This is a genomic window from Enterovirga sp. CN4-39 (assembly GCF_049446235.1).
Taxonomy (GTDB): Bacteria; Pseudomonadota; Alphaproteobacteria; order Rhizobiales; family Beijerinckiaceae; genus Enterovirga.
This window is the reverse complement of the sequence record NZ_JBMSEF010000002.1, coordinates 276,841-331,752: the sequence shown is the minus strand read 5'-3', so window position 1 is coordinate 331,752 and position 54,912 is coordinate 276,841. Positions and strand designations below refer to the sequence as shown.

Here is a 54,912-nt window from a genome sequence, read left to right as displayed (position 1 = left end):
ATCTCAGCCCCCGTTCCCAGGGAGATTGAACATGGCGCTGGCTTTGCGCAGCCGGACATATGGGTCGCATCGGGCGCCCGGCAAATGGGGGGCGCTGGCGATGGCCCTGTTCGTGACCGCGTTGGCAGCTCTCGGCCCGAGAGCCGCAAATGCCGCGCCAGAGCGTACGGTCAAGCTCGTGGCGCTCGGCGACAGCCTGACGGCCGGGTACAATCTGCCGCAAGCGGCAGCCTTCCCGAGCGTGCTCCAGGCGGCCCTGAAGGCCCGCGGTCACAAGGTCGAGATCGTGAATGCAGGCGTGTCGGGCGACACCGCGACGGGCGGGCTGGAGCGCGTCGACTGGTCCGTCCCCGACGGCACGGATGGCGTGATCCTCGAACTCGGCGCCAACGACATGCTGCGCGGGACCGATCCCGACGTGACCCGGCGCGCGCTCGAGACGATCATCACCCGCCTGAAGGAGCGCAACATCCCCGTCATGCTCGCCGGCATGTACGCGGCCCGCAATCTCGGGCCCGACTACATCCGCCGCTTCGATGCGATCTATCCGGATCTCGCCAAGAAATACGACCTCGTCCTGTACCCGTTCTTCCTCGAAGGCGTTCAGGGCCAGGCGAAACTGCAGCTCCCGGACGGACTCCACCCCTCGGCAGAGGGCGTGAAGGTCATGGTGGAGGGAATCCTGCCGGCCGTCGAAACCTTTCTCGGTCGACTCAAGGAGTGATCCCGGCCCTCCCGGCGAACCGCCGGCCGCCTCGGGCGTTCTCGCCAGCGGTAGGAGACCGGAATGGCAGACGAACTGAACCTCGACGAGCCCGCCGAAGTGCGCTGGATTCGCGGCGAGAACGCCTCGGCAGATCTTTCCTGGGGCGAGGCGAACCAGTCGTTTCCGACGCTCCGCGAGGCGCTCGCCTTTGCCCGTACGGGGCTGCCGGCGGACGCGCGCGGGCCCTTCGTCACCACGGCGAGCGGACGGGTGCTGCGGGGTGACGATATCGGGGCCGCGAAGCCCGATCTCTCGCCGGGACGCTGATCCCGGGCGAAACCGCCTGTTGATCGCGCGATCCGCCGCACTTGCGGCGAGCCTTGTGCAGGCGCGAGAATCCCCGTGTCGCTGATTTGGAGGGATGCCGATGCCACGCCTTTTCACCGGCCTCGAGGTCCCGCCAGAGATCGGCCAGGAACTCGCCCTTTATCGTGGCGGGCTGCCGGGCGCCCGCTGGATCGACCCGGCGAACTACCACATCACGCTGCGCTTCATCGGGGACGTCGATCACGGCGTCGCGCGCGACATCGCGTCCATGCTGGCTGAGGAACGGGTGCGGGCGCCGCTCCGCATCACCATCGACGCCCTCTCCACCTTCGGGGGTGGGCGTCCGCGGGCCCTTCTCGGGCGGGTCGCGCCGAGCCCGGAACTCGCCCGCCTCCAGGCGGATCACGAACGGCTGATGCGGCGTGTGGGGCTCGAGCCGGAGACGCGCAAATACACGCCGCACGTCACCCTGGCGCGCCTGCGCGATGTCTCGCCCGGTGACCTGGCGGCCTTCATCGCCATGCGCGGGCACTTCCCCAAGCTCGTCTTCACGGCCGAGCGCTTCGTGCTGTTCTCGGCGCGGGAGTCCGTGGGCGGCGGCCCCTATATCGTGGAAGCCGCCTATCCGTTCGGGGCCATCCAGAACCCCGAGGCGCCCCGCGGGTTTCCGACCAGAGGTGCGGCCGAGTACCGGCTGGGCTGATCGGGGCCGGGGCGGGCAGAGGTCGGCGCCATTTTCGCCTGTTTTGTATTTATTAACCCTGTCCTGCCTAGCTTAACGAGACGTTGCTTCGGTACCCTCCATGAATCGTCTGCCCTTGGTCCTCCCGGCGCTCGGCTTCCTGCTCGCCGTGCAGGGCCCCGCTCTCGCACAACGCCCGGCTGCCCAGGCCCCCGGTGGCGGACAGGCCACGCTGGTGGCGACCTACAACGACTGGAGCACCTACACGGCCCAGACCGGGCGGGCGAAGATCTGCTACGCGCTGTCCCAGCCAAAATCCCGCACGCCCGCGAACCTCAAGGACACGCCGGCCTATGTGTTCGTGTCCTTCCGGCCGGCCGAGAACGTGCGCAACGAGGTGGCGACGGTCCTCGGGTTCAATGCCAAGGACGGCGGCGACGCCTCGGTGACCATCGGCAACGCCTCGTTCCCGCTCGTGACCAAGGCTCAGAATGCCTGGGTGAAGAACCCGGCGGAGGAGGCGCAGGTGATCGCCGCGATGTCGCGGGGACAAACCATGACGCTCTCTGTGACCTCGGCGCGCGGCAACAAGACGGGCGACCGCTACTCGCTCGCTGGCTTCGCCCAGGCGCTGGACCGCGCCAAGAAGGAATGCCCCTGAGGCTGCGCCCCCGGGCAGCCTTCGCGGAAAGGCCGGCTTCCGCCCCTCAACAAATCCGGCCTGCGATGCTATATGAGCCCCTCATCCAGGCTCATCAGGCAGGCTAACCATGGCGACGGCGTCGCTCGACAATGCCGCGCGCGTATCCGAACCCGTTCCCCCGCCGGCCCTCCAGGGCGCTCCGGCGGTCGAGAGCGCGCGGCCGTCGGTCATCGGCCTGACCCGGCCGGCCCTCAAGGACAAGCTCCTCGCGATCGGCGTGCCCGAGAAGGAGGCCCGGATGCGGGTCTCCCAGATCTGGCACTGGCTCTACCATCGCGGGATCCAGGACTTCGACGAGATGACGAATGTCGGCAAGGTGCTACGGCGCGGCCTTGCCGAGGCCTACACGCTCGACCGGCCCGAGGTGACGGCCGAGCAGATCTCCGTCGACGGCACCCGCAAATGGCTCCTGCGGATGCCCAAGACCGGCCCGCATGATCGCGGGGCCGAGATCGAGTGCGTCTACATCCCGGATGACGACCGCGGGACGCTCTGCGTGTCGAGCCAGGTCGGCTGCACGCTCACCTGCTCCTTCTGCCACACCGGGACCCAGCGCCTCGTGCGCAACCTGACCTCCGCCGAAATCGCCGCGCAGCTCGTCGTGGCGCGCGACCGGCTCGGCGATTTCCCGACACTCGGCGACCGCGAGAGCGCGGTGCTGCCCGATGGCGGCCGGCTGGTGACGAACATCGTCTTCATGGGAATGGGCGAGCCGCTCTACAATCTCGACAACGTGGCCGCTGCAATCGACGTGATGAGCGACGGCGAGGGGCTCACCCTCTCCCGCCGGCGCATCACGGTCTCCACCTCCGGCGTCGTGCCCGAGATGTCGGCGCTCGGCGAGCGCACCAACACGATGCTGGCCATCTCGCTCCATGCCGTCCGGGACGACCTCCGCAACGAACTCGTGCCGCTGAACAAGCGCTACCCGATCGCGGATCTGCTCCAGGCCTGCCGCGACTATCCCGGCCTTTCGAATGCCCGCCGCATCACGTTCGAATACGTCATGCTGAAGGGCGTGAACGATTCCGACGCGGATGCGCGCGAGCTCGTGCGCCTGCTGCGCGGCATCCCGGCCAAGATCAACCTGATCCCGTTCAACCCCTGGCCGGGCACCAAGTACGAGTGCTCGAGCTGGGAGCGGATCGAGCGCTTCTCCGAGATCGTGTTCCGGGCCGGCTACGCCTCCCCGGTCCGCACGCCGCGCGGCCGCGACATCCTGGCGGCCTGCGGGCAGCTGAAGAGCGAGACGGAGAAGCTCTCCGCCCGCGCCCGGCTGATGCTGGAGGAGGGGCGCGCGGGCGCCTAGCTCCTATTTCGCCATCGCGATCGGCGAGAAATCCTGGAACCAGTTCTGGGCCTGGACGAAGCCCTTCACCCTGGGGCTCATGGCACGCGGGTTCACGTCGTGCGTGACCATGAGGAACAGCGCGTCATCGACGAATTTCTCATGGATCTTCCGCAGGACCTCTGACTGCGCGGCCGGGTCGAAGGTGTTGCGCACCTGATCGAACAGCCTGTCCATCTCCGGATCGCAGTAATAGCCCCAGTTCGTGCCCGCCGGCGGTCCGAGATTGCATTGCAGGTGTCGGATGAACCCGGTGAACGGGTCCTGGATGAAGTAGGTGTAGTTCATCCCGGTGGCGCCCTTGTTCGTCTCCGACCTGGCGCCCGCCCGCCACAGATTGATCAGCGTGTTCCAGTCGACGACTTCGAATTCGACCTTGATGCCGACATCCGCGAGGTTCTGCTGCACGAATTCGTTCATCGGCAGCGGCTGCATCTGGCTTGAGCCCGAGGGCGAAATGAGGATTTTCGTGACCAGCGGCCTGGTCGGACCATAGCCCGCTTCCGCGAGCAGCTTCTTGGCTGCGGCCGGATCGTAGCCGAGCTTGAAGGCCGGGCTTCCGAACCATTGGTGGCCCGGCGGGAAGAAGCCCTGCGCGGGGATCATCATGCCCGACAGCAGCTCCTTCATGCCCTCGCGATCGATCGCGAGGTTGGCCGCCTTGCGCACGCGAACGTCGTTCCAGGGAGAACCCTCGGTCCGAGAGAGGTGCCAGGTCCAATTGTGCGGGTAGGCGTTCGTGACGATCTGGAAGCCGCCCTTCCTGAGAGTCTCGACCGCGTCGGGCGCCGGCGCCTCGATCCAGTCGACCTGTCCCGACATCAGGGCGGCCGTCCGGGCGTTCGGCTCCGGCAGCGGCAGGAGGACGAGCCGGTCGAGCTTCGGGATCCGCGCCTTGTCCCAGTAATCCGGGTTCGGCACGAGCTCCGCGCGCTCGCGCGGCCTGAACATGGCGAGCTTCCACGGCCCGGTGCCCGACGGCGTCTTGGCGAACTCGTCCCAGTTCCGGCCGACCTTCTCCCACTGAGCCGGGGACGAGATCATGATCCAGGCGAGCTGGTAGGGCAGCGTCGCGTCGGGCGCTTTCGTGGTGACCTCCAGGGTCAGCTTGTCGACAGCCCGATAGCTCGCGACGGCGGGGATGCGGGTCCGGCCCTGCGCCGACTGCCGGCGATCGAATTGAGGCGAGCTTTCCCTGAGGAGCTTGTCGAGATTCCAGACGATCGCGTCGGCCGTCAGTTCGGATCCGTCGTGAAAGCGCACGCCCTCACGCAACCCGAAGCGCCATTTCGTCTTATCGGACGCGTCCACGGCCCAGCTCGTGGCGAGCCCGGGTGCAAGGTCGGATGGCTTCGTTGCGCTCGATAGGTCCCAGTTAACAAGCGCGTCATAGACCGTATAGCCCATGAAACGCTGCCCCTCCCCGCCGTTATCGGTCTGCCCTGTCGTGAGCGGGATGTCGGAGGCGGTCATCGCGATCCGCAAGGTGCCCTGGGCGAGCGCGCCGGTGCCGATCCATGCGAGGCACGCGGCCACCGCCGCGATCCCCAGAGATCTCGAGACAACGCGCCCCATCGTGCACCTCCGGCTGCCCTGAACGGGGCTCCCTCGACGATGCAAGGCTCCGGCCAGCCGGTGCTCCGGCCGTCGCGCCGGCGCCGCGGGACTGCGGCCGGACGGGCGGGCGTGAGAAGGCGCAATTCTTTGTTTCCGCGAAACGCGGGTTTCGAGACTGCCGTGGAATATGAAAGCGGGAGAACGGCCCCTTGCTGAAGATCGCCGATTGCATCGCCGAGACCCATGATCCGTCTTTGGTGGCGCTCGCCGGACTGATCTGCCTCGTTTCCGCCTGGACGACCGTGCGGCTCGTGCAGCGGATGATGGCCGAGAAGGAGCGCGGCCAGCGGATGACCTGGCTGATGGTGGCGGCCGCCGTCTCGGGGGCGGGCGTCTGGGCGACCCATTTCGTCGCCATGCTGGCGTTCCAGCCGCATGTCGCGCTTGGCTACGAGGTCGGCACGACAATCCTGTCGTTTCTCGCGGGCGTGCTCCTCACCGCGCTCGCCCTCCTCCTGCTGATCGCCGTGCCGGGATGGTGGCTCCCGCGCCTCTTCGCCGGCGCGCTGCTGGGGATCGCCACGGTCGTCATGCATTACACGGGCACGGCCGGCCTGCAGGTGGCGGGCGAGATCGTCTGGGACAGCCGGCTGATCCTGGCATCCGCCCTTCTGTCCGTTCTGCTCGCCACGCCGGCGCTCTTCTGCTGCAGGCAGCGAAGGCAGCTGCGAAGGGTCGGCGTCGGCCTGCTCGCGCTCTCCGTGCTGGCTCTGCACTTCACCGGCATGGCGGCCATCACGCTGGTGCCCGATCCGGCGCGGGAGCTTGCGCCGGGCCTGCTCTCGGGGACTGCGCTCGGCTACGGCGTCGGCATCGTGTCGCTCATGATCCTGGGCTGCGCGATCGCGTCCTGGATCATCGAGAACCGGCTCCAGCGCGAGCATGAACGTCGGCTCAAGTTCCTGGCCCGGCACGATCCCCTCACCTCGCTGCCCAACCGCGCGCTGTTCGAGGAGATCGTTACACGCGAGTTGACCCGGCCCTACGGGGATGACGGGCGCGCCGCGATGCTGTGCCTCGACCTCGACGGCTTTAAGGAGGTCAACGACATCTTCGGCCACGCAGCCGGTGACGAGCTCCTGGTGGAGGTCGCCGTGCGCCTGCAGCGGCTTCTCGGCGAGCGCTGCGTGGCGGCGCGCCTCGGCGGCGACGAATTCGCCATCCTGGCAACGGCTCTCGAGGGGCCGCGCTCGCCTGAAGGCGCTGCGCAGCTCGTGCTCGACACGCTGGCGAGGCCCTTCGAGGTGGACGGCAACCAGCTCGACATCGGCTGCAGCGTCGGCATCGCGCTCTTTCCGCAGGACGGCGAGACCTATCAGGTCCTGATGTCGAAGGCCGACACGGCGCTCGGCCGCGCCAAGGCGGCGGGCAAGGGCGTGTTCCGATTCTTCGAGCGCTCGATGGACGAGGCCCTGCGCGAGCGGCGGGACCTCGCGCGCGATCTCCGCAACGGAATCAAGACGGGCCAGCTCGCGCTCGATTACCAGCCGCAGGTCGACATCCGGTCGGGTGAGGTCAGCAGCCTGGAGGCGCTGCTGCGCTGGGAGCATCCGGAACGGGGAAATGTCCCGTGCGAGGCCTTTCTGCCGGTGGCCGAGGAGACGGGCCTCATCCTCCAGATCGGTGAATGGATGCTGCGCGAGGCCTGCCGGGAGGCGGCCGGGTGGGAGCGGCCGCTTTCGGTGGCCGTCAACCTCTCGCCGGCGCAGTTCCGCCAGACGGGCCTTGCCGACCTGATCTTCTCCATCCTGCGGGAAACTCACCTCGCTCCCGAACGGCTGGAGATCGAGATCACGGAAGGCCTGCTGCTGGAGGGCTCCGGGCGAGCCCTGCAGGTGCTGGAGAGGCTGAAGGGACGCGGCGTGCGGATCGTGATGGACGATTTCGGCACCGGCCAGGGCTCGCTCTCCGCGCTCCAGCTCTTCCCGTTCGACAAGATCAAGGTCGACGCCGCCTTCACGACGCAGATCGGCCGGAACAAGCGGACGGCCGCGGTCCTTCAGGCGGTGCTCGGACTGGGCGAGAGCCTCGAAATACCGGTGATCGCCAAGGGAGTGGAAAACCCCGCCCAGCTCGCCTTCCTGCGCGAGCATCGCTGCGCCGGCGCGCAGGGTCCGCTCTGCGGGGAGGCGAGGCCGCTCGCTGACTACGCGGACGCGGTCCGGGAACGCCCGACCCGGCCGGACAACGTCCACACGCTCAGGCTGGCGTAGGCCGGGCGCGGAGCGGGCAGCGTCAAACCCGCTGCGCGGCGCGGTTGAGGACGGTCCTGCAATAGGACGTAGTGAGAAGCGGGTTGCGTCTCGTACCTTCAACCGCCGATCGGGTCGGGTCGTGCCCGTTGATGCAGGCGACGAGAACCGCAGCAAAGGAGGCGGCCGAACGCTGAGACCGGACCAGCGCAGCCGCGGCCTGCGGAGTCCCGCCCTCCTTGGGTAGTGCGGTCGGGGCGGTCTCGTTCATCAGCGCGACCAGCAAGGCGCCGTACTGGCTGAGGATGATCGAATAGGCATCCTTCCCGATCTGCCCATTCGTGTAAGCCTGGCACGCTGCGTAGAGGCCGTCACGGAGCGCCAGCACTCCCTTCGATCTGCCATCGAGCTTGGTGATCGCCTCCGCGAAATTGGCGTTGGCCGTGAGGTTCTCGACCGGAGCCTGCGGTATCGCGGACTTCACGGAGAGATCGATGTCCGTCGTCGCCGCCACGGCATAATCCGGGCTGGGCTCCGTGCAGGCGACGCGCTGGACCGGCTCATCCGGCAACATCCGCTCGCGTTCCATCACAAAACGCAGGTTGCCGGTGGCCGCGAGCGTCGTGGCCGTTCCGAACTGGAACTGGGCGGTCCTGAAATTCGGCGTGTCGCAGCCGGCGAGCCCCAGACACACCACCCCGATGGCGAGCGCACGCATGTGAAGCCCCTGGTCCGCAGTCCGCCGGCACGGCAGCGCTGCTACGGCGTGGAGAGCCCCTCGCCCAACCACAACCAGGGATCATGATGCACGACGTTTCAGTAAGAAAAAGCGCGATCTGATAGCCAGGGCAAACACTCGTATAGGTTGTATCTACATTACCACAGTCAGCCGCTTCGCAGCCCGGGTCAGGCCCGTATAAAGCCAGCGCGCCCGGTGCTCGCGGAAGGCGTAGCTCTCGTCGAAGAGCACCACCTCGTCCCATTGCGAGCCCTGCGCCTTGTGGACCGTGAGCACGTAGCCGTAGTCGAACTCGTCCGACTTGCGGCGGGTCGCGAAGGACAGCTCCTCCTCCCGCCCCTCGAAGAACTCGCGCGGCACGGAGACCCGGACGGAGCGCTTGGCCTCGTCCTCGGGCGAGACATCGAGCTCGACGAGGCCGCCGCGCTCGCCGCGCGCGACCTTCACGGTGAACAGGCCGCCATTCAGCAATCCCTTGGTCTTGTCGTTACGCAGGCAGACGAGGCGCTCGCCGCCGGCCGGCATCGGGTCGCGGAAGCCCAGGAGCTGGCGGATGCGGCCGTTATAGCCGCGGCGGGACTTGTTGAGCCCGACCAGGACCTGGTCCGCCTTGAGGATCGCCTCGGCATCGATCTCGCGCCGGTCGATGACGCGCGTCGTACCCCATTCGCCGCGCTCCAGCCGCCCCCCTTCCCGGACCGCGATGGAGAGGCGGATGATCGGGTCGCCCGCGGCCTGCCGGTGCACCTCCGTCAGCATGGCGTCGGGCTCGTGCTCGGTGAAATAGCCCGCGCCCTTGACGGGCGGCAGCTGCGCCGGATCGCCCAGCACCAGGACGGGCGTGCCGAAGGACAGGAGGTCGCGCCCGAGTTCCTCGTCCACCATGGAGCATTCGTCGATGACGATGAGCTCGGCCTTGGCGGCGTCGCTCTGGCGGTTGAGCACGAAGCGGGGGCCGGTCTCGCCCGAGCCGCGCGAGCGATAAATCAGCGAGTGGATCGTCGAGGCCTCGCCGCAGCCCTTGTCACGAAGCACCAGGGCGGCCTTGCCCGTGTAGGCGGCAAAGCAGACGTCCCCGTCCACGTTCTCCGCGATGTGACGGGCGAGCGTGGTCTTCCCCGTGCCGGCATAGCCGAACAGCCGGAAGACCGGGCGGTCGCGCGACTTCAGCCATTGCGCGACGGCCAGCATCGCGTCGTCCTGTTCAGGCGACCACTTCATGCGGGAAAGGGGGCGTTGGCCGGCCGGGGGGCCCGGCCTCTCGGGCATAGCATTACGGTCCTTTAACCCGCCCGCGAGGGGCCGGTAAGCTCGCCTGGCCCAGCTTCGTGCGGAGTTCGGCGCGATCCGCCGCCGGACATTCGAGGAAGACGATATGAAACGTTGGGTGATCGGACTGTCGGCGGTCGGGGCTCTCGCGGCTGCCGGCGCCTATGCGCAGGACCGCGCCAGCGGCCCCTTCGGGGACGGCTTTCGCGGCCGTGGCCGCGTCTCGGCGGAGGACAAGGCGGCCTTTGCGGATGCCAGGATCGCGGCCCTTCATGCCGGCCTCAAGCTGAATGCCGACCAGGAGAAGCTCTGGCCTCCGGTCGAGGAAGCGATCCGCGGCCTGCAGCAGCAGCGCCGGGAAGGCCGCGAAGCACGGCGGGAGCGCTTCTCCTCCATGCGGGACGGCGCTGCCCAGGACGTGCCCGGCAGCCTGCGGGCGATCGCGGACCGGCAGGCGGCTTCCGCCGCAGCCCTCCGCAAGCTCGCGGACGCCTCCCAGCCGCTCTATGCCACGCTCGACGAAGGCCAGAAGCGGCGGCTCACGGCATTGTCCCGTGGCGTCGTACGCGGCATGGCCGGCCACCACCGGCATCGCGGGCATGGCCACCACGGCGAGGGTCCGATGCGCCGCGGCTGAAGCCGCTCAGAGCCGCCGGAGCGAGACCTCCTCGATCCGGTGGCTCGCGCCCTTGCGCAGGATGAGGCTGGCGCGCTGCCGCGTCGGCAGGATGTTCTCGTTCAGGTTCACGAGATTGATGCGGTTCCAGAGCCCCTCGGCGAACTCGATCGCCTCGGCCTCGGACAGGTCCGCATATTTCCGGAAGTAGGACAGCGGATTCCGGAAGGCCGTGTTCCGCAGGCGCAGGAAGCGCGCGAGGTACCAGCGGTGGAGGTCGTCTTCCTCCGCGTCGAGATAGACAGAGAAGTCGAAGAAGTCCGACACGAAGGGGATCGCGGCGCCATCCCGCGGCAGGCGGGCCGGCTGCAGCACGTTCAGCCCCTCCACGATCAGGATGTCCGGGTTCTCGACCACGACCTCCTCATCCGGCAGGACGTCGTAGGTCAGGTGCGAATAGATCGGCGCCCGCACGCCGCGCTTGCCGGCCTTGATGTCCGACAGGAAGCGCAGCAGCCGGGCCGTGTCGTAGCTCTCCGGAAAACCCTTGCGGTCCATCATGTTGAGCCGGAGGAGCTCGGCGTTCGGCCGCAGGAAGCCGTCCGTCGTGACGAGGTCGACCTTCGGGGTGTTCGGCCAGCGCGCGAGAAGCGCCTTCAGGATGCGGGCGGTCGTCGATTTCCCGACAGCGACCGAGCCCGCGACCCCGATGATGTAGGGGACCTTCTCGTTCTTGTCGGCGAGGAGGAAGCGCTGGGTGGCGCGGAACAGTCCCTGGGCGGCCGCCACGTAGAGGGACAGGAGCCGCGACAGCGGCAGATAGATCGCGATGACCTCTTCCAGCGAGATCGGGTCGTTCAGCGACTGGAGCCGCTCCACCTCGGCCGCGGACAGCGTCAGGGGGGCATCCGCCCGCAGCTTCGCCCATTCGTCGCGCGAGAAGGTCCGGTATGGGGAGAGGTCCCGCTCCGGAGGCGACAGGGGCGGCGGCACGGCCTCGCCCACGGGGGCTTCCCGGCCTGCGAACTCGTACATGTGGTCATTCGCTCCTGCGCGAAGCCTTCTCGGCCAGACCCGACTGGGCGGTACGCCGCGCCAGCTCGGCCATGACCTCGTCGACCGTGACCCCGCCTGCGCGGAGTGTGACGAGAAGATGATAAAGGACGTCGGCCGCTTCCGCCACGAGGCCCTGGCGGTCGCCCATGACGGCCGCGATGGCGGCCTCGACGGCCTCCTCGCCGAGCTTCTTGGCCGGCTTGGCGGGCCCGCCCGCGAGGAGCTTGGCCGTATGCGACTCGCTCGGCGGCGCGGAGGCGCGTTCGGCGACGATGCGCTCGAGGTCCGTGAGCGAGAAGGAACCCATCAGGTCAGCCTCATCGGCAGGCCGGCCGCGGCCATGTGGCGCTTCGCTTCGCCGATCGTATGCTCGCCGAAATGGAAGATGGAGGCGGCGAGCACGGCGCTGGCATGACCCTGGCGCACGCCCGCCACGAGGTCGTCCAGACCGCCGACGCCGCCAGAGGCGACCACGGGGACCGGAACGTTGTCGGCGATGGCCCGCATCAGGGCGAGGTCGTATCCCGAGCGGGTCCCGTCCTTGTCCATGGAGGTGACCAGGAGTTCGCCCGCGCCGAGCCCCACGACCTTCCGGGCGAACGCGATCGCGTCGATCCCGGTAGGCTTGCGGCCGCCATGGGTGAAGATCTCCCAGCGGTCCGGCTCGCCCGGCCCGGAGACGCGCTTGGCATCGATCGCCACCACGATGCACTGGCTGCCGAACTTCTCCGCGGCGACGCGCACGAAGTCCGGATCGTTCACGGCGGCGGTGTTGATGGAGACCTTGTCGGCGCCGGCCAGCAGCAGCTGACGGATGTCCTCCACGGTGCGGACCCCGCCGCCGACCGTGAGGGGCATGAAGCATTCGGCGGCCGTGCGTCGCACGATGTCCAGCAGGGTGCCGCGGTCCTCGTGACTTGCCGTGATGTCGAGGAAGCAGAGCTCGTCCGCCCCGGCCGCGTCATAGGCGCGGGCAGCCTCCACGGGGTCCCCGGCATCGCGCAGGTCGAGGAACTTCACGCCCTTCACCACGCGCCCGTCCTTCACGTCGAGGCAGGGTATGATCCGTATTTTCAGCATCAGCTTGAGGCCAGCATCAGTTCTTCGGAGGTCACCCGAAGCCGCTGTGCGGTGAGACGGGCAATGGTTGCGAGCAGCGACTGACCGAGTTGCGGCTCCTCGCGCAAGAGGCGGTCGAAGCTTTCGGCCGTGAGCACGAAGCCCTCGACCTCCTCGTCCGCGAAGACATCGGCCGAGCGGGGCCGGCGGTCAATCAGCCCCATCTCGCCCACCGAGGTGCCCGGCCCGAGCCCCGCGATGCGCCGCTCCGAGCGCTCGCCAGCGAGGCGCACGCTCACCGAACCCCGCGTGATGATCCAGAGCTTGTCGGCGGGTTCCCCCGCGCGGCACAAGGCAGCTCCGGCCGGATAGCGGCAGGGCTGGAGATGCGCCTTCAAGGCCTCCAGCTCGCGCTCGGAGAGGCCGCCCGCGAGATCCGTCTCCTCGATGCGCAGGGCGCGCCAAGCCTGGCCGCCCGCCGCATGCGCGCTGGCGAGCGCGCGGTCTTCCGCCGTCTCGAGCGCGGCGTCGAGATCCGGAGCCATCCGGCAGCCCGGCCCGACCGCGCCAGCCAGCAGAGCCCCGAATTTCGGGTCGACCGAACAGAGCATCAGGTTCATGCCGCGCTGGCGGCAGCGGGCCGCGACCTGCTTCAGGATGGTCGCGCCGGACGTATCCACGTCGGTCACCCTCCGCAGGCAGAGGATGACCGTGCGGGCACTGCCCTCCAGGCTTTTGACGCGCGATGCGAGATCGTCGGCATTGCCGAAGAAGAGGATGCCCTGGAGTTCGAGCACCGCCGTGTAGCGGCCGCTCCCGCGGAGCAGCGCGAGATCGCCTTGCGCCCGGATGCGCTTGGAAAAGAGCTGCGAGCCATCGAGCTGCCGGCGCACGACGGGTCGGCTCATCTCCATGATGAAGACGAGGCAGGAGAGGGCCACGCCGACGAGCGCGCCCGCCACGGGCTGGCCGAGGACGGTGGTGCCCGTCACGGCAAGGACGATCGCAACGTTCCGCCGCGCACGGGTCGCGGCGTCCCGGTCGTCTGCCCGGAAAAGATCGTGGACCAGCACCACGCACCATCGGTCCCAGAGGCGCCAGGCGATGCTCACCAGGATCGCGGCCAGCACCACGGTGGGGAGCGCTCCCACGGCCTTCGGGGCAATGGCGGCCGCCAGCAGCAGCACGGCCGCAAGCGAGATGGTGGAGAGCCGGGTCCGTCCCCCGCCTTCATAGATCGTCCGCGAAAAGGCGATCGAGGTCGTCACCGTCATGCCGCCGGCGAGGGACGAGAGGAGATTGGACACCCCCTGCCCAGCCAGGTTCCGGCGCGGCGCGGTCTCGACATCCCCCAGGTCCTGTGCGGCCCGGAGGGCGAAAGTCAGGTCGAGCGTTCCGAGGACCGCGAGCGTGAGGGAGGTGAGAAGAAGCGCCTTCAGCAGTTCGAAGTCGGCGAAGGATCGCATCGCCGTGTCGAAATCGAGATGAAGCCCGAAGGAAGCCGTCTGGAGCGAGATTTCGCCCACCGTGCCGCCGAGGTCCAGCGACGGCGCGACGACCCGCAGCAGGTGATACAGCCCCGTCCCGGCGAGCAGGCCGATCAGCATCGTCGGAAGATGGGGAGCCCTCGCCTCGAGCCGCGTGACGAGGAGGATCAGCGCCAGCCCGAAGAGCGGCATGGCCGGCGCCGGCAGGTGGAACGTGCCGATGGCATGTCCCAGGGCGCCCAACGAGGGAAGCCCGAACAGCCGGGGCAATTGCTGGGCGATGATGAGGATCGCAAGTCCGGTGAGGAAGCCTGCGAGAACCGGATAGGGCGTGAACTTGACGACCCGGCCGATGCCCGACAGCGCAATGACGATCTGCCACAGACCGGCCAGCATCGCGGAGAGGGGCAGGAGTGCGAGCGCCAGGGTCGTATCCCCATTGGCGCGCGCCATCAGCCAACCGAGGAAGCTCGCCTGAATGAGCGAGTGCGTGGTCGACGTGATGTTCGGGATGAAGGACGAGGTCCGGAAGAGGGCACCCGTGACCCCGCCCGCCACCGCGCAGAGAATGCCGGCGGCAGCCCCTACAGCGACGTAGTTGTGGCCGAGCGGCTCGTAGGCGACCACCCCCGCCGACACGCAGAAGGGAAGAACCAGGAGTCCGACCATGCCGCCGGAGCTGATCTCCCGCACGAGATGCGGGAAGCCGGCGGCGGCGGGCTCTTTGGGACCGCGATCGGCATCCCGCCCGGGAACCGATCTCCGCTCCGATGCGGGAGCGCTCATCCCCGTGCGCGCGCACGCTCCGAAGCGCTAGCCATGCCGGCAGCGCGCGCCCGCGTGATGAGGGCGAGCGCCTCCGCGGGATCAATGCGCCCATCGTAGAGCGCACGGCCCGTGATGGCGCCCGCCAGCGCCGCGCAATCGGGTTCGAGCAGTCGCTGGACATCCGCCAGCGAAGCCAATCCGCCCGAGGCGATGACGGGGATGCCGACCGCCTCGGCGAGCGCCAGAGTCATGGGAATGTTGAGACCCTTCAGGATCCCGTCGCGGGAGATGTCAGTATAGATGATCGCCGCCACGCCCGCATCTTCGAAACGACGCCCGAGTTCTTCGGCCGTCAGGGTCGAGGTCTCGGCCCAGCCATGGACGGCGACACGCCCGTCCTTCGCATCGATGCCGACCGCGATCCGGCCCGGATGGAGGCGCGCCGCCTCCCGGACGAAATCGGGATCCTGGACGGCCGCGGTACCGATGATCACCCGCGCGACGCCCTCGGACAGCCAGCCTTCGAGCGTGCGCATGTCGCGGATGCCGCCGCCGAGCTGCACCGGGATGGTCACCCGGCCCAGGATGCCGCGGACGGCTTCGGCGTTCATCGGGCGGCCCGCGAAGGCCCCGTCGAGGTCGACGAGGTGCAGCCACTCGAAGCCCTGCCCCTCGAAGATCGCCGCCTGATCGGCGGGATCGTCGTTGAAGATCGTGGCCTGCGCCATGTCGCCCTGGACGAGGCGGACGCAGCGACCTTCCTTGAGGTCGATTGCCGGGAAGAGGATCATGGCCGCCAGCGCAGGAAGTTCGAGATGAGCCGGAGCCCGAGCGCCTGGCTCTTCTCCGGGTGGAATTGCGTACCGGCCAGATTGTCGCGCGCGACCATGGCGGTCACCGGGCCGCCATAGGCCGAGACGGCCACCACCTGGCCCTCGTCCTTCGGCTGCAGCGCATAGGAATGCACGAAATAGGCGTGCAGCCCCTCCGGCCCGAGCGGGATGCCCTCCGTCAGCGGATGGTCCTTCTGCGGATGGAGGGTGTTCCAGCCCATATGCGGGATCTTGAGCCCCGGATCGTCGGGATGAAGCGGCGCGACATCGCCGCTGATCCAGTCGAGGCCCGGCGTCGTTTCATGCTCGAGGCCACGCGTGGCCATGAGCTGCATGCCGACGCAGATGCCGAGGAACGGGCGCCCCTTCCCGATGACGGCCTCCGTCATGGCCTCCACCATGCCGGGCACGGAATCGAGGCCGCGGCGGCAATCGGCGAAGGCCCCGACACCCGGCAACACGATCCGGTCTGCGCCGGCGACGATGTCCGGATCCGACGTGACGAGGATCCGCTCGCCCGTGCCGCCCTCGCCCGCGGCGCGCTCGAAGGCCTTGGCGGCGGAATTGAGGTTGCCGGACCCGTAATCGACGATCGCGACGGTCATCTGCGGCCCTCGAAATCCGGGAACAGGCCGAGCACGGGTGCGGGTGCGGCACCGGCCGGCCGAATGGCCGGAGCGACCCGCACGGGAGCAGGCGTCTCGGCAGGCGCCAGGGACTTGTGTCCCGCCGCGGCCAGCCATTGCGCGAAGCTCTTCGTCTCCGCCTCGGCCTCATCGGCCGCGATCACGAGGCCGGTCGTCGGGCGCTTGCGCAGCCGATAGGCGAGCCGGCGGATGCTCGCACCCTCTAGGCCGATCAGGAGGTGCACCAGGAACTCGACGAGGAAGATGGCACCGCCCGGCAGGCGCAGGGCCGCAAGCCCGAAGGACAGGCCGAGCGTGCCGAGAAGGACGATGACCGCAACGATCCAGTGGCGATGCCAGAGGAACCACAGCGTGGGGACGAAGAAGGCTCCCCAGGAGAAGCCGTCCCGGACGATCTCCGCCCGGTCCAGGGCGCGCTCGTCGCCCGGCGAGGCGTCGCGGGGAAGGTGGATGGTGAAGCTGGAGGACATCGGATCCCTCAGAGCGCGCCCTTCGTGGAAGGGATACGCTCGCCCTCGCGCGGATCCACGGCGACCGCCTGCCTGAGTGCGCGGGCGAGCCCCTTGAAACAGCTCTCCGCAATATGGTGGCTGTTCTCGCCGTACAAAGTCTCGACGTGCAGCGTCACGCCGGCATTCGTCGCGAAGGCGACGAAGAACTCGCGCACGAGCTCGGTGTCGAAGCTGCCGATCTTCTCGGTCGGGAAGCTGGTCCGGAAAACCAGGAAGGGCCGTCCCGACAGGTCGACGGCGACCCGCGTCAGGGTCTCGTCCATCGGTAGCGCGACGCTGGCGTAGCGCGTGATGCCCTTCTTGTCGCCGAGCGCCTTCGCGAAGGCCTGCCCGAGCGCGATGCCGGTGTCCTCCGTCGTGTGGTGCGCGTCGATATGGAGGTCGCCCGTCGCCTTCACGTCGAGATCGAACAGGGCATGCCGGCCCAGGAGGTCCAGCATGTGATCGAGAAATCCGACACCCGTGGCGACCGAGGAGCGGCCGGAGCCGTCGATCGCCAGGGAGACGGTGATGTCGGTCTCGTTCGTCCGGCGGCTGACGCTCGCGGAGCGCATGGTTCCCCCGTGGCTCGTTCCTGGAAATTTCAAGCCGCTCAGTAGCAAGCACGGGGCCGCGGCGCCACCGCACCGGGGGCGCGGCTGGATTTCGCAGGCGGGATGATTAAGTGACGGTTCCCGCCGGAGCTTGCCGTTTGTCAGAAGATTCCACACCCCCGCGCATGCACGCCACCACGATTGTCATGGTCCGCAAGGGCGGGCGCGTGGTGATCGGCGGCGATGGCCAGGTGAGCCTCGGCCAGACGATCGTGAAGGGCAATGCCCGCAAGGTGCGACGCCTGGCGAAGGGTGCCGTGATCGGGGGCTTCGCCGGCGCGACGGCCGACGCGTTCACGCTGTTCGAGCGGCTCGAGGGGAAGCTGGAGCAGTATCCCGGGCAGCTCACGCGCGCCTGTGTCGAGCTCACCAAGGACTGGCGCACCGACCGCTACCTGCGCCGCCTCGAGGCGATGATGCTGGTCGCGGACAGCGAGGTGAGCCTGCTCCTTTCCGGCGCGGGCGACGTCCTGGAGCCGGAATCGACCCCCGACGGAGCCGTCATGGCGATCGGCTCGGGCGGAAATTACGCCCTCGCGGCGGCCCGCGCCCTGATCGATACCGGCATGGACGCCGAGGCGATCGCCCGCCGCTCCCTCGCGATCGCGGCCGAGATCTGCGTCTATACGAACGGGAACGTCGTGATCGAGAGCCTGGAGGGATGAGGCGACACCAGCACTGGTATCGGGCCGCGGGTACTCGTACGATCGATCGCATATTGAGGGCACGAGGATGACGGAGCATCTCACGGTCAAGCTCGACGGCGCCACCGCGACTGCTCTCGGTGAGTTCGCAGCCCGGTACGGTCAGAGCATCGATGGCATCGTGAACGAGGCGCTCACCGGCTGGCTGGACGTTCAGGAAGGGCATCTCGCCGCGATCCGGGAAGGACTGGCGCAGCTGGACCGGGGAGAGTCGGTGTCGCAGGAGGAGATGGAAAAGCTCGCCACGAGCTATTCCGAGGCGAAGTGAAGGTCAGCTGGGCCCCAAGCGCTCGCGCCGACGTCAAGGCTGCCGCAGATTACGTGGCGGAACACGATCGACCCGCCGCAGCCCGGCTCGCGCAACGGCTGACCGGAGCAGCAAGAACCATCGCGGCGCACCCTGGCATCGGGCGGGTTGGCCGTCTTTCGGAAACACGCGAGTTCTTCGTCTCCGGCACACCCTACATCATCGTCTACCGTCTCGCAGATCACCGACTTGAGATCGTGCGCGTCCTTCACACATCCCGGCTATGGCCGGAAAACCTCTGAATCCATGACCACCTTCTCCCCCCGCGAAATCGTCTCCGAACTCGACCGCTTCATCGTCGGCCAGGCCGATGCGAAGCGGGCCGTCGCGATCGCCTTGCGCAATCGCTGGCGCAGGCAGCAGCTGGAAGGGCCCCTCAAGGAGGAGGTCGCGCCCAAGAACATCCTGATGATCGGGCCGACCGGCTGCGGGAAGACGGAGATCTCGCGCCGTCTGGCCAAGCTCGCGGGCGCGCCGTTCCTGAAGGTCGAGGCGACCAAGTTCACCGAGGTGGGGTATGTCGGCCGGGACGTCGAGCAGATCGTGCGCGACCTCGTCGAGGTCGGGATCGGGCTCGTGCGCGACGAGAAGCGCAAGAGCGTCCAGGCCAAGGCGCATCTCGCCGCAGAGGAGCGCGTGCTGGATGCGCTGGTCGGCAAGACGGCCTCCCAGGCGACGCGGGACTCCTTCCGCCGCAAGCTGCGCGCGAACGAACTCGACGACAAGGAAATCGAGATCGAGCTCCAGGGCGGCGGCGCGCCCGCGCTGCCGATGTTCGAGATCCCCGGCATGCCCGGCGCCTCGATGGGCGCAATCAACATCTCGGACATGCTCGGCAAGGCCCTCGGCGGCGGCCGGCCGCGCACGCGCCGCACGAGCGTGAAGGAGGCCTACGAGCCGCTGATCAGCGAGGAATCCGACAAGCTGCTCGACGGTGACGCCATCGTGCAGGAGGCGATCCGGCAGGTCGAGAACAACGGCATCGTCTTCCTGGACGAGATCGACAAGATCTGCGCCCGCTCGGAGGGAGGGCGGATCGGCGGCGACGTTTCGCGCGAGGGCGTCCAGCGTGATCTTCTGCCCCTCATCGAGGGGACGACCGTCTCGACCAAGCACGGCACGGTGAAGACGGACCACATCCTGTTCATCGCGTCCGGGGCGTTCCACGTCTCGAAGCCGTCGGACCTCCTGCCCGAACTGCAGGGCCGCCTGCCGATCCGGGTCGAGCTCAACCCGCTCACCATCGAGGATTTCCGCCGCATCCTCACCGAGACGGAGGCGAGCCTGATCAAGCAATCGGTCGCCCTGATGCAGACCGAAGGGATCCGGCTCGAATTCACGGACGACGCGATCGAGGCGCTGGCGAAGGTCGCAGTCGACGTGAACTCGAGCGTCGAGAACATCGGCGCGCGGCGTCTCCAGACGGTGCTCGAGCGCGTTCTCGACGACATCTCCTTCACGGCGCCCGACCGCTCCGGCGAGACCTTCGCGATCGATGGCGCCTATGTGCGGGCGCAGGTCGAGAACCTTGCCAGCAACGCCGACCTGAGCCGGTTCATCCTCTGAACGTAGTCGCGACGGATCGGCGTCAGCTCGCGGCGGCGAGCGCCAGTTCGGCCGGGCGTCCGGTCACCTCGGCCATGCGGGCGAACTTCGTCGAGAAGGTCCCCACCCCGGCCGTCGCCGAGCGCAGCTCCACGATCAGGTCGCCGATCTCCGCTTCAGGGACGGTCGCGGACAGGACGTCCCAGCCGGGCCAGCCCGCCCGGGAATCGTAGCCGAGGACCTGCCCCCGGCGCGCCGTCACGAGGCTGGCCGCCTTGGAGATGGCGCCCGACGGGATGGCGATCTCGACGGAGAGGATCGGCTCCAGCAGCACGGAAGCCTGGCGCGGGATCGCCTCGCTCATGGCGAGCTTAGCGGCGGCCTGGAAGGCGGCGTCGGAGGAATCGACGGCGTGATAGGAGCCGTCGACCAGCGTCACGGCGATGTCGACCACGGGGAAACCGAGCCCGCCGCGTTTCAGCCAGTCCGTCACGCCCGCCTCGACGGAGGGGATGTACTGCTTCGGCACGACACCGCCGACGATCCGGCTCTCGAAGGCGAAGCCCTCGCCTCGCCCGAGCGGCCGGACCTCGATGGAGACGTCCCCGAACTGGCCATGCCCCCCGGATTGCTTCTTGTGCCGGCCGCGTGCCGAGGCGGCCTGGCGGATGGTCTCGGCGTAGCCCACCTTCGGCTTGGCGGTCTCCACCTCGACCTGGAACCGGGAAGCAAGACGCTCCACGGCGACGCGCAGATGCATCTCCCCCTGGCCGAGCAGACGCATCTCGCCGAGATCGGCCCTGTGCTCGAGCTTCAGCGAGGGGTCCTCCTCGACGATCTTGGCAAGCGCGGAGGTGAGCCGGACATCGTCCTTACGGTTCTTCGTCCTCACGGACACGGCATAGACGGGCTCCGCGGCCGCGAGGGCGAGAAGCGCGTCCGGTGCCTTGCGGCTCGCCGCAAAGCACTCGCCCGTGGTGATCGGATCGAGGCGGGCAAAGCCGGCGACCTCGCCTTCTCCCACCTCCGCAATGCGCGTCGTTTGCGCGCCCCGCAGCTGGGAGAGGCCCGCGATGCGCGTCTCGGCCCCGCCCGAGCCGGTCACGACATCGCCTTCCCGGAACGCGCCCCGAAGCACGCGCGCGACCGAGAGCTTGCCGCTGAACCCCGTATGGATCGTCCGCATCACCTGGGCGAGCGGCGGCCCCTCGCCGTCGATCCCGAGCCGCTCGCGCGTCTCGGCTAGGGTCGGTGCTTCGTGCCGGAGCGCCTTGAGGAGCCGCGTCACCCCGTGGCCATGCTCCGCCGAGCCGAGCAGGACGGAGGCGACCTGCCCCTCGCGGAGCTCGCGGCAGAGATCCTGGAAGACGCGGTCCTTCGGCGGCTCCTCGTCCGAGATCAGCGCCTCCATCAGGGCGTCGTCGTGGTCGGCGAGCCGCTCCAGCATCGTGAAGCGGGCTTCCTTCCCACGCGGCAGCTCGCCGGCGGCGAGCTCGACCACCTGGCTCGGCGCCTGCTCCCGGTAGACGAAGCCCCGCTCAAGGGCGAGATCGATGAAGCCGGTCGCGGCCCCGTTCTCCCAGATCGGGATCTGGCGGAGCAGGAGCGGGGTCGTGGAGGCCTCCTGGAGCGAGGCGAGCGTCTCGCGCACCCGCCGGCCCGTCGCGTCGATCTTGTTCAGGAACAGGAAGCGCGGGATGCCGAGCTCCTCGAGTTCGCGCATCACCAACGATAGCGCCGGGACCTTCCTGTCGTCCGGCTCGCAGACGACGACCGCGGCATCGCAGGCCGGTAGCGCTGCCCGCATGTCATGCGCGAACTCCACCGAGCCGGGACAGTCGATGAAGGTGTAGGCGTCGCCCAGATATTGTACGGTCGCGACGTTCGGCTCGACGCCCATGCTGTGAGCGCGGCCTTCCGGGCTGCCGTCGCCGGCCAGGTTGCCCTGGCCCGACCGGCCCATTCTGTCGATCGCGCCCGTCCGGTGCAGGATCGCTTCGAGCAGCGTGGTCTTGCCGCTCTGGAACGGTCCGACGAGCGCAATGCACCGAGGTTGCGAGTTCATTCGACCACCTCCGGCTCATGACCTGCCTGGATGTTAGGCACGCTTTGACCCGAACGCCAACACGGCAAGCTGCCCCGAGTATTGGAGCGCTTTGCGCAATCCCGCGTTGTTCCGCGAAACACCAGCGGAGCACGGTACGATGCCCAGCAAGCAATCTCCCGAGCAGAAGAAGACAGTCGAGCGCGTCATGCACGAGTACAAGCACGGCGAGCTTCGGATCCGCGGCAGCGGCCCCAAGGTGAAGAGCTCCAAACAGGCGATCGCCATCGCGCTGCACGAGGCCGGAGCCACCAACCAGGAGAGCCCGAAGAAGAACAGGCAGAACCTGGCCCGGACCAAGGCGAAGGAACGAAGAGGCGCGACCGCGAAGGATGCCGCCGAAGGCAATCGCCGCGGCAAGAGCGCGAAGTCGGGCGGCGAGCCGACCAGGGCCGAACTCTACGAGATGGCCAAGAAGCGGGACATTCCCGGGCGCTCCAAGATGAGCAAGAGCCAGTTGGCGCGGGCGCTTCATCACTGAAGCAGGGTGAAAACATCCCGTGAAAGGCGCCGCGGTGGCTTAAGCCGCGGTTCAGCCACATAGGCGAGTGTAAAGAGGCCAAGTGCGGCTTTCCCGCGCGTTTTCATGGAGACGATGTTGCCGTCACCCTGGACCATCCTGCGCCGGACCGGCGCGGCTGCACTTCTGCTCGGCCTCTGTTCGACGGCGGCCTCCGCCGCGACCTGCCGCGATCCGGCCGGGTTCGAGAAGTGGCTTCAGGACATCCGCCGCGAGGCGATCGCGCAGGGCATCTCGGCCCGCGCCGTCGATGCCGGCCTTGCCGGCGTCACCTTCGACCAGGCCGTGATGCGCAAGGATCGTGGCCAGGGAGCATTCCGGGTGCCGTTCGAGCAATTCGTGAAGACGCGCGTGACCGCGGGCCGCGTCGCGAAGGCCGCGCAGCAGCTTCGGCAGCGTGCGGCCCTGTTCCGCTCGATCGAGCAGCGCTTCGGGGTGCCTGGCCCCATCATCGCCGCCATCTGGGCGATGGAGACCGATTTCGGCGCCGTGATGGGCAACATGCCTGTCATTCGGTCCGTCGCGACGCTCGCCTACGATTGCCGGCGGACCGAGCGTTTCACGGGCGAACTCTTCGCCGCCCTGAGGGTCCTCGAACGGGGGGACATCTCGGCGGCCGAGATGAAGGGCGCCTGGGCCGGCGAGATCGGCCAGACCCAGTTCATGATCTCCAACTACTACAAATATGCCGTCGATTTCGACGGCAACGGCCATCCCGACCTGATCCGCAGCGTCCCGGACGTCCTGGCCTCCACGGCCAATTACCTCCGGGCGCACGGGTGGCAGCGCGGCGCCGGCTGGAATCCCGGCCAGCCGAACTTCGCGGCCATCAAGGAGTGGAACAAGTCCGACAACTACGCGCGGGCCATCGCCCTGTTCGCCTCCAAGCTCGCCGGCACGGAGGATTGATGCCGGAAGCGGTCAGGGAGTCGCGCCGGCTTCCTCGACCGTCCGGTGCAGATGCTGGACGAGTGCATCGTCCAGCCTGAGGCGCGTGGCGAGCATCGCCAGGTAGCCGCGCTCGGCCGCGTTATCGACGTCGATGGCGAGAAGCGAGGCGGTGTAGATCTCGGCCGCCTCCTCCGGCCCGCGTGCGCCGCGAGCCACGGCATCGATGTCGAGCGGTGCCCTGAGCTCGTCCATCACGAAGGCCTTGTCGTCGGAATCCAGGTCGAGCTTGTCCATGGCGCCGAAGATGTTGGCCTGCTCGGCGGCATCGGTGTGGCCGTCGGCCTTGGCGGCCGCGATCATGGCCCGCAGCAGCGCCCGGCTGAGATCCTGCTGATCGGCCTCCTGGGCCGGATTGAAGGGCGTTCCCGATGGCGGCTGCGCGAAGCCCCCGAATCCGACGCCGCCCGCCGCACGCGCGGGCTGCCCCCATGGGCTCTGCCCCTGCGGCGGGATGAAGCCGCCGCCTGCCTGACCCTGACCGCTCCCACCGAAGCTGCCGCCCCGGGCCGCCTGCCCGGCCTGCCAGTCCTGGTAGGCGCGATAGGCGAGTGAGCCGATGAGCGCCAGGCCGCCGAGCTTCGCGGCCGACCCGCCGAGCTTGCGGCCCTTCTTGGAGCCGAGAAGGATGGCCGCGAGGCCGCCCACGAGGGCACCTGAACCGCCGCCGCCCCCGAGCTGCCGCGTCAGCCCGTCGAGCGGCGAGCCGCCCTGGCCGTAGCCGCCGCCCTGGTGACCGCCCCTCTGACCGAGCGACTTGCCGACCTGGCTTGCGATGAGCTGCCCAAGAAGGCGCTTGGCGTCGAACATCGGATCTCCTCTTGCCGGCGACGAGCCGCCATCGGGAGATCAGGTGGTGCCTTGCCCTGCCGGTGCCAAGCTCAGCGCGGCGCCGTCACGCGGATCGGGCCGAAACGGCAGGCCTCCTGGTCGACCTGCGGGCAGCGGCGGAAACCCGAGAGATCCTTCTCGAGGCAGATGCGGACCTCGCGCAACTCGCCGCGCCGGCATGTCACCGCCATCATGTCGGGACGCAGTCCCCGATTGACCTCCGCGAAGGCCCGCTCGACGCTCTGCCCGGTTGTCTGCCCGTCCCGCGACGGGTTCTGGAGCGGCTCCGGGATGGTCACGAGGTCCCGGGCGCGCCGCACCGCGCGGAAATAGGAAGCGGGATCGAGGCCCGAACAGGTGCCGTGCTTGCGCCACTGATGCCGCGCGAGACCCGAATCCGGGAAGATGTCCGACGTGCCGTCGATCACGTAGCGCGGTGCGTTCCGGCTGTCGCACTGGGACGGGTAGCCCCGCTCGTATTGCGGCCAGAGCCCATGGACCACGAAACCCAGCCGGCGGCCCGCATCGCATTGGGCCGAGCCACGCCTCGTGCCCTCGCTCTCGCAGAAGGCCGGGGACCAGCTCAGCGCCAGGACGTAGAAGTCGAAATCGCCGGGCCGCCCGCCTCGCTCCTGGGCGAGGGCGCCGGACGCGAGGAGCGCAAGACTTGCGGCGAAAGCGGCTCCGAGGAGCCGGCCCATCAGGGGCGCGCCATCCGGCAATCCGGCGCGTAGGCCAGGTTCGGGTCGAGCCCCTGGACGCAGAACACGACGCCGAAGCCGTTGCCGATGAAGCCGGAATCCTCGCCGACGGAATAATCCACGCGGTGGCGGCTCCGGTCCGAGAGGGTCGCCGTCGCCGTGCAGAAGCGGCGCGGGATGAAGTCGAGCCCCCACGGCTTGAAGGCGAGCGGACGGATCCGATCGTACTCCACGATCGTCAGGTCCGTGTTCCAGAACTGGGATTGCGTCTCGGCGAACCGGTTCGCCACCATGGCGAGAACCGCGGGGTCGCCGCAGAAGGGAATGTCGGCCGTATAAGGCAGGACGCGCTTCTCCGCCGGCGTGACCTCGCGCGCGCCGGAGGCGCCAGGAAGCGAAGTGATCGCGGCCAGGCCGAGGAGCAGGGCAGGCAAAATGCGACGCATGGGCGTCCCGAAGGTTCGTGTCGAACGCTGAACTTGGCCGTGCCGCGGCCAGCGGGTCAATGGCCGGGAGGCAACACTCGTCGCCTCAATAGATGGTCGTTCCCCGATGAAGCTGAGGCTGGAGGACCATCGGGGCACCCACGTCGGCGTTCCGGGACGGCGGGGCAGCCGGATAGGCGCCGCGTGCCGGCGGCGGCGCATAGGCGGCCGGCCCGCTCCGGCTGGGCGGCATGGCAGCCGGCCGGGGCGGCGCCATCTCGTAGGACGGGGGACGGGAGGCGGGCGCGGCCGGCACGCGGCTCGGGCCGCCCGAGACCTCGTAGGGATCCTCGCCTTCGTCCTCGACCTCGAGCGGCTCCGCCGGCTGCTGCAGCGGCCGGATGGCGGGACGCGGACGCACGGCGGACGCCTCGATCGGGCGGTTGGGATCGAGGCGCGGCTCGAACTTGATCAGCGGCTTGCAGATCCGGCGCCGGCCGCGCGGATCGTGCCGCGCGAGATCCAGGTGGAAGTGATTGTAGTGATAGATGTCGGAGCCCGGGCCGAGCACCGTGCTGAAGTGCTGGCAAGCGCCCACGAAGATCTCCCGCAGGAATTCCTGCTCGTCCGGTGCGCCCTTCCAGCCCTTCTCGACCGTGATCGTACGTCCGTCCGCGAGCTTGAAGGACATGATGTCGACGGCGTTGCCGAAGGAATGCTCGGACAGCTTCGCGCCGGCCCGATTGTTGCGGCCGCGGCAGGAATAGGAGCCGGCCCGCAGTTCGGCGATGCTCGTGCCGAAATACAGCTCCGCGGCCGGCTGCACGGTCCCGTTCAGCCAGGCGTCGATTTCCGGGATGATGGGGCAGCCGAGGGTCAGCCTGTTGGCCAGCCCGATCGTGCCGTTGCCGAGCGCGGCGACCTTGAACGGGTAGGAGATCCCGCAGGCGCCCGGCCCGTCGATCTCGGAGCTCCGCGACATGTAGGCCGTCGGGGTCACGAGCTTGGCGGAAAGGCATGATTCTTCCGCCTGGGTTCGCCAGGCTTCACGCTGCTCGAAGCCGAACCGCCCGCAACCCACGAGCACCACGGCCACGAGCGCCAGGGCCAGAAACGCAACACAGCCACGACGCATTCGCCTCGAATGCAACGGATCCGGTTAAGCTGCCTTCAACGGCGTCAGCCGGCGTCTGGCCCGAATCGGGGCAGCGTGGCGAATGCACACGGAAGCAGCCGCATGACGCCACCCCGGCTCCGCCCCGCCACCAGGTCGGACCTCCCGCGGATCCATGCGATCCGCCAAGGCACGACGGAGAACCGGCTGACGGACCCCTCCGCCGTCACCGCGGCCGAGGTCGCGTGGTACATGGACGAGGCGATCTTCCTCGTCTCCGAGGATGAGCATGGCGTGCAGGGCTTCGCCTGCGCCAACCACCAGACCGGCCTTATCTGGGCGTTGTTCGTCGCGGACGGAAAGCTGGGCCGCGGCCACGGGACCGCGCTGCTCGACGCTGCTCTCGCGCGCCTGCGCAGCGCCGGCCACCGCCAGGCCTTTCTCACGACCGGTCGAGGAACGAGGGCCGAGGCGTTCTATCACGCACGGGGTTGGCGCTGCACGGGCGTGAGCCTGCACGGAGAGGCCGTGTTCCGGCTCTGGCTCTAGGCCGCGGTCGGCCCTTCCCGCCCGGCCGTCCGCAGCATCAACTTTAGCCGTGCGGGTGCCTTGCGACTGCTCTATGGGTCGGCGATCCAAGGGGGACCCGTCAGATCACCATGCTCTCGCTCGTCGACCTAGTCACCCGCGTCAAGTCGGGCGCGCTCAGCCCGGAGAGCGCGTTCCGGACGAGCCTCGAGGCGATCGCGCGGCACGAGGGAGAGATCGGCGCCTTCACGTATCGCGACCTCGATGCGCGCCCCTCCGGCCATGGGCCGCTGAACGGCATAGCGGTCGGCGTGAAGGACATCATCGACACCGCCGACATGCCGACCGAGATGGGCTCGCCCATCTATGCCGGCTGGCGGCCCAAGGCCGACGCGCCCGTCGTCTGCGCCCTCAAGCGGGCCGGCGCGACCGTCATCGGCAAGACGACCACCACCCCCTTTGCGGCCACCGACCCGACGGCGACGCGCAACCCCCACCGCACCTCCCATACGCCGGGCGGCTCCTCGGCGGGCTCGGCCGCTGCGGTGGCGGCCGGCATGATCCCGCTCGCCCTCGGCACGCAGACGGGCGGCTCGGTGATCCGGCCGGCAGCCTTTTGCGGCACGGCCGCCATCAAGCCGTCCTTCCGGCTGATCCCGACGATCGGCGTGAAGTGCTTCGCATGGACGCTCGACACGGTGGGACTCTTCGCGGCGGGGGTCGCGGACGTAGCGCTCGGCCTCGAACTCGTCAGCGGCCGGCCGATGCCGCTCGGTCCGCTTCCCAAACCGCGGATCGGCGTCGTCACGCAGGATTTCGCGGGAGCCCCGGACCCGGCAGCGGGCGCGGCGCTCGAGCGCGCGGCGCTGCTCCTTTCACAGGCCGGCGCGGAGATCTGGGACGTGAAGCCGCCCGCCTCCTTCACGGATGCATGGGCGGCGCACGGCACCATCCAGGATTTCGAAGCAAAGCAGGCGCTCGCCTGGGAGTACGCGACCCACCGCGAGATCGTCGCGCCGAATCTCGGGGCCGCGCTGGACGCCGCGCAGGACATCTCGGCCGAGGCTTACGACGACGCGCGCCGCGTAGCCAACCGGGCGCGGCGGGACAGCAAGGAGCTCTTCGCCGAGCTCGATGCCGTGATCACCTATGCGGCCCCCGGGGCCGCCCCGGCAGGCCACGGCTGGACGGGCGACCCCCGCTACAACCGGCTCTGGACTCTCCTCGGCACGCCCTGCGTCAACGTGCCGGGCCTCGTCCTCGAAAGCGGCCTCCCGATCGGCGTCCAGGTCATAGCGCCCTTCGCACGCGACGCTACGGCGCTCTCCGTCGCGCATGCGCTGGAGCGCGCCCACCGGGGCGCATGACCGGCGCCGCAGCACGACGCCGCGCCGCGGTGCAGCGTCGAAAGTCGTTGGCTCCGGGAAACCCGGGCTGCTAGCCTCGCGTTCACTGGGCGTCAGGCTGGGGGCTGCCATGGACGTTATCTTACGACCGGATTGGTGGAGCCGAATGACCGCCGCGGCGGCATGCGCGTCGATGGTGCTGCTCGCTGCGATCGTGCTGGGGGTCTTCTAGGAGAGACCTGACGGGCCCGCGCCGTTGCAGCGACGGCGGGGCCTGTGCCAAGCGGGGTTCCGGCGATTTCCCGCGAGGCTTCCGTGACCGCCAAGGCACTGCTTGAACCCTGGACGACGCCCTACGAGGCGCCGCCATTCGACCGAATCGACCGGGCCGGCTTCCGCGAGGCCTTCGACCTCGCGATGGAGGAAGACCGGCGCGAGATCGACGCGATCGCGAACGATTCGGCACAGCCGAGCTTCGACAACACGATCGTCGCGCTGGAGAGGAGCGGGCAGCTCCTCAACCGCATCTCCGCGACCTTCTTCAACCTGACCGGCGCGGATACGGACGAGACCCTCAAGGCGATCGAGCGCGAGGTCGCGCCCGTGCTCTCCAAGCACAACAGCTCGATCTACCTGAACGACGCGCTGTTCCGCCGGATCGATGCGCTCAAGCAGCGTCGGGACGAGCTCGGGCTGGGATCGGAAGAGCTCCGCCTCCTCGACCGGTGGCACAAGACCTTCGTCCGCCAGGGCGCGGGCCGCCCACCGGAGGTGCGGGCGCGCCTCGCCGAAATCGGCGAGCGCCTCGCGGTCCTGGGAACGCGATTCGGCCAGAACGTGCTGGCCGACGAGCAGGCATGGACGCTCATCCTGCGCACGGAGGAGGACCTCGCCGGGCTCCCCGACTTCCTGCGCGCCGCCGCCCGGGAGGCGGCGAGCGAGCGAGGCGTCGAGGGATACGTGATTACCCTCTCGCGCTCCTCCATCGAGCCCTTCCTGCAATATTCGGCGCGGCGCGATCTGCGCGAGCAGGCCTTCCGGGCCTGGATCGCGCGCGGCGAGGGCGGCGGCGAGACCGACAACCGCGCCGTCATCGCCGAGATGGTGGAACTCCGGGCGGAGCGGGCACGGCTGCTGGGCTATCCGAGCTTCGCCCATTACCGGCTCGACGACACGATGGCGGGCACGCCGGAGCGCGCGCTCGACCTGCTGCGCTCCGTCTGGGAGCCGGCGCGGGAGCTGGCCTTGCGGGAGGCCGGCGACCTGCAGCGCCTTGCCGATCAGGAGGGCGGACGCTTCCGGATCGCGCCCTGGGACTGGCGCTACTACGCCGAGCGCGTGCGGAAGGAGCGCTTCGCCCTCGATGCCGGCGGCGTGAAACCCTACCTGCCGCTCGAATCGATGATCGCGGCAGCCTTCGACTGCGCGAACCGGCTGTTCGGGCTGAGTTTCGAGGAGCGCCACAACGTCCCGGTCTATCACCCGGACGTGCGGGTCTTCGACGTGAAGGATGCCGAAGGTCGGCATGTCGGCCTGTTCTTCGGCGACTACTTCGCACGGCCATCCAAGCGCTCGGGCGCATGGATGAGCTCGTTCCGGAGCCAGCGGCGGCTCGACGGGGACGTCCGGCCGATCATCGTCAACGTGATGAATTTCTCGAAGAGTTCCGGCGACGAGCCGGCCCTGCTCTCGTTCGACGATGCCCGCACGCTCTTCCACGAATTCGGGCACGGGCTGCACGGGCTCCTCTCGGACGTGACCTATCCCTCGCTTGCCGGAACGAGCGTTTCGCGGGACTTCGTCGAGTTTCCGTCCCAGCTCTACGAGCACTGGCTCGAGCAGCCGGACGTGCTGCGCCGCTTCGCCAGGCACTATCGGACTGGCGAGCCCATGCCGGACGCCTTGATCGAGCGGGTTCTCGCCTCGCGGCTCTTCAACCAGGGCTTCTCGACGGTGGAATACACTTCGTCGGCGCTTGTCGATCTCGAACTGCACCTCCTGCCCTCCGCCCACAACCTTGATGTGGTCGAGTTCGAGCGGGCGACGCTGGCGGGACTGCACATGCCGGACGCCATCGTGATGCGGCACCGCACGCCGCATTTCGGGCACATCTTCGCGGGCGAGGGCTATTCCTCCGCCTATTACAGCTATCTCTGGTCGGAGACGCTGGACGCCGACGGGTTCGCGGCCTTCGAGGAGGCGGGTGACATCTTCGACCGCGAGACCGCATCGCGCCTCAAGCGCTTCGTCTACTCGGCGGGAGACCTTCGCGACCCGGCGGAGGCCTATACGGCCTTCCGGGGACGCCTGCCTTCTCCGGAAGCCCTGATGCGCCAGCGCGGCCTGCTGGCCGTCGCGAGCGAGGCGGAGATGTAGCTCCGCCTCGCGCGGCCAGAGGGCTCAGGCGACCGTGAGGGTCTTCTGGATGTTGCCCTTCGTGGCGTGCGAATAGGGGCAGACGATGTCGGCGCGCCGGACGAGTTCCTCGGCCTGGGCGCGATCCAGCCCCGGCAGCGTGACGGTCAGGTCGGCCGTGATCCCGAAACCCTGGCCATCGTCGCGCGGACCTATGCCAATGGCGGCCTCGACCTTGGTGTCGGCCGGAACGGGAATCTTGTCGCGATTGCCGACGAAGCGCAGCGCGCCCAGGAAGCAGGCGGAATATCCGACGGAGAAGAGCTGCTCGGGATTTGTGCCGGTGGCGCCGGATCCGCCCAGCGCCTTCGGCGTGGTCAGCTTGAGGTCGAGCACCTTGTCGTCCGTCGAGGCGGAGCCCTCGCGACCGCCGCCGGTGGCCGAACCGTGAGCCGTGTAAAGAACCTTCACCATGGAAACCTCCATAAGGGCGCCGGGCGGCGTTTCGTCGCCAATTCGATTGCGCGCAACCTATTTACTCGGAATTCGATTGCGCGCAACTGTTTTTTGCCCGACTTGCGAACGACCCTGAGAGGGAGCCATGGCTAGGCCGATGCACCGGATGCCCGTCGACATGCTTTGCTTCGCGGTCTACTCGGCCGCGCATGCCTTCAACCGAGCGTACCGGCCGTTGCTGCAGCCGCACGGCCTCACCTACCCCCAGTACCTCGTCCTGCTGCTGCTCTGGGCAGAGGACGGACGCACGGTGAGCGAGATCGGCGCGCCCCTCCATCTCGACTCCGGGACCCTGACGCCGCTCCTGCGCAGGCTCGAGAGCGCCGGCCACATCCGGCGCGAGCGCGACACCCGCGACGAGCGCCAGGTCAGGATCTGGCTGACGGAAAAGGGGCGCGCGCTCGAAGGCGACCTCGCCGACGTGCCGAGCGCGATCGGCTGCGCGGTCGGCCTCGACTCGGACGAGCTGCGCAGCCTCACCGGCAGCATGCGCGAACTCGGGCGGACGCTGCGCGAGCTCTCCGGGGACGCGGTTCGGGAGGACGATGATGGGCGGCTCTGAGCGGCTGCGGGTCGCGGACGCACCGCGCTGGAACCCTGTCGACAGCCTGGCTCCCGAGGCCTGGAAGCCGTGGCTGCGGCTCGGCCGCTACGACCGCCCGATCGGATCGTGGCTGCTGATGTGGCCGTGCTGGTGGTCGGCCGCGCTGGCGGCACATGCCGCGGGTCGCACGGAGCAGCTCCCCTGGCACCTGCTGCTCTTCTTCGTCGGGGCGTTCGTCATGCGGGCCGCCGGCTCGATCTGGAACGACATCCTGGATCGCAAGATCGACGCTCGCGTCGAGCGCACGAAGCTGCGGCCGCTCGCCTCCGGACAGATCAGCGTCAAGGCCGCCCTCGCCTTCGCGATCGCCCACTCGCTGCTCGGCCTCCTGATCCTCGTGCAGTTCAACGCCTTCGCGATCGCGCTCGGCTGCCTTTCCCTGGTGCCCGTGGCCGCCTATCCGCTGATGAAGCGCTTCTTCTCGATGCCGCAGGCGGTGTTCGGTCTCTGCTTCGCCTGGGGCGCCCTGATGGGCTGGGCGGCCGTCTTCGGCTCGCTCTCGGCCGCCCCCGTCCTGATGTACTGGGGGGCCTATTGCTGGTGCATCGGCTACGACACCGTCTATGGCCACCAGGACCAGCGCGACGACGCCATCATCGGCGTGCGCTCCACCTCGCGCACCTTCGGCCGCTACAGCCGCGCGATCATCGCCGGCCTCTATGGCGGGGCCGTCCTGCTCGTCGGGCTGGCGCTCTGGCAAGGCGGCGCGTCGTGGCCGGGCTATGCCGGGCTTGCGGCCTTCGCGGCCCATCTGGCCCAGCAGGTCGTGCGCCTCGATCCCGAGGACCCGCCTCTCTGCCTCAGGCTGTTCCGCTCCAACCGGGATGCGGGCTGCCTGCTGTTCCTCGGCCTCGCCGCCGACCTCGTGATCTGAACCCTGCGGATGGACGCTTCAGCCGCGGCTCCCGGCTCCGTTTCGGGCGCCCTCGCCCATCTGCGCTCGGTGCATGCGGGTTCAGGCTGGACGAGCCTGCCGTTCTTCGCCTCCGGAGAGGCAGACCGGATCGCTGGCGAATTGGACGGGCTCTGCGCCTCGGGCGTGTCGCTCGCACCGCCGCCTGCCATGGTGTTCCGGGCCCTGGAGTTGACGCCGCTCGGTTCCGTGAAGGCCGTGATCCTCGGCCAGGACCCCTACCCGAAGGCGGGCGACGCGCACGGCCTCGCCTTCTCCTATGTCGGCTCGCGGGCGGTTCCCGCCTCCCTGCGCGTGATCCTGCGCGAGCTATGCGATGACCTCGGCTGCCCGCCCCCCGGCCATGGCGACCTGACGGGCTGGGCGCGACAGGGCGTGCTCCTGCTCAATGCCGCGCTCACCACGGAGACGGGCACCTCCGGCGCGCATATGCGGCTGGGCTGGGCGGCGCTCGTCGACCAAGTCGTGGCGGCGGTCTCGGCCGAGCGCCCAGCCGTCGCCTTCCTGCTCTGGGGCGCGAACGCCCGCAGCCGCGCCCCGCTGATCGACGCCCGGAAGCACCTCGTGATCGAGAGCGGACACCCCTCCCCGCTCAACCGCGCCCGCGACTTTCCCGGCTCGCGCCCGTTCAGCCGGGCGAATGAATGGCTCGCGCGCCGAGGCGTCGAGCCGGTGGATTGGAGATTGTAAGAAGGCCGCTCAGATCGCGATCAGCACCTGAAGCTTCTCTCGGACCGCTTCGGCGATCGCCGGCGGCACGCGGCAACCGGCGCTGGTAATTGGCCTTGCCTGGCTGTCGATCGCCCGAACGGCACTGATGAGGATCTCTCCCTCGACCGGCAGCCCCGGCGGCAGCAGAACGCTGCTCGGAAATGGCCGGACCCTGCTGGTAATCGGGCAGACGATGAGGAACAGCGTCGACAGGAAGAACTCGCTCGGCGAGATGACGAGAGCGGGGCGCCTGCCGCTCTGCTCGCGCCCGACCCTCGGATCGAAGACGGTCCAGATCAGGTCTCCAGGCTCTGGCACGAAGGCCGGCTTCACTCGTCGATGATCTCCCGGCCGACATCCGGCCCCCAGGGATCAGACCCGGCATACATCGCCCGCCATTCCTCCGGGCTCTTGCCCTTGAACATCTCCTCGATCGTGAGCGGCCTCTTCATCTTCCGGATCACGATCTCATCGCCGCGCTGCTCGACCTCGACGGCGGCGCCGTCAGCCAGCGCGAGACGCCCGGCAAGATCAGCAGGTATCCGGACGGCGAGGCTCTTACCCCAGCGCCCGACGGTGGCAGTGCTCATCCCGCAATCCTGACATATCTCATGAGATATCTCAACTAGTCGGAGGACGGCTCGTTTAGAATCGCTCCGAAGCGCTGGCGTCCGCCATGCTTTTGACCTATATCCGCGGCGGCTGCGCCGCGCGCCAGAGCGTCCAATCCGCTCCGCGCGCTCACTTAGCGTCCGGGCGCCCCCGGAGCGGCGCGCGCCGATAGGCGCACACGGCCGAACACCCACCTGCGCGGCTTCACACCCGCGCGTGTTCGATCAGACCGATCCGAGGAGCAGCCCCGGTGTCTATTTCACAAGACAGCTTCAAGTCCCGCCAGACGCTTGCCGTCGGCGACAGAACCTACGCCATGTACTCGCTTCCGGAGGCCGAGAAGAACGGCCTCGCGGGCGCGTCCCGCCTTCCCTTCTCCATGAAGGTGCTGCTGGAGAACCTGCTCCGCTACGAGGACGGCCGCACCGTCAAGAAGGATGACGTCCAGGCCGTCATCGAGTGGCTCGACAATCGCGGCAAGGCCGAGAAGGAGATTGCCTACCGGCCCGCGCGCGTCCTGATGCAGGACTTCACGGGCGTCCCGGCCGTCGTCGATCTCGCGGCGATGCGCGATGCCATGAAGACCCTCGGCGGCGACCCGCGCCGGATTAATCCCCTGATCCCGGTCGATCTCGTCATCGACCACTCCGTGATCGTGGACGAGTTCGGCACCCCGAAGGCCTTCGCCAAGAACGTCGAGCTCGAATACGAGCGCAACGCGGAGCGCTACAAGTTCCTGAAATGGGGCCAGGTCGGCTTCGAGAACTTCTCCGTCGTGCCGCCTGGCACCGGCATCTGCCACCAGGTGAACCTCGAGTTCCTGTCCCAGACGGTCTGGACCCGCAAGTCCGAGGCCGAGCCGGTCGAGATGGCCTATCCGGACACGCTGGTCGGCACCGACTCGCACACCACCATGGTGAACGGCCTCGCCGTGCTCGGTTGGGGCGTCGGCGGCATCGAGGCGGAGGCCGCCATGCTCGGCCAGCCGATCTCGATGCTCATCCCCGAGGTGATCGGCTTCAAGATCACCGGCAAGCTGCGCGAGGGCGTCACCGCGACCGACCTCGTGCTCACCGTCACGCAGATGCTCCGCAAGAAGGGCGTGGTGGGCAAGTTCGTCGAGTTCTACGGGCCGGGCCTTGCCGACATGTCGGTCGCCGACCGCGCCACGATCGGCAACATGGCGCCGGAATACGGCGCGACCTGCGGCTTCTTCCCGATCGACGAGAAGACGATCGCCTACCTGAAGACCACGAGCCGCACGCCTGAGCGCGTCGCCCTCGTCGAGGCCTACGCGAAGGCGCAGGGCATGTGGCGCGATGCGTCGACGCCCGATCCGGTCTTCACGGACACGCTCGAGCTCGATCTCGCGGACGTCGTCCCGTCCATGGCCGGACCGAAGCGGCCGCAGGACAAGGTCGCGCTCGACAACATCAAGACGTCCTTCGCGGCCGCCATGGGAGGCGAGTTCCGCAAGACCGGCGAGCTCGGCAAGCGCTTCAAGGTCGAGGGCGCGAATTTCGACCTCGGCCACGGCGATGTCGTGATCGCGGCGATCACCTCCTGCACCAACACCTCGAACCCCTCCGTGATGATCGGCGCCGGGCTCCTCGCCCGCAACGCGGTCGCCAAGGGCCTGCGCTCCAAGCCCTGGGTGAAGACCTCGCTCGCGCCCGGATCGCAGGTCGTGGAGGAGTATTTCGAGAAGGCCGGCCTGCAGGATTGTCTGGACAAGCTCGGCTTCAACATCGTCGGCTTCGGCTGCACGACCTGCATCGGCAACTCCGGGCCGCTGCCGGAGAACATCTCGAAGTCCATCAACGACAACGACCTTGTCGCGGGAGCGGTGATCTCGGGCAACCGCAACTTCGAGGGCCGGGTGAACCCCGACGTGCGGGCGAACTACCTCGCCTCGCCGCCGCTCGTGGTCGCCTACGCCATCGCGGGCTCGCTGAATATCGACCTCGCGACCGAGCCGCTCGGCACGGGTTCCGACGGACAGCCGGTCTACCTGAAGGATATCTGGCCGAGCTCGGAGGAGATCCAGTCCTTCATCGACCGGACGATCACCTCGGAACTGTTCAAGTCGCGCTACGCCGACGTCTTCGCCGGCGACGAGCACTGGAAGGGCGTCCCGGTTTCGACGGGTCTCACCTACGAGTGGGACATGGGCTCGACCTATATCCAGAACCCGCCCTATTTCGAGGGGATTACGAAGGAGCCGAAGCCCGTCAAGGACGTCGTCAATGCTCGGATCCTCGGGCTGTTCGGCGATTCGATTACGACGGACCACATCTCGCCCGCCGGCAACATCCGGGCCTCCTCGCCTGCCGGCAAGTACCTGCAGGCTCACCAGGTCCGGGTCGCCGACTTCAACCAGTACGGCACGCGGCGCGGCAACCACGAGGTGATGATGCGGGGCACCTTCGCCAACATCCGCATCAAGAACCAGATGGTGAAGGACGCGAACGGCAACGTGGTCGAGGGCGGCTACACGATCCACCAGCCCTCCGGCGAGCAGATGGCGATCTACGACGCCGCCATGCGCTACAAGGAGGAGGGCGTGCCGCTGGTCGTGCTCGCGGGCAAGGAATACGGCACCGGCTCCTCGCGCGATTGGGCCGCGAAGGGCACGAACCTCCTCGGCGTCCGCGCCGTGGTGGCCGAGTCCTTCGAGCGCATCCACCGCTCCAACCTCGTCGGCATGGGCATCGTGCCGCTCGTCTTCGAGGGCGACGACAGCTGGGCCAGCCTCGGCATCAAGGGCGACGAGACCGTCACCCTGCGCGGCATCGAGGACAACCTCACCCCGCGCAAGAAGATGACGCTGGAGGTGAAGTCGCCGGACGGATCGGTGAAGAACGTCCCGCTCGTCTGCCGCATCGATACGCTCGACGAGCTCGAGTACTATCGCAACGGCGGCATCCTGCCCTACGTGCTGCGCCAACTCGCGGCCTAAGGCTGAACTAGGCCGATCGCCTGCTTCGAGGAGCCCCGGGCCGACGCCCGGGGCTCCTCAGCATGGCGAGGGTGAGCAACGTCAGGCTCAACCTCGTCATCCTGAGAGGCGCGGCGCGGGCCGTCTCGAAGGACGCACAAAGCTTGCCCGAGCCCGAGAAACTACGACCAAAGCGCATTCCGACCGTCACCGAGCGTCTCCAGGCCGGGGCGCCCGAATGGTTCGCTTCCCTGCGCGACCGCATCTGCGTCGAGTTCGAGCGGATCGAGGACGAAGCGGCGGGGCCGTTCTTCCCGGAGGCGTCAGGCGAACCCGGCCGTTTCCTGCGCACGCCCTGGCAGCGCACCGACCATACCGGGGCGCCGGGCGGCGGTGGGGTGATGTCGGTCCTCAAGGGACGCGTTTTCGAGAAGGCCGGCGTCCACGTCTCGACCGTGCATGGCGAGTTCGCGCCGGAGTTCCGGGCGCAGATTCCGGGCACGGAGGAGCATCCCGGCTTCTGGGCCGGCGGCATCTCGCTCATCGCCCATCCCTGGAACCCGAACGTGCCGACCGTGCACATGAACACGCGCTTCGTCGTCACGTCGAAGCCGTGGTTCGGTGGCGGGGCGGACCTGACACCCGTGCTCGACCGCCGCCGGATGCAGGACGATCCGGACACGATCGCCTTCCATGCCGCGATGCGGGAGGCCTGCGACACCCACCCGACGCAGCCCTACGACCGCTACAAGGCTTGGTGCGACGAGTACTTCTTCCTCAAGCACCGGAACGAGCCGCGCGGGATCGGCGGCATCTTCTACGACTATCTCTGGTCCGGGGATCCGAGTGCGGATCTCGCCTTCACCAAGTCGGTTGGGGAGGCCTTCCTGCGCGTCTACCCGGAGATCGTGCGCCGCAACCTCTCGACGCCCTGGACCGAGGCCGACCGTGAGGAGCAGCAGGTCCGCCGCGGGCGCTATGTCGAGTTCAACCTGCTCTACGATCGCGGCACCATCTTCGGGCTCAAGACGGGCGGGAACGTCGCCTCGATCCTCTCCTCGCTGCCGCCGACCGTGCGGTGGCCCTGATCGTTTCAGGCCGCATCGCGGCCGGCGATGAGCCGGAACACGGTTTGAGGGTCCCGCCACGCGGCGGCAAGCAATGATTGCGATCCTGCGTCCGGTTGCACCCGCCCAGATTCCCACTCCATGAGAGTGGCGAGGGGAATTCCGAGCGCGGTCGCCATTTCGGCCTGGCTCAACCCGAGTCGAGCCCGCAACGCCGAGGGCGGCACGACGAGCCTGGGCGCCCCGAGTTCCGCATCCGGATCCTCGCCGTCTTCGATCGTGTGACGACGAATATCGGCCTCGGTCGTCGCGTCGACCTTTGCCCGGTCGATCTCGGGCCGCGAGGCACGGATGCTCGCTAGCGTGCGTCCCATACCCTTCGCTCCTTGCGGCTCGCGCGGCGGGCCGAAATGATCCATCGGACGTTCTCGCGATCAGTATACACCACCGAGAGCAGAACGCCGTCCACGAGCCCCAGCGCCTTGATCCTCGTCTCGCCGTAGTCGCGCCGGGAATCCAGGAATTCGAGAACCGGACCTTCGAAGATCAACGCGGCCGCATCGAATCCGAAGCCCCGCTCAGCGCGGTTGCGCTCGGATTTCGCGATATGCCAGTCGAACTCCATTCGCCTACGGCACTGGCCCGTCAGGACACCCCGCCTCGAGCCATGCCCGCTTGGCCTCGGCTAGCCTGCGGCCGATCTCCGGTCCGGGCGGGATGCCCTGGCGGACGAGGTCGCCGCCGGTGAGGTGGAAGGCCGGCGCTCCCTCTCCCGACCGGAACGCCTCGATCTGCTGAGCGCCGTCCTCGACCACGATGGGGCGTGGCTCGCCTGCCAGGACCGCGACAGCCTCGAGCAGCGGCGCGACCCCGTTGAGAAATGCGAGGCGCCGGGCCTCGGCGCGATCCAGCACGGGAGCGGATTTCAGCCGCGCAAGCAGGCGGGCATAGGTCGCAAGCCGGTCGTGCTCGGCATTCGACAACCGCAGCCGCTCACGGAGGCGCTCGGCATCCTCCTCGGTCCAGACGAGCATCGCCGCGAGGCGCCCGGCCGCGTCGAGCCCACTCGCCCGAGCGAAGCGTCCAAGTTCCGGGATCTCGCCCGATACGCGGAGGAGGAGGCCCGTCTCGCTCAGGACCGCGACCACCTCCGTCGTCCGCCTGGCGACGAGCAGCTTGAGGAGTTCGGCCCTAACCCGCTCCTTCGATAGGATGGAAAGCCCTTCGCGCTCGGCGATGGCCGCATGCAGGCCCTCGGGGTCGAGCGGTCCCTCGGCATATTCGGCGCTGAACCGGAAGAACCGGAGCACGCGCAGGAAGTCCTCGCGAATGCGCTGGCGCGCATCGCCGATGAAGCGCACGCGCCCGGCCGCCAGATCCGCGACGCCGTCCGTATAGTCGCGGACCTGCCCGTCCTCGCCGACCGAGAGCGCATTCACGGTGAAGTCGCGGCGGAGCGCGTCATGCTCGAAGCTGCGGCCGAACCGGACCACCGCGCGGCGGCCGTCCGTCTCGACATCCTCCCGGAGGGTCGTCACCTCGAAGGGGATGCCCTCGACGATCACCGTGACGGTCCCGTGCTCGATTCCGGTCGGCACCGCCTTGAGCCCGGCCGCGCGGGCGCGTCTCGACGTCACCTCCGGCAGAAGGGTCGTGGCGAGATCGATCTCGGTCACCGGCCGTCCGAGAAGCGCGTTGCGGACGGCGCCGCCGACGATGCGGGTCTCCTCGCCGGGCGACGCGAGCGCCGCGAGGAGCGTGCGGATGGCGTCCTGCCGGATCAGCGCGCCCGCGCCTTCGTGATCCAGCGGACGGGTCACTTGAACCGGCCGGGTACGAACTGGCCGTCTTCGATGTGCGGCGGCTCGAAGCCTTCCATCGGCCGCTCCGTGAAGAAGCCTTTGTACAGGAAGCTTCCCAGCACGAGCAGGAGTCCGGCGATCGCGAGCCATGTGCTCGGCCCCGACCAATGATCGAGATCGAGCACCTTCCGCTTCTGCAGCACGAGAAGAAGGCCGAACAGGAGGAAGGGCGCGAGGAACAGCAGCCCTTCGGTGAGGAGGACCCTAATCATGCGCGTAGAGGCGCTCGTACATGTTGCGGAGGATCCCAGCGGTGACGCCCCAGATGTAGCGACGTCCGAACGGCATTGCGTAATACTGGCGGAGCGCTCCCCGCCAGTGGCGGGCATGCAGTTCGTGGTTGGCCTCGTCCATGAGGAAGCTCAGCGGCACCTCGAAAACGTCGGCGACTTCCTCCGGATTTGGCAGGAGAGGCGCCCCGGGCCTCACGAGCGCCACCACGGGGAGGACGAAGTAGTTCGAGGACGAGAGATACGCGTCGAGATAGCCGAGCGGGCTCACGTAGTTGCGCGGGAGGCCGATCTCCTCCTCCGCCTCGCGTAGAGCCGTGTCGATCGCCGTTTCGTCCTCGGGATCCATCCGGCCGCCCGGAAAGGCGATCTGCCCCGAATGGTTGCGCAAGCCTGAGGCGCGCTCGGTCAGGAGCACGCAGGCGCCGTCCTCATGCTCCACGATGGGGACGAGCACGGCCGCGTGGCGCGGCTGCGCCTCCGGCAGGGACGCCCAGGTGGAGGGGTTCAGCGCGTGGTCGCCCTTCAGGTCGCAGCGCGGTTCGAGGAAGCCGGGCGGTTCCCGCCGCAGATGCTTTGCCGCGCGTTCTGCGAGGCCGAGCCTCGTGCCGAGCGCTGCGCTCACACGCTCTCTCCGCAGGGCACGGGATAGAACGTCCCACGGACGAAGACCCCGAACTCGGCGGCTTGGCCCTCTGTCGAGCGGTCCTCCCCCAGTTCGATCAGATCGTATGTCAGGGCGCGCGTGACGCGGGCCCAGAGGTCGCCGCGCACCCGGATGTAGGGCTTCACGGCGCCCGTCTCGTCCGCATCGAAGCGCAGCGGGTGGTCCGGTCCGACCTCGACCAGGTCGTCCACATTGGTGCGGAAGGCGACCGAGCGATCCCTGCCTTCGCCCTCGACCGCCATCTCGACCGCCATGAAGGGTACGTCCTCGACCCTGATCCCGACCCGCTCCACGGGCGTGACCAGGACATAGCGCTCGGGATCCCGGCGCAGGACGGACGCGAAGAGCCTGACGAGCGCCGGGCGCCCGATGGGCGTGCCCATGTAGAACCACGTCCCGTCGGACGCGATCCGCATGTCGAGGTCACCGCAGAAGGGCGGGTTCCAGCGCTCGACGGGCGGCGCTCCCTTGCCGGCATGCTCCCCGAGCGCGGCCTTGAGCCGCCCCAGGGCATCGCCCGGCTCCGAAACGTCAGTGGTCCCGCCCTCTGCCATGCCCGCTGTTTAATCGAATGGCCATGAAAGAAACACCAAGTCGCTGCCTGTTGTATCGGCAGCTGCGTCGAAGCATCGCTTGCCACGCTTCGGCCCGCTGCCCACACTCTCCGGTCTGGGAACGGCCGGCAGATCACCGGAGGCGCTATTGGAACTCGCCCATTCGACCACGTCGGGACCGACCTCGCTCGACGAGGCGGTCGTGAAGCATGCCGAGACTGCCCTCGACACGATCGGGCGGGCGCGGGACGCCATCGACCGCGTCATCTTCGGGCAGGAGCGCGTCGTCGAGCTGGCGCTTGTGACGCTGCTCGCCGGTGGCCACGGCCTGCTTGTCGGCGTCCCGGGCCTCGCCAAGACGAAGCTCGTCGAGACGCTCGGGGTCGTGCTCGGCCTGGAAGCGCGGCGCGTGCAGTTCACGCCGGACCTGATGCCTTCCGACATCCTCGGCACCGAGGTCCTCGACGAGGGCGTCGACCGGCGGCGCTCCTTCCGGTTCCTCAAGGGGCCGATCTTCGCCCAGCTCCTGATGGCGGACGAGATCAACCGCGCCTCGCCGCGAACCCAGTCCGCCCTCCTGCAGGCCATGCAGGAGTTCCACGTTTCCGTTGCGGGCGAGCGCCACGACCTGCCGAGGCCGTTTCACGTTCTCGCGACCCAGAACCCCATCGAGCAGGAGGGCACCTATCCCCTCCCGGAGGCGCAGCTCGACCGCTTCCTGCTCCAGATCGACGTCGGCTATCCCGACCGCTCGGCCGAGCGACGGATCCTGCTGGAGACGACGGGCGCCGAGGAGGCGAAGCCTTCGCCGGTCCTCGATCCGGACGGCCTGATGGCGACGCAGCGGCTCGTGCGGCGCCTTCCCGTGGGCGATAGCGTCGTGGACGCGATCCTCGACCTCGTCCGCTCGGCACGGCCGGAAGAAAGCAGCGACCTCGCAGGCAAGCTCATGTGGGGCCCGGGGCCGCGCGCGAGCCAGTCGCTGATGCTGGCCGTCCGTGCCCGCGCGCTCATCCAGGGACGTCTCGCCCCATCGATCGACGACGTCGTCGCGCTCGCCGAGCCGGTGCTGAAGCACCGCATGGCGCTCAGCTTCGGGGCGCGGGCGGACGGCGAGACCCTGTCCGGCGTCATCTCGCGCCTCGTATCGCGGTTCGGCTGACGGCCGGTGGCGCGCACGGAGGTCCTACCGGCCGCAACCCGCAGGCCCGGCCGCGGCGAGACCGAGGCGGGGCTTTCGCTCGCCGCCCGGCTGCCGCGTCTGATCCTCGAGGCGAGGCGGGTGACGGCAAGCCTGGCGCATGGCTTGCACGGACGCCGGCGGGCGGGACCGGGCGAGAGTTTCTGGCAGTTCAGGCCGTTCGTCACGGGCGAGGCCGCGGGCCGGATCGACTGGCGGCGTTCGGGCCGGGACGACCGGCTCTATGTCCGCGAGCGGGAATGGGAGACGCCGCATGCGGTGTGGCTCTGGATCGATCGCTCGGCCTCGATGGCCTACCGGTCCGACCTGGCGGGTGCTCCCAAGATCGAGCGCGCCTTCGTGCTAGGGCTCGCGCTGGCGGATGCCCTCGTGGATGCCGGCGAGCGCGTCGGCCTGATCGGCCTCAAGCAGCCCAGCGCTTCCCGCCAGGCCGCCGAACGTTTGGCCGAGACCTACGCGGCGCACGAGCGTGAGTTGGACGACGACCTTCCTCCCGGGCATCCGATCGGCCGCTTCGACGAGGCCATCATCATCGGGGATTTTCTCGCCCCGATCTCCGAGCTTCGGCAGCGCATCGAGGCGATCTCGTCGCGCGGCGCGCGCGGCCATCTGGTGATGATCGTGGATCCCGTCGAGGAGACCTTCCCGTTCGGCGGTCAGGCCGTGCTGGAGGAACCGGAAGCCGGGCTCAGCCTGCGGATCGGCGATGCCGGTTCGTGGGGCCGAAGCTACCGCCAGCGCATCGACGCGCATCGCGGCGCAATTGCCGAGATCGTGCGGGCGAGGGGCTGGACGCTGACGATCCACCACACGGACAAGCCTGCGAGCCAGCCGGCCCTCCGGATAATGACGCTCGTCTCAGGCGCGCTCGGGGTTTCGGGGAGCAACGCCTGAGATGCTGGGCCTGCCGCTCACCTTCCTGTCCCCGCTGGTGCTGGCCGCGCTCGCAACGCTGCCGGCGATCTGGCTGCTGCTGCGGGTCACCCCGCCGCAGCCCCACCGGATCGACTTTCCGCCGCTCCGCATCCTGGCCGACCTCCTGCCCGAGCAGGAGAACCCGGCCCGCACGCCCTGGTGGCTCCTCGCCCTCCGGCTCCTGGTCGCGACCCTTCTCATCCTGGCGGCAGCAGGCCCCCTCTGGAACCCGGGCGCGACGGGCGGCAAAGGGCCATTGCTGCTGATCCTCGATTCCGGCTTCCCGGCCGCGTATGACTGGCGCGAGCGCGCCGCCTTCGCGACCGAGCGCCTGGAGGGAGCCCAGCGCGACGGCCGCCCCGTGGCCCTGCTGGCAACCGGCGATCGTCCCGGAGGGATCGAAGCCATTGCCCCCGCGGCAGCGCTCGACCGCTTGCGGGCCGTCAAGCCGCAATCCTGGCTTGTGGACCGCCGGGCCCATTCCGAGGCGGTGACGCGCTTCCTTGCCACCCAGCCGGACGCCGAGATCGTCTGGATCTCCGACGGCGTGCAGGGGGCGGGGGATGCGGAATTCGCCGAAACCCTCGCTGCGGCCGCCGGCGCGCGCGCGCTCACGATCTTTCAGCCGGCCGCAGCGCCGACGCTCGGTCTCGCCGGTACCGAGAACCGGGCGGGCCAACTCGTCGTTCATGTCGTGCGGGCGATGCCGAACGGCCGCGACAGCGGGACATTGCGCGCCATGGACCTCAAGGGCCTCCCTCTCGCCGATTCCCGCTTCGCTTTCGCGCCGGGCGCGACGGAAACGGAGGCGAGCTTCGAGGTCCCGATGGAGTTGCGGAACGCCATCGCCCGGATCGACATCCTCGGCGAATCTTCGGCCGGCGCCGTCCATCTGTCCGATGAGCGCGGCAAGCGGCGGCGCATCGGGCTCGTCTCGGGTGCGACCTCGGACCAGGCCCAGCCGCTCCTCGCGCCGACCTACTACCTCGCCCGTGCGCTCGGCCCCTATGGCGAGGTGCGGGAGGCCCCGGGCGGCGTCGCGGAAGCGATCGGCCAACTTCTCGACCAGCAGGTCTCGGTGCTGGTCCTCGCCGATGTCGGCACGCTCGACCGCGACACCCACCAGCGGGTCGCCGAGTTCGTGGACAAGGGCGGGCTGCTCCTCCGCTTCGCCGGCAGCCGGCTCGCGGCGGGTAACGACGATCTCGTCCCGGTGCGGCTGCGCCGGGGGGGCCGGAACCTCGGCGGAGCCCTCTCGTGGGACGCGCCGAAGACGCTCGCGCCCTTCACGCGCGAAAGCCCGTTCTTCGGCCTTCCCGTGCCGGCCGATCTTGGCGTGCGCCGACAGATCCTGGCGGAGCCGGACGGGGACCTCGGGCGGAAGACCTGGGCGGCCCTGCAGGACGGCACGCCCATCGTCACGGCCGATTGGCGGGGCCAGGGCATGGTCGTGCTCGTCCATGTGACGGCGGATGCGGCCTGGTCGAATCTGCCGCTAACGGGCCTGTTCGTGGACATGCTCCGCCGGGTCGTGGCGCTCGCGGGCAACACGGACGTGGTCGGGACCGACACGAAGGCCGAGATCCAGACGGTCGCGCCGACGCGCGTGCTCGACGGCTTCGGGGCGCTCGTCGCGCCGCCGCCGACGGCCCGGGCCGTCCCGCGCAACTACGCCGATCGCGGCACGTCCGAGCACCCGCCCGGCTATTACGGACCGGCGGAATCGAGCCTGGCGGTCAATGCCCTCGTCGGCGGAGACAAGCTCGCGCCGCTCGCGCTCGGCGCGCTCGGCTCGCGCACGGCCCCGCTCGCCCGGGCCGAGACCTTCGACCTGCGCGCCCCGCTGCTGACGGCCGCAATCCTGCTGCTGCTGGCGGATGCGCTGGCTTCCCTCTGGCTCGGCGGCCATCTGCAGCGGCTCCGGCCGCGCCGGCGCGCGGCGGCGGCTGCCCTTCTGGCAGCCCTGGCGCTCCCTCTGCTCGCCCCCGGGGAGCCGGCCCACGCGCAGGCGCAGAACCGGGCCTCGCCCGAGACCGCGCTCGTGACGCGCCTCGCCTATGTGGTGACGGGCGATTCCGGCATCGACGCCGCCAGCAAGGCCGGCCTCACCGGCCTGACCCAGGCGCTCGCCGCCCGCACGGCGCTCGAGGCCGGCGAGCCGATCGCCGTGGACCTCGCCCGCGACGAGCTCGCCTTCTTCCCGCTGATCTACGTCCCGATCGCGCCCAACCAGCCGGTGCCGTCCCAGGCCGCCATTCGCAAGCTCGATTCCTTCATGAAGAACGGCGGCACGGTGGTGTTCGACACGCGTGACGCCATGAATACGCGCCCGGGCGGAGAGCCGACCGCGGAAACCCAGGCTCTCCGCCGGATGCTGGCCACGCTCGACATACCCGAACTGGAGCCGGTCCCGCGCGACCACGTGCTGACCAAGACCTTCTACCTGCTCGACCGCTTTCCGGGCCGCTACGGCACGGGCCAGACCTGGGTCGAAGCCCTGCCGCCCGCCGTCGATGGCGAGCGCCGGCCGGCTCGCGCCGGCGACGGCGTCTCGCCCATCGTGATTACGTCGAACGATCTCGCGGCCGCCTGGGCCGTGGGGCGCTCCGGCGAGCCGATGTTCCCCGTGATCGGCGCCGATCCGCGCCAGCGCGAGATGGCGCTTCGGGGCGGGATCAATCTCGTGATGTACACCCTGACGGGCAACTACAAGGCCGACCAGGTCCATGTGCCGGCGCTGCTGGAGCGCCTCGGGCAATAGGCCCGCACGCCCGCCATGCTGACGCTCTCCTTCTCACCCCTCCTGCCGGTCTGGGCGCTCGTTGCGCTCGCCGTCGCGCTGCTGGCCGTCACGGTCCTGGCGTTCCTGACCCGCGGCAGCGTCGCGGCGCTCCGCGCGCTCGCGCTCGCCCTCGTGCTCGCCGCACTTGCCGGCCCCTCCGTCGTGCAGGAGGAGCGCGATCCCGTCCGCAGCGTCGTGGCGGTCGTCATCGACCGCTCGACGTCGCAGACGCTCGGCGATCGCCCCGAGATGACGACGCAGCTTCGCGAGGAGGCGGAGCGGCGCCTCGCCGGGCTGCCGAACATCGAGACGCGGTTCATCGATGCGGGCGATGGCGAGGGCGACGACGGCACCCGCCTCTTCGCCGCGCTTCAGCGCGGGCTCGCGGACGTGCCGCCCGACCGCCTGGCGGGCATCCTCATGGTGACGGATGGCGTGGTCCACGACATCCCTACCAGCGTGTCCGAGTTAGGCTTCGCGGCCCCGCTTCACGCCTTGATCACGGGCCGCCCGAACGAGCGTGACCGGCGCATCGCGCTGCTGGAGGCGCCGCGCTTCGGGATCGTCGGCAAGGACCAGACGATCCGGGCCGAGGTGTCCGAGCGGGGCGGCACGGGCACGGCGAACGTGACTGTTCGGCGGGATGGCCAGACCGTCCTCCGCCAGGCCGTCCGTACCGGCGCGCCCTTCTCGCTCACGGTGCGGGTCGACCATGGCGGCCCGAACGTCGTCGAGATCGAGGCGGACCAACTGCCGGGCGAGCTGACGCCCGTGAACAACCGCGCGGTCGTGACCATCGAGGGCATCCGCGAGAAGCTGCGCGTGCTCCTGGTCTCGGGCGAGCCGCATCCCGGCGAGCGGACCTGGCGCAACCTCCTGAAGTCCGACGCGAACGTCGACCTCGTCCACTTCACCATCCTGCGCCCGCCGGAGAAGCAGGACGGAACACCCATTAACGAGCTCTCCCTGATCGCCTTCCCGACGCGGGAGCTGTTCCAGCAGAAGATCAAGGATTTCGACCTCATCATCTTCGACCGCTACGCCAACCAGAGCGTCCTGCCCTCGACCTACTTCGACAACATCGCCCGCTACGTCCGCGAGGGCGGGGCGCTGCTCATCGCGGCGGGACCGGAATATGCCGGGGCCGGCACGCTGGCCCGGACGCGGCTCGCGGCGGTGCTGCCCGGCCAGCCCGACGGCCGCATCCTGGAATCGCCTTTCAAGCCTCGCATCACCGAGCCCGGGAAGCGGCACCCGGTGACCCGCGACCTGCCCGGCTCGGAGGGCGACCCGCCCGCGTGGGGCGAATGGCTCCGCACGATCGGGGCAGACGTCCGCACGGGAGCGAGCGTGATGTCCGGCGCGGGCGATGCGCCGCTGCTCGTCCTCAACCGCGAGGACAAGGGCCGCGTCGCGCTGCTTCTCTCCGACCACGCCTGGCTCTGGGCGCGGGGCTACAACGACGGTGGCCCTCACATCGACCTGCTCCGGCGCCTTGCGCATTGGCTCATGAAGGAGCCGGCGCTCGAGGAGGAGGCGCTGCGTGCCAACGTGGCCGGACGGATCATCCGGCTCGAGCGCCAGACCATGGGGCCGGATCCGGGCCCCATGCTCGTCACCTCGCCTTCGGGCCGCGAGCAGCGGCTCGGCACGGGCGAGGCCCGCCCCGGCCTTTTCACGGCCGAGATCCGCGCGGAGGAACTCGGCCTCTACACGTTCCGATCTGGCGATCTCGTCGCCTTCGCGAGCGTCGGGCCGGCGAATTCGCGCGAGCTGTCAGACGTGTTCAGCGCTCCCGAGCATCTCCGCCCGATCGCGGAAGCAACAGGGGGCTCGTCGAGGCGTGTCGCGGACGCGACCGGGCCCGCGACCCTGCCCCGGATCCAGGTCGTGCGCTCCAACACGCGGCTGTCCGGGACCGACTGGATCGGCATCCGGCCGAGCGAGGCCGCGACCGTCCGAGGGGTGCGGGTCTTCCCGCTCGGGCTCGGCTTCATCGGCCTCGCCGTCCTCGTCGGCGCGGTGCTCCTCGCCTGGGTGGTCGAGGGGCGGAGGCGGGCGATGCGGGCCTGAGCTCTTCGAAGGGCTGTTGCCGCCTCGGGCCGCATTGCCTGAGCATGGTTCCTGCATATTGTGGCGCGACCTCAACCCTGGGCCAGCCGCCATGTCAGACCTGAAGCTTCCGCACCGCCGCACAATCCTCCTCGGCGCCGCCGCCGTCGGGGCCGCAGCCTTCGGGGTCGAAACCTTCGGCGGGCGGGCCTTCGCCCAGGGCGCGGGCAAGCCGATCAAGGTCGCCGCGATCTATACGGTGCCGGTCGAGCAGCAATGGGTGTCGCGCATCCACAAGGCGCTGAACGCCGCCAAGGACCGAGGCGAGATCACCTACAAGTTCTCCGAGAACGTCGCCAACAACGACTACGAGCGCGTCATGCGCCAGTATTCGGAGGAGGGCTCGGACCTCGTCGTCGGGGAAATCTTCGGCGTCGAGCGCCAGGCGCGCCGGGTGGCCTCCGCCTACCCGAAGGTCGCCTACCTCATGGGCTCGTCCTTCGGACCCTCGAAGCCGAACCTCGCGGTCTTCGACAACTTCATCCAGGAGCCGTCGTACCTGACCGGCATGGTGGCCGGTAAGACCACGAAGTCGAACCTCATCGGCCTTGTCGGCGGCTATGCCATCCCGGAGGTCAACCGCCTCATGCACGCGTTCATGGACGGGGCGCGTTCGGTCAATCCGAACGTCAAGTTCCTCGTGACCTTCATCAACTCCTGGTACGACCCGCCGAAGGCGAAGGAAGCGGCCTTCGCCATGATCGATAAGGGCGCCGACATCCTCTACGCCGAGCGTTTCGGCGTCTCCGATGCGGCCAAGGAGAAGGGCGTGAAGGTGATCGGGAACGTCATCGACACCGCCTCACAATATCCCGACACGGTGCTGGCCAGCGCGATCTGGCACATGGAGCCGACCATCGACCGCGCCATCAAGGCCGTGAAGGAAGGCCGCTTCGAGGCCGCCGATTACGGGCAGTTCAGCCAGATGCAGTATGGCGGCGCGAGCCTCGTGGTGGACGAGAAGCTGGTGCCGGCAGACGTCGTGAAGCTCGTCCGCGAGAAGGAGAAGGAGATCACGGACGGGCTGTTCCGCGTGAACGTCAACGACGCCGAGCCGAAGGCGGGCTGAAGCCGTACTCCGACCCCGCTCATCCCGGCGCAAGCCGGGATCCAGCCAAAACCCACGATCGATCCTCCCCCGGCTTTCGCCGGGGTGAGCGGCGTGGTTTATCCGGCCCCGGGCCGCCGATAGCCCTTCGTTTCACTCCTGACGGGATCGACCGGGTGACCACGCCCGCCCTCCGCCTCCGCGGCATCACCAAGCGCTTCGGCCCCCTCGTCGCGAACGAGGCGGTCGATCTCGATCTCGCGCGCGGCGAGATCCTGGCGCTGCTGGGGGAGAACGGCGCCGGCAAGACGACGCTGATGAACATCCTGTTCGGCCACTACGTGGCCGACGAGGGGACGATCGAGGTTGCCGACGAGGCGGGCGGGCTCCGGCCGCTCCCGGCCGGCTCGCCCGGCGCGGCGCTCGCGGCCGGGATCGGCATGGTGCACCAGCATTTCGCGCTCGCCGAGAGCCTCTCCGTGATCGAGAACGTGGTGCTCGGCACGCGCTCCCTGCTCTCGCCCGACCTCGGGCTTCGGTCGGCGCGGCGCCGGCTCGACGGCATCATGCGCGAGAGCGGCCTCCGCGTGGACCCGAGGAGCCGCGTGGCCTCTCTCGGCGTGGGCGAGAAGCAGCGCGTCGAGATCCTGAAGGTCCTCTATCGCGGCGCCCGGATCCTTGTCCTGGACGAGCCTACAGCCGTGCTCGCCCCGCAGGAGGCCGAGCAGCTCTTCGGCGTGCTCCGCCGGCTCCGGGAGCAGGGGCTTTCGGTAATCTTCATCTCGCACAAGCTCGGCGAGGTCGCGGCACTGGCGGACCGCGTCGCGGTGCTCCGGGCCGGCCGCAAGGTCGCCGACCAGCCGGTCGCGGGTGCCGACAAGGCGGCGCTCGCGTCCCTCATGGTCGGCCGGGACGTGACCCCGAGCCGGCGTGTCCCGCAGCCGCCCGGCCCTCCCCTGCTCGGGCTCGACCACGTCACCGTTCCCGGCGAGCGCGGCCGGGCGGGGCTCGTGGACGCCACGCTCACGGTCCATTCGGGCGAGATCCTCGGCATTGCGGGCGTCTCCGGCAACGGCCAGGCGGAGCTCGCGGGCCTCCTGGCCGGGACCAAGAGGCCGACGACGGGAACCCTGCGCCTCGCCGGACAGGCGATACCGCCCGGTCCCGCGGCGGCGATCGCAGCGGGGATCGGCCGCATCCCGGAAGACCGGCACCGCGAAGGCGCGGTCGGCAGCTTCAGCGTGGCCGAGAACCTCGCCCTCGAAAAGCTCTCCGACCCGGAGGTGCAAAGCTGGGGCTTTCTCCGGTTCGGCCGAATACGGCAGGCGGCATCGCGCGCGATCGCCGCCTATGACATCCGCTGCCCGGGCCCGGAGGCTCCGGTGCGGCTCCTCTCCGGCGGCAACATGCAGAAAGTCATCCTCGCGCGGGTCTTCGAAAGCGATCCGCGCCTCGTCCTCGCCGACCAGCCGACGCGCGGCCTCGATGTCGGGGCGGCGGGCGAGGTCCATCGCCGCCTCCTGGAGGCGCGCGGCCGCGGCGCGGGCGGCGTCCTGATCTCCGAGGACCTCGACGAACTCCTCGCCATCTCCGACCGGATCGCCGTCATGGCGCAGGGACGGCTCTCGGCGCCGCAGCCGGTGGAGAGCGTGATCCTGGCGGAGCTCGGCCTGAAGATGGCCGGCCATCGCGGCGACCAGGATCGCGCCGCGGCATGATCCGTTTCGAGCCGCGGTCCGGCATCTCGCCGATCCGCTCCGCCGGTCTGCGCGCCCTTGCCGTAGTGGCGGCGCTCGCGCTCGCCGCAATCCCGCTCGGGGTGGCGGGTGCGCCGATCTTCCCGGCCTATGCGGCCATGCTCCAGGGCGCGGCCGGGACGGTCTTCGCCCTCACCGAGACGCTCACCCGCGCGACGCCGCTGATCTTCACCGGGCTCGCGGCCGCAATCGCGTTCCGGGCGCGCCTCTATAATATCGGGGCGGAAGGCCAGCTCTATTTCGGGGCGCTCGCGACGGTCGCGGTCGGCTCGGGCGCGATCGGGGGCCCGCCCGCGCTTCTTTTGCCCCTGGTGCTGCTCGCGGCCGCGGCAGCCGGCGCCGCGCTCATGCTGGGGCCGACCTTCCTGAAGGGCCGCTTCGGCGTGGACGAGGTCGTCACGACGCTGCTGCTCAACTTCGTCGTGCTGCTTTTCGTGCAGATGATGCTGGAAGGCCCGTTCAAGGACCCGATGGGTGGGGGCTGGCCGCAATCCGAGCCCGTGCTGCCCGAGGCGGCGCTGCCGCCGCTGATCGAGCGCATGCGGCTCCATGCCGGCCTGCCGATCGGGCTCGCCCTCTGCGTCCTCGCGCACATCCTCATGTCGCGGACCGTGCTCGGATTGCGGATCAGGGCCGTTGGCGAGAATGCCGCGGCGGCCGCCTATGCGGGCATCCGCGTGCTCCCGACCCTGCTGATCGTCGGAGCGATGTCCGGCGCCGTCGCCGGGCTCGCCGGTGCCTCCGAGGTGGCGGGCCTGAAAGGCAATCTCACGGCCGACCTGTCCCGCGGCTTCGGCTACGCCGGCATCGTGGTGGCGATGATCGCAGGCCTGCAGCCGCTCGCCGTCGTCCCCGCCGCGATCCTCATCGCGGGCGTATTCGTCGGCGCCGACACCATGAGCCGAACCTACGGCGTCTCGAGCTACATCGCCGACCTGATCGTCGCCTTGGCGCTGATCTGCGTGCTCGTGGCCGGCCTCTTCGTCCGCTTCAAAGTCAGGTGGGAGCGGGCGTGAGCGCGATCCTCGACATCCTCGCCTCCGCGAGCTTCTGGGCCGCGGCGATCCGAATCGCGACGCCGCTGATGTTCGGCGTGCTCGGCGCGCTGATCTGCGAGCGCGCCGGCGTGCTCAATCTCGGCATCGAGGGCATCTTCACGGCCGGCGCCATGGCGGGCTGGCTCGCCGTGCATCTGGGGACCGATCTCTGGACGGGCGTGCTGATCGCGGCGCTCACCGGCGCGCTGTTCGGCCTCGTGCTTGCGCTGCTGACAGTGCCGCTCGGGCTGTCGCAGCACGTGACGGGCATCGGCGTCACCCTCCTGGCGACGAGCCTCGCCTATTTCACCTACCGGGTGGTCCTGCCGACGGCCTCGACGCCGCCGCGCATCCAGCCCTTCGGGCCCGTGCGTGTTCCCGTCCTGTCCGACCTGCCCTTCATCGGGCAGGCCCTCTTCAGCCAGACGGCGCTCACCTTCCTGGCGCTCGCCCTCTTCGCTCTCGTCGCCTTCGTGCTCTACCGGACGCCGCTCGGCCTCGCGATCCGGGCCGCGGGCGAGAACCCGGCCGCCGTCGAGGCGCAGGGCCTCGACGTGCACCTCGTGCGGATCGGCGCCGTCGTGGCCGGCTCGGCCATCATGGCGCTGGGCGGCGCCTTCCTGACCATGTCGGCCTTCAACGCCTTCTTCTTCGAGATGGCCGGCGGCCGCGGCTGGATCTGCATCGCCCTTACGGTCTTCGCCTCCTGGCGCCCCGGCAAGGCGCTGCTCGGCGCGATCCTGTTCGGCGCCTTCGACGCCTTCCAGCTCCGGCTGCAGCACGAGGTGGCCGGCGCCGTGCCGAGCCAGGTCTTCCTGATGCTGCCGTACCTGCTCTCCATCGCCGCCCTGTGCCTGGTGGCTCGCCGCGCCGATTACCCGAAAGCCCTCATGATCCCTTACGTAAAGGGGCAGAGATAGCCTGGGCGTTTCAACGCTTCTTCCCGAGATGCGCAGCGATATCCTTGATCAGATTGCCGGCCTTGCGGTGCGCCGCGGTCAGTTGGTCGGTCGTCACGCCCCATCGCTTCGCCCAGTATTCCACTGCCTTGCGCTCCGACGGATCGAGCCGATCCTTGTCGATGAAGCCTCGCTTGTCCTTTAGGCCAGCCATATCCATCCCTTCCACAACGGCCGGTTTGGTCCCGAGATCATCTCAAATCAACTGCGGCTGCTCGCTCCCGACGTTCTGGGAGCCTGTCCGGATTTGCAGGCGGAGGTTGATCCCGGGCAATCCTGGTCCAACCTCGAACTCGGATCGCCCATGACCCTCGACCTCCTCATCCGCAACGCGACCCTGCCCGATGGCCGCAAGGGCCAGGACATCGCCGTCCAGGGCGGCCGCATCGCCGAGGTGCGGCCGGGCGTCGAGGGGGAGGCCGCGCGGGTCATCGATGCGGGTGGCCATCTCGTCGCGCCGCCCTTCGTGGACATCCACTTCCACATGGATGCGACGCTTTCGCTCGGCCTGCCGCGTCTGAACGAATCCGGCACGCTGCTCGAAGGCATCGCGCTCTGGGGTGAGCTGAAGCCGCTTCTCACGCACGAGGCCGTCGTCGAGCGCGCGCTGCGCTATTGCGACATGGCCGTCACGCAGGGGCTGCTGGCGATCCGCAGCCACGTGGATGTCTGCGACGACCGGCTGCTCGCGGTCGATGCGCTGCTGGAGGTGAAACGCCGGGTTGCGCCCTATCTCGACCTGCAACTCGTCGCCTTCCCGCAGGACGGCTATTATCGCTCGCCAGGCGCGATCGAGAACCTGAAGCGGGCGCTGGACAAGGGCGTCGACGTGGTCGGCGGCATCCCGCATTTCGAGCGCAGCATGGCGGACGGCACCGCCTCCGTTCGAGCCCTCTGCGAGATCGCGGCCGAGCGGGGCCTGCGCGTCGACATGCATTGTGACGAGACCGACGACCCGCTCTCCCGCCATATCGAGACGCTCGCCTACGAGACGCAGCGTCTCGGTCTCGGCGGCCGTGTGGCCGGGTCTCACCTCACGTCCATGCACTCCATGGACAACTACTACGTCTCCAAGCTCCTGCCCCTGATGGCGGAAGCCGGCGTCGCGGCGATCGCCAACCCGCTCATCAACATCGTCATCCAGGGCCGGCACGACACCTATCCGAAGCGCCGCGGCATGACCCGCATTCCCGAGATGCGCGGCCAGGGAATTCTCTGCGCCTTCGGGCATGATTGCGTGATGGATCCCTGGTATTCGCTGGGCTCCGGCGACATGCTCGACGTGGCGCACATGGCCGTCCACGTCGGCCAGATGACGAGCCGAGATGCGATGGGCTTCTGCTTCGACGCCGTCACGAAGAACCCGGCCGCCATCATGGGCCTCGAAGGGTACGGGCTCGAGCCCGGCTGCAACGCCGATTTCGTGCTGCTCCAGGCCCGCGATCCCATCGACGCGATCCGCCTGAAGGCGACGCGGCTCGCGGTGGTGCGGCGCGGGCGCGTGATCGCCGAGACGCCGGCCCGCCTACCTCGACTCTCGATCGAGGGCCGCCCGGCCAGCGTCGATCCGACGGTCGCGACCTAGCGGCTGTCCCGGCCGGCCAGAATCTCGAGCCGGCGCTGCATGCGCCGGACGTGGCTGCCGGGCCAATAGAGCCGCGAGCAGGCCGGGCACGCATTCACGGGGCGGGGCAGGTCGGGCGGCAGCGCAGTGATCTCTTCCGCGCTCGCCGGCCGGAGCATCACATTGTCCATCAGGCAGCGCGTGAACGGGGCCGCGAGCCAGTTCACGCCGAAACTCTCCCCCAGAAGCCGAGCCTGATCGTCCGGCCGGTCGGGCGTTAC

General features: G+C 69.1%; 57 protein-coding genes (1 of these 57 only partly in view). 30 read left to right on the top strand and 27 right to left on the bottom strand.

Features of this window, described 5'->3' with window-relative positions:
* Positions 1-100 precede the first annotated feature (100 nt).
* From ACO2SS_RS05340 to rlmN, 5 genes are all read left to right on the top strand, one after another.
* Positions 101-724, top strand: coding sequence for an arylesterase (locus ACO2SS_RS05340; RefSeq protein WP_423276803.1), 624 nt, complete (start codon positions 101-103; stop codon positions 722-724).
* A 63-nt stretch (positions 725-787) separates the two neighbouring features.
* The gene (locus ACO2SS_RS05335) at positions 788-1,033 is read left to right on the top strand and encodes a hypothetical protein (protein ID WP_423276553.1); all 246 of its coding nucleotides are present in this window, start codon (positions 788-790) and stop codon (positions 1,031-1,033) included.
* Positions 1,034-1,133: 100 nt separating this feature from the next.
* Positions 1,134-1,736, top strand: a complete 603-nt coding sequence (gene thpR, locus ACO2SS_RS05330; protein ID WP_423276552.1) for an RNA 2',3'-cyclic phosphodiesterase — start codon at positions 1,134-1,136, stop codon at positions 1,734-1,736.
* Positions 1,737-1,836: 100 nt separating this feature from the next.
* Complete coding sequence (locus ACO2SS_RS05325; protein ID WP_423276551.1) at positions 1,837-2,376, top strand: invasion associated locus B family protein; 540 nt, start codon at positions 1,837-1,839, stop codon at positions 2,374-2,376.
* A 109-nt stretch (positions 2,377-2,485) separates the two neighbouring features.
* On the top strand, positions 2,486-3,727 hold the full coding sequence (rlmN, locus tag ACO2SS_RS05320; protein WP_423276550.1) for a 23S rRNA (adenine(2503)-C(2))-methyltransferase RlmN: 1,242 nt from the start codon (positions 2,486-2,488) through the stop codon (positions 3,725-3,727).
* A 3-nt stretch (positions 3,728-3,730) separates the two neighbouring features.
* On the opposite strand, the gene ACO2SS_RS05315 is transcribed toward rlmN, so the two are convergent.
* Positions 3,731-5,341: an ABC transporter substrate-binding protein gene (locus ACO2SS_RS05315; RefSeq protein WP_423276549.1), complete on the bottom strand. Its 1,611-nt coding sequence runs from the start codon at positions 5,339-5,341 to the stop codon at positions 3,731-3,733.
* Between the two features lie 191 nt (positions 5,342-5,532).
* On the opposite strand from ACO2SS_RS05315, the gene ACO2SS_RS05310 reads away from it, so the two are divergent.
* A complete protein-coding gene (locus ACO2SS_RS05310; protein ID WP_423276548.1) occupies positions 5,533-7,596 on the top strand; it encodes a putative bifunctional diguanylate cyclase/phosphodiesterase in 2,064 nt (687 codons plus the stop codon).
* A gap of 22 nt (positions 7,597-7,618) precedes the next feature.
* Here the strand turns inward: ACO2SS_RS05310 and ACO2SS_RS05305 are convergent, their stop codons facing one another.
* Together ACO2SS_RS05305 and ACO2SS_RS05300 are read right to left on the bottom strand one after the other, a co-directional pair.
* Complete coding sequence (locus ACO2SS_RS05305) at positions 7,619-8,293, bottom strand: hypothetical protein (protein WP_423276547.1); 675 nt, start codon at positions 8,291-8,293, stop codon at positions 7,619-7,621.
* A gap of 153 nt (positions 8,294-8,446) precedes the next feature.
* Positions 8,447-9,535: an ATP-dependent DNA helicase gene (locus tag ACO2SS_RS05300; RefSeq protein ID WP_423276802.1), complete on the bottom strand. Its 1,089-nt coding sequence runs from the start codon at positions 9,533-9,535 to the stop codon at positions 8,447-8,449.
* A 154-nt stretch (positions 9,536-9,689) separates the two neighbouring features.
* On the opposite strand from ACO2SS_RS05300, the gene ACO2SS_RS05295 reads away from it, so the two are divergent.
* The gene (locus ACO2SS_RS05295; protein WP_423276546.1) at positions 9,690-10,220 is read left to right on the top strand and encodes a Spy/CpxP family protein refolding chaperone; all 531 of its coding nucleotides are present in this window, start codon (positions 9,690-9,692) and stop codon (positions 10,218-10,220) included.
* Between the two features lie 6 nt (positions 10,221-10,226).
* On the opposite strand, the gene coaA is transcribed toward ACO2SS_RS05295, so the two are convergent.
* From coaA to hisB, 8 genes are read right to left on the bottom strand one after another with little or no spacing between them, the layout of a single operon-like run.
* Entirely contained in the window at positions 10,227-11,234 is a 1,008-nt protein-coding gene (coaA, locus tag ACO2SS_RS05290) for a type I pantothenate kinase (protein ID WP_423276545.1), read from the bottom strand.
* 4 nt (positions 11,235-11,238) lie between these two features.
* On the bottom strand, positions 11,239-11,562 hold the full coding sequence (locus tag ACO2SS_RS05285) for a phosphoribosyl-ATP diphosphatase (protein WP_423276544.1): 324 nt from the start codon (positions 11,560-11,562) through the stop codon (positions 11,239-11,241).
* The gene (hisF, locus tag ACO2SS_RS05280; protein WP_423276543.1) at positions 11,562-12,335 is read right to left on the bottom strand and encodes an imidazole glycerol phosphate synthase subunit HisF; all 774 of its coding nucleotides are present in this window, start codon (positions 12,333-12,335) and stop codon (positions 11,562-11,564) included. Before hisF ends, ACO2SS_RS05285 begins: the two co-directional genes overlap by 1 nt.
* Positions 12,335-14,587, bottom strand: coding sequence for an SLC26A/SulP transporter family protein (locus tag ACO2SS_RS05275; protein WP_423276542.1), 2,253 nt, complete (start codon positions 14,585-14,587; stop codon positions 12,335-12,337). The genes hisF and ACO2SS_RS05275 overlap by 1 nt, the downstream gene beginning before the upstream one ends.
* Entirely contained in the window at positions 14,584-15,369 is a 786-nt protein-coding gene (gene hisA / locus ACO2SS_RS05270; protein WP_423276801.1) for a 1-(5-phosphoribosyl)-5-[(5-phosphoribosylamino)methylideneamino]imidazole-4-carboxamide isomerase, read from the bottom strand. The genes ACO2SS_RS05275 and hisA overlap by 4 nt, the downstream gene beginning before the upstream one ends.
* Positions 15,357-16,007, bottom strand: coding sequence for an imidazole glycerol phosphate synthase subunit HisH (gene hisH, locus ACO2SS_RS05265; protein ID WP_423276541.1), 651 nt, complete (start codon positions 16,005-16,007; stop codon positions 15,357-15,359). The genes hisA and hisH overlap by 13 nt, the downstream gene beginning before the upstream one ends.
* A complete protein-coding gene (locus ACO2SS_RS05260; RefSeq protein WP_423276540.1) occupies positions 16,004-16,519 on the bottom strand; it encodes a DUF2628 domain-containing protein in 516 nt (171 codons plus the stop codon). Before ACO2SS_RS05260 ends, hisH begins: the two co-directional genes overlap by 4 nt.
* A gap of 8 nt (positions 16,520-16,527) precedes the next feature.
* Complete coding sequence (hisB, locus tag ACO2SS_RS05255; RefSeq protein WP_423276539.1) at positions 16,528-17,115, bottom strand: imidazoleglycerol-phosphate dehydratase HisB; 588 nt, start codon at positions 17,113-17,115, stop codon at positions 16,528-16,530.
* A gap of 164 nt (positions 17,116-17,279) precedes the next feature.
* On the opposite strand from hisB, the gene hslV reads away from it, so the two are divergent.
* The 4 genes from hslV (at position 17,280) to hslU (ending at position 19,731) form a co-directional block, all read left to right on the top strand.
* Positions 17,280-17,819, top strand: coding sequence for an ATP-dependent protease subunit HslV (gene hslV, locus ACO2SS_RS05250; RefSeq protein ID WP_423276800.1), 540 nt, complete (start codon positions 17,280-17,282; stop codon positions 17,817-17,819).
* Between the two features lie 67 nt (positions 17,820-17,886).
* Positions 17,887-18,126: a CopG family ribbon-helix-helix protein gene (locus ACO2SS_RS05245; protein WP_423276538.1), complete on the top strand. Its 240-nt coding sequence runs from the start codon at positions 17,887-17,889 to the stop codon at positions 18,124-18,126.
* Positions 18,123-18,407 (top strand): type II toxin-antitoxin system RelE/ParE family toxin, encoded by a 285-nt coding sequence (locus tag ACO2SS_RS05240; protein WP_423276537.1) that lies wholly within the window; start codon positions 18,123-18,125, stop codon positions 18,405-18,407. The genes ACO2SS_RS05245 and ACO2SS_RS05240 overlap by 4 nt, the downstream gene beginning before the upstream one ends.
* Before the next feature lie 4 nt (positions 18,408-18,411).
* Positions 18,412-19,731 (top strand): ATP-dependent protease ATPase subunit HslU, encoded by a 1,320-nt coding sequence (hslU, locus tag ACO2SS_RS05235; RefSeq protein ID WP_423276536.1) that lies wholly within the window; start codon positions 18,412-18,414, stop codon positions 19,729-19,731.
* Positions 19,732-19,753: 22 nt separating this feature from the next.
* On the opposite strand, the gene ACO2SS_RS05230 is transcribed toward hslU, so the two are convergent.
* Entirely contained in the window at positions 19,754-21,775 is a 2,022-nt protein-coding gene (locus tag ACO2SS_RS05230) for an elongation factor G (protein ID WP_423276535.1), read from the bottom strand.
* 139 nt (positions 21,776-21,914) lie between these two features.
* Between ACO2SS_RS05230 and ACO2SS_RS05225 the strand changes: the two genes are divergently transcribed.
* On the top strand, positions 21,915-22,295 hold the full coding sequence (locus ACO2SS_RS05225) for a DUF6496 domain-containing protein (RefSeq protein WP_423276534.1): 381 nt from the start codon (positions 21,915-21,917) through the stop codon (positions 22,293-22,295).
* A gap of 114 nt (positions 22,296-22,409) precedes the next feature.
* Positions 22,410-23,243 carry a lytic murein transglycosylase gene (locus tag ACO2SS_RS05220; protein WP_423276533.1) on the top strand — a complete coding sequence of 278 codons (834 nt, stop codon included), beginning with the start codon at positions 22,410-22,412 and terminating at the stop codon, positions 23,241-23,243.
* 12 nt (positions 23,244-23,255) lie between these two features.
* On the opposite strand, the gene ACO2SS_RS05215 is transcribed toward ACO2SS_RS05220, so the two are convergent.
* The 4 genes from ACO2SS_RS05215 to ACO2SS_RS05200 form a co-directional block, all read right to left on the bottom strand.
* Positions 23,256-24,092, bottom strand: a complete 837-nt coding sequence (locus ACO2SS_RS05215; protein ID WP_423276532.1) for a tellurite resistance TerB family protein — start codon at positions 24,090-24,092, stop codon at positions 23,256-23,258.
* 71 nt (positions 24,093-24,163) lie between these two features.
* Entirely contained in the window at positions 24,164-24,814 is a 651-nt protein-coding gene (locus ACO2SS_RS05210) for a ribonuclease T2 family protein (RefSeq protein ID WP_423276531.1), read from the bottom strand.
* On the bottom strand, positions 24,814-25,260 hold the full coding sequence (locus ACO2SS_RS05205; RefSeq protein ID WP_423276530.1) for a hypothetical protein: 447 nt from the start codon (positions 25,258-25,260) through the stop codon (positions 24,814-24,816). Before ACO2SS_RS05205 ends, ACO2SS_RS05210 begins: the two co-directional genes overlap by 1 nt.
* An 85-nt stretch (positions 25,261-25,345) precedes the next feature.
* Positions 25,346-26,374 carry an extensin family protein gene (locus tag ACO2SS_RS05200; RefSeq protein WP_423276529.1) on the bottom strand — a complete coding sequence of 343 codons (1,029 nt, stop codon included), beginning with the start codon at positions 26,372-26,374 and terminating at the stop codon, positions 25,346-25,348.
* A gap of 102 nt (positions 26,375-26,476) precedes the next feature.
* On the opposite strand from ACO2SS_RS05200, the gene ACO2SS_RS05195 reads away from it, so the two are divergent.
* From ACO2SS_RS05195 to ACO2SS_RS05185, 3 genes are all read left to right on the top strand, one after another.
* Positions 26,477-26,902: a GNAT family N-acetyltransferase gene (locus tag ACO2SS_RS05195; protein ID WP_423276528.1), complete on the top strand. Its 426-nt coding sequence runs from the start codon at positions 26,477-26,479 to the stop codon at positions 26,900-26,902.
* Positions 26,903-27,012: 110 nt separating this feature from the next.
* On the top strand, positions 27,013-28,248 hold the full coding sequence (locus tag ACO2SS_RS05190; RefSeq protein WP_423276527.1) for an amidase: 1,236 nt from the start codon (positions 27,013-27,015) through the stop codon (positions 28,246-28,248).
* A 294-nt stretch (positions 28,249-28,542) separates the two neighbouring features.
* Complete coding sequence (locus ACO2SS_RS05185) at positions 28,543-30,603, top strand: M3 family metallopeptidase (protein WP_423276526.1); 2,061 nt, start codon at positions 28,543-28,545, stop codon at positions 30,601-30,603.
* A 24-nt stretch (positions 30,604-30,627) separates the two neighbouring features.
* On the opposite strand, the gene ACO2SS_RS05180 is transcribed toward ACO2SS_RS05185, so the two are convergent.
* Positions 30,628-31,053, bottom strand: coding sequence for an organic hydroperoxide resistance protein (locus tag ACO2SS_RS05180; protein WP_423276799.1), 426 nt, complete (start codon positions 31,051-31,053; stop codon positions 30,628-30,630).
* A 130-nt stretch (positions 31,054-31,183) separates the two neighbouring features.
* Here ACO2SS_RS05180 and ACO2SS_RS05175 point away from each other — a divergent pair, with 130 nt between their 5' ends.
* From ACO2SS_RS05175 to ACO2SS_RS05165, 3 genes are read left to right on the top strand one after another with little or no spacing between them, the layout of a single operon-like run.
* Positions 31,184-31,660 carry a MarR family winged helix-turn-helix transcriptional regulator gene (locus tag ACO2SS_RS05175; protein WP_423276525.1) on the top strand — a complete coding sequence of 159 codons (477 nt, stop codon included), beginning with the start codon at positions 31,184-31,186 and terminating at the stop codon, positions 31,658-31,660.
* A complete protein-coding gene (gene ubiA / locus ACO2SS_RS05170) occupies positions 31,644-32,576 on the top strand; it encodes a 4-hydroxybenzoate octaprenyltransferase (RefSeq protein ID WP_423276524.1) in 933 nt (310 codons plus the stop codon). Before ACO2SS_RS05175 ends, ubiA begins: the two co-directional genes overlap by 17 nt.
* Before the next feature lie 9 nt (positions 32,577-32,585).
* Positions 32,586-33,305: a uracil-DNA glycosylase gene (locus ACO2SS_RS05165; RefSeq protein WP_423276523.1), complete on the top strand. Its 720-nt coding sequence runs from the start codon at positions 32,586-32,588 to the stop codon at positions 33,303-33,305.
* A gap of 9 nt (positions 33,306-33,314) precedes the next feature.
* Here the strand turns inward: ACO2SS_RS05165 and ACO2SS_RS05160 are convergent, their stop codons facing one another.
* Entirely contained in the window at positions 33,315-33,659 is a 345-nt protein-coding gene (locus tag ACO2SS_RS05160) for a type II toxin-antitoxin system PemK/MazF family toxin (protein ID WP_423276522.1), read from the bottom strand.
* Complete coding sequence (locus ACO2SS_RS05155) at positions 33,656-33,916, bottom strand: AbrB/MazE/SpoVT family DNA-binding domain-containing protein (RefSeq protein ID WP_423276521.1); 261 nt, start codon at positions 33,914-33,916, stop codon at positions 33,656-33,658. Before ACO2SS_RS05155 ends, ACO2SS_RS05160 begins: the two co-directional genes overlap by 4 nt.
* Positions 33,917-34,188: 272 nt before the next feature.
* Between ACO2SS_RS05155 and acnA the strand changes: the two genes are divergently transcribed.
* Positions 34,189-36,897, top strand: a complete 2,709-nt coding sequence (gene acnA, locus ACO2SS_RS05150; protein WP_423276520.1) for an aconitate hydratase AcnA — start codon at positions 34,189-34,191, stop codon at positions 36,895-36,897.
* 62 nt (positions 36,898-36,959) lie between these two features.
* A complete protein-coding gene (gene hemF, locus ACO2SS_RS05145) occupies positions 36,960-37,964 on the top strand; it encodes an oxygen-dependent coproporphyrinogen oxidase (RefSeq protein ID WP_423276519.1) in 1,005 nt (334 codons plus the stop codon).
* A gap of 5 nt (positions 37,965-37,969) precedes the next feature.
* On the opposite strand, the gene ACO2SS_RS05140 is transcribed toward hemF, so the two are convergent.
* From ACO2SS_RS05140 to ACO2SS_RS05115, 6 genes are read right to left on the bottom strand one after another with little or no spacing between them, the layout of a single operon-like run.
* The gene (locus ACO2SS_RS05140) at positions 37,970-38,317 is read right to left on the bottom strand and encodes a helix-turn-helix domain-containing protein (protein WP_423276518.1); all 348 of its coding nucleotides are present in this window, start codon (positions 38,315-38,317) and stop codon (positions 37,970-37,972) included.
* Positions 38,302-38,568: a BrnT family toxin gene (locus tag ACO2SS_RS05135; RefSeq protein WP_423276517.1), complete on the bottom strand. Its 267-nt coding sequence runs from the start codon at positions 38,566-38,568 to the stop codon at positions 38,302-38,304. The genes ACO2SS_RS05140 and ACO2SS_RS05135 overlap by 16 nt, the downstream gene beginning before the upstream one ends.
* Before the next feature lie 4 nt (positions 38,569-38,572).
* Positions 38,573-39,763, bottom strand: a complete 1,191-nt coding sequence (locus ACO2SS_RS05130) for a CCA tRNA nucleotidyltransferase (RefSeq protein ID WP_423276516.1) — start codon at positions 39,761-39,763, stop codon at positions 38,573-38,575.
* Positions 39,760-40,017, bottom strand: coding sequence for a DUF6111 family protein (locus ACO2SS_RS05125; protein WP_423276515.1), 258 nt, complete (start codon positions 40,015-40,017; stop codon positions 39,760-39,762). The genes ACO2SS_RS05130 and ACO2SS_RS05125 overlap by 4 nt, the downstream gene beginning before the upstream one ends.
* Positions 40,010-40,660 carry a CoA pyrophosphatase gene (locus ACO2SS_RS05120; RefSeq protein ID WP_423276514.1) on the bottom strand — a complete coding sequence of 217 codons (651 nt, stop codon included), beginning with the start codon at positions 40,658-40,660 and terminating at the stop codon, positions 40,010-40,012. Before ACO2SS_RS05120 ends, ACO2SS_RS05125 begins: the two co-directional genes overlap by 8 nt.
* Entirely contained in the window at positions 40,657-41,256 is a 600-nt protein-coding gene (locus tag ACO2SS_RS05115) for a DUF1285 domain-containing protein (protein WP_423276513.1), read from the bottom strand. Before ACO2SS_RS05115 ends, ACO2SS_RS05120 begins: the two co-directional genes overlap by 4 nt.
* A 148-nt stretch (positions 41,257-41,404) precedes the next feature.
* Between ACO2SS_RS05115 and ACO2SS_RS05110 the strand changes: the two genes are divergently transcribed.
* From ACO2SS_RS05110 to ACO2SS_RS05075, 8 genes are all read left to right on the top strand, one after another.
* Positions 41,405-42,418: an AAA family ATPase gene (locus tag ACO2SS_RS05110; protein WP_423276512.1), complete on the top strand. Its 1,014-nt coding sequence runs from the start codon at positions 41,405-41,407 to the stop codon at positions 42,416-42,418.
* 6 nt (positions 42,419-42,424) lie between these two features.
* A complete protein-coding gene (locus tag ACO2SS_RS05105) occupies positions 42,425-43,351 on the top strand; it encodes a DUF58 domain-containing protein (protein ID WP_423276511.1) in 927 nt (308 codons plus the stop codon).
* Position 43,352: 1 nt separating this feature from the next.
* Positions 43,353-46,133: a DUF4159 domain-containing protein gene (locus ACO2SS_RS05100; protein ID WP_423276510.1), complete on the top strand. Its 2,781-nt coding sequence runs from the start codon at positions 43,353-43,355 to the stop codon at positions 46,131-46,133.
* A gap of 15 nt (positions 46,134-46,148) precedes the next feature.
* Positions 46,149-48,227 carry a hypothetical protein gene (locus ACO2SS_RS05095; RefSeq protein ID WP_423276509.1) on the top strand — a complete coding sequence of 693 codons (2,079 nt, stop codon included), beginning with the start codon at positions 46,149-46,151 and terminating at the stop codon, positions 48,225-48,227.
* 91 nt (positions 48,228-48,318) lie between these two features.
* Positions 48,319-49,335, top strand: a complete 1,017-nt coding sequence (locus ACO2SS_RS05090; RefSeq protein WP_423276508.1) for a BMP family protein — start codon at positions 48,319-48,321, stop codon at positions 49,333-49,335.
* A 155-nt stretch (positions 49,336-49,490) separates the two neighbouring features.
* Positions 49,491-51,032 (top strand): ABC transporter ATP-binding protein, encoded by a 1,542-nt coding sequence (locus ACO2SS_RS05085; protein ID WP_423276507.1) that lies wholly within the window; start codon positions 49,491-49,493, stop codon positions 51,030-51,032.
* Positions 51,029-52,087 carry an ABC transporter permease gene (locus ACO2SS_RS05080; protein ID WP_423276506.1) on the top strand — a complete coding sequence of 353 codons (1,059 nt, stop codon included), beginning with the start codon at positions 51,029-51,031 and terminating at the stop codon, positions 52,085-52,087. Before ACO2SS_RS05085 ends, ACO2SS_RS05080 begins: the two co-directional genes overlap by 4 nt.
* The gene (locus ACO2SS_RS05075) at positions 52,084-53,028 is read left to right on the top strand and encodes an ABC transporter permease (RefSeq protein ID WP_423276505.1); all 945 of its coding nucleotides are present in this window, start codon (positions 52,084-52,086) and stop codon (positions 53,026-53,028) included. The genes ACO2SS_RS05080 and ACO2SS_RS05075 overlap by 4 nt, the downstream gene beginning before the upstream one ends.
* Before the next feature lie 10 nt (positions 53,029-53,038).
* Here the strand turns inward: ACO2SS_RS05075 and ACO2SS_RS05070 are convergent, their stop codons facing one another.
* Entirely contained in the window at positions 53,039-53,221 is a 183-nt protein-coding gene (locus ACO2SS_RS05070; RefSeq protein WP_423276504.1) for a DUF3606 domain-containing protein, read from the bottom strand.
* A 150-nt stretch (positions 53,222-53,371) separates the two neighbouring features.
* Between ACO2SS_RS05070 and ACO2SS_RS05065 the strand changes: the two genes are divergently transcribed.
* Positions 53,372-54,652 carry an amidohydrolase family protein gene (locus ACO2SS_RS05065; protein ID WP_423276503.1) on the top strand — a complete coding sequence of 427 codons (1,281 nt, stop codon included), beginning with the start codon at positions 53,372-53,374 and terminating at the stop codon, positions 54,650-54,652.
* Here the strand turns inward: ACO2SS_RS05065 and ACO2SS_RS05060 are convergent.
* Positions 54,649-54,912: the 3' portion of a Mut7-C RNAse domain-containing protein gene (locus ACO2SS_RS05060; protein ID WP_423276502.1), read on the bottom strand. It continues 210 nt past the right edge of the window; only the last 264 of its 474 coding nucleotides appear in the window; its start codon lies off the right edge, out of view; its stop codon occupies positions 54,649-54,651. The two genes, ACO2SS_RS05065 and ACO2SS_RS05060, sit on opposite strands and share 4 nt — an antisense overlap.

Coding starts and splice junctions, on each gene's coding strand:
- ACO2SS_RS05340 (WP_423276803.1), top strand. CDS start 101: ATGGCCCTGTTCGTGACCGCGTTGGCAGCTCTCGGCCCGAGAGCCGCA.
- ACO2SS_RS05335 (WP_423276553.1), top strand. CDS start 788: ATGGCAGACGAACTGAACCTCGACGAGCCCGCCGAAGTGCGCTGGATT.
- thpR (WP_423276552.1), top strand. CDS start 1,134: ATGCCACGCCTTTTCACCGGCCTCGAGGTCCCGCCAGAGATCGGCCAG.
- ACO2SS_RS05325 (WP_423276551.1), top strand. CDS start 1,837: ATGAATCGTCTGCCCTTGGTCCTCCCGGCGCTCGGCTTCCTGCTCGCC.
- rlmN (WP_423276550.1), top strand. CDS start 2,486: ATGGCGACGGCGTCGCTCGACAATGCCGCGCGCGTATCCGAACCCGTT.
- ACO2SS_RS05315 (WP_423276549.1), bottom strand. CDS start 5,341: ATGGGGCGCGTTGTCTCGAGATCTCTGGGGATCGCGGCGGTGGCCGCG.
- ACO2SS_RS05305 (WP_423276547.1), bottom strand. CDS start 8,293: ATGCGTGCGCTCGCCATCGGGGTGGTGTGTCTGGGGCTCGCCGGCTGC.
- ACO2SS_RS05300 (WP_423276802.1), bottom strand. CDS start 9,535: ATGAAGTGGTCGCCTGAACAGGACGACGCGATGCTGGCCGTCGCGCAA.
- ACO2SS_RS05295 (WP_423276546.1), top strand. CDS start 9,690: ATGAAACGTTGGGTGATCGGACTGTCGGCGGTCGGGGCTCTCGCGGCT.
- coaA (WP_423276545.1), bottom strand. CDS start 11,234: ATGTACGAGTTCGCAGGCCGGGAAGCCCCCGTGGGCGAGGCCGTGCCG.
- ACO2SS_RS05285 (WP_423276544.1), bottom strand. CDS start 11,562: ATGGGTTCCTTCTCGCTCACGGACCTCGAGCGCATCGTCGCCGAACGC.
- hisF (WP_423276543.1), bottom strand. CDS start 12,335: ATGCTGAAAATACGGATCATACCCTGCCTCGACGTGAAGGACGGGCGC.
- ACO2SS_RS05275 (WP_423276542.1), bottom strand. CDS start 14,587: ATGAGCGCTCCCGCATCGGAGCGGAGATCGGTTCCCGGGCGGGATGCC.
- hisH (WP_423276541.1), bottom strand. CDS start 16,007: ATGACCGTCGCGATCGTCGATTACGGGTCCGGCAACCTCAATTCCGCC.
- ACO2SS_RS05260 (WP_423276540.1), bottom strand. CDS start 16,519: ATGTCCTCCAGCTTCACCATCCACCTTCCCCGCGACGCCTCGCCGGGC.
- hisB (WP_423276539.1), bottom strand. CDS start 17,115: ATGCGCTCCGCGAGCGTCAGCCGCCGGACGAACGAGACCGACATCACC.
- hslV (WP_423276800.1), top strand. CDS start 17,280: ATGCACGCCACCACGATTGTCATGGTCCGCAAGGGCGGGCGCGTGGTG.
- ACO2SS_RS05245 (WP_423276538.1), top strand. CDS start 17,887: ATGACGGAGCATCTCACGGTCAAGCTCGACGGCGCCACCGCGACTGCT.
- hslU (WP_423276536.1), top strand. CDS start 18,412: ATGACCACCTTCTCCCCCCGCGAAATCGTCTCCGAACTCGACCGCTTC.
- ACO2SS_RS05230 (WP_423276535.1), bottom strand. CDS start 21,775: ATGAACTCGCAACCTCGGTGCATTGCGCTCGTCGGACCGTTCCAGAGC.
- ACO2SS_RS05225 (WP_423276534.1), top strand. CDS start 21,915: ATGCCCAGCAAGCAATCTCCCGAGCAGAAGAAGACAGTCGAGCGCGTC.
- ACO2SS_RS05220 (WP_423276533.1), top strand. CDS start 22,410: ATGTTGCCGTCACCCTGGACCATCCTGCGCCGGACCGGCGCGGCTGCA.
- ACO2SS_RS05215 (WP_423276532.1), bottom strand. CDS start 24,092: ATGTTCGACGCCAAGCGCCTTCTTGGGCAGCTCATCGCAAGCCAGGTC.
- ACO2SS_RS05210 (WP_423276531.1), bottom strand. CDS start 24,814: ATGGGCCGGCTCCTCGGAGCCGCTTTCGCCGCAAGTCTTGCGCTCCTC.
- ACO2SS_RS05205 (WP_423276530.1), bottom strand. CDS start 25,260: ATGCGTCGCATTTTGCCTGCCCTGCTCCTCGGCCTGGCCGCGATCACT.
- ACO2SS_RS05200 (WP_423276529.1), bottom strand. CDS start 26,374: ATGCGTCGTGGCTGTGTTGCGTTTCTGGCCCTGGCGCTCGTGGCCGTG.
- ACO2SS_RS05195 (WP_423276528.1), top strand. CDS start 26,477: ATGACGCCACCCCGGCTCCGCCCCGCCACCAGGTCGGACCTCCCGCGG.
- ACO2SS_RS05190 (WP_423276527.1), top strand. CDS start 27,013: ATGCTCTCGCTCGTCGACCTAGTCACCCGCGTCAAGTCGGGCGCGCTC.
- ACO2SS_RS05175 (WP_423276525.1), top strand. CDS start 31,184: ATGGCTAGGCCGATGCACCGGATGCCCGTCGACATGCTTTGCTTCGCG.
- ubiA (WP_423276524.1), top strand. CDS start 31,644: ATGATGGGCGGCTCTGAGCGGCTGCGGGTCGCGGACGCACCGCGCTGG.
- ACO2SS_RS05165 (WP_423276523.1), top strand. CDS start 32,586: ATGGACGCTTCAGCCGCGGCTCCCGGCTCCGTTTCGGGCGCCCTCGCC.
- ACO2SS_RS05155 (WP_423276521.1), bottom strand. CDS start 33,916: ATGAGCACTGCCACCGTCGGGCGCTGGGGTAAGAGCCTCGCCGTCCGG.
- hemF (WP_423276519.1), top strand. CDS start 36,960: ATGGCGAGGGTGAGCAACGTCAGGCTCAACCTCGTCATCCTGAGAGGC.
- ACO2SS_RS05140 (WP_423276518.1), bottom strand. CDS start 38,317: ATGGGACGCACGCTAGCGAGCATCCGTGCCTCGCGGCCCGAGATCGAC.
- ACO2SS_RS05135 (WP_423276517.1), bottom strand. CDS start 38,568: ATGGAGTTCGACTGGCATATCGCGAAATCCGAGCGCAACCGCGCTGAG.
- ACO2SS_RS05125 (WP_423276515.1), bottom strand. CDS start 40,017: ATGATTAGGGTCCTCCTCACCGAAGGGCTGCTGTTCCTCGCGCCCTTC.
- ACO2SS_RS05115 (WP_423276513.1), bottom strand. CDS start 41,256: ATGGCAGAGGGCGGGACCACTGACGTTTCGGAGCCGGGCGATGCCCTG.
- ACO2SS_RS05100 (WP_423276510.1), top strand. CDS start 43,353: ATGCTGGGCCTGCCGCTCACCTTCCTGTCCCCGCTGGTGCTGGCCGCG.
- ACO2SS_RS05095 (WP_423276509.1), top strand. CDS start 46,149: ATGCTGACGCTCTCCTTCTCACCCCTCCTGCCGGTCTGGGCGCTCGTT.
- ACO2SS_RS05090 (WP_423276508.1), top strand. CDS start 48,319: ATGTCAGACCTGAAGCTTCCGCACCGCCGCACAATCCTCCTCGGCGCC.
- ACO2SS_RS05080 (WP_423276506.1), top strand. CDS start 51,029: ATGATCCGTTTCGAGCCGCGGTCCGGCATCTCGCCGATCCGCTCCGCC.
- ACO2SS_RS05070 (WP_423276504.1), bottom strand. CDS start 53,221: ATGGCTGGCCTAAAGGACAAGCGAGGCTTCATCGACAAGGATCGGCTC.
- ACO2SS_RS05065 (WP_423276503.1), top strand. CDS start 53,372: ATGACCCTCGACCTCCTCATCCGCAACGCGACCCTGCCCGATGGCCGC.